Here is a 57671-nt window from a genome sequence, read left to right on the forward strand (position 1 = left end):
ATAAATAACCCGGATGATGTGTCTCAATTTCACCATGCGCTTCTTTTGATGCTTTGGCTTTTTCAAGGACCTGTAATTGATTTTCAGTGAGCACACAGCCTTCTTGTGCCACTTTGGTTTCTAGGGCTATTAAGCGTTTTTTAAAACTTTCTAAATCATGACGTAGCCAAATAGAGCGTACACCACTCCCTGACACCATGATGCCTTCTTGGCGGAGTTGATTGGCAACTCGATGTTGCCCATAAGCTGGATATTCATAGGCCATATTGACAACGGCTTGTTCTATATGTGGCTCCTGTATCCCATGACTTTGCAAGCTTGTTGAACGTTACCGAGTTGCTTAGCTAATTCTAGAAGTCCTAATTTAGGTTTAATGATTTTGGCTGTTTGATTCATTTCTGACTCTCCTTTTTGTGTTATAAAATAACTCAACTGTCAGATTAAGTGAAGACTATTACACTAAAACAAGCCATGAATTACTAGAGAAAAAGCACATATCGTTTCGGCTTAACGGATAAGAATTCACCTAATTGTCTAAGATACACCTTTACCCAACACCAAGTAGACGAATATCTAAAACAAGGTTACAGCGAACAAGATGTATTAGCTAAAGTCTAGATGGATTTGGGGCATGAGGATGGGCGAGGAAGGTATATTCAACAAGTTTATAACCTAAAATATGGTTAAAAAACTATATTTATAATATACTGATAATCTGTTATATTGATAAGAATACAAAAGTTAAGGGTATATAATGGATTTTCAAATTATAATCAATGATGCCTTAATTAATCTATGTGACAATAGCAATGTTCATGAAAATGATTTTATTTTAAGTATTATTAATGATTTTGAAAATGGGAAATGGAGATATTCAAAATTTAAACATTTTATTTGGAATAATATAGCTGAAACAGCACTATCCCACAAAGAACGCGAAAGTTTAGCTAACAAATCACACTCATTACTAACATCAGCAGCAAAAAACCTCAGGCTAACAAAGACAAATAATTATGGAGAAGGAGGCGAACTAGCAGAGATTCTTTTATATGGGATAATGAAAGAGCATTATGGAGCTTTACCGGTAGTACCCAAAATTTTTTATAAACAAAACGCTCAAGATTTTGCTAAAGGCTCTGATAGCGTTCATATTGTAATTGAATCTAATGAAAATTTCTCATTATGGTTTGGTGAAGCTAAATTCTATAATAATATTGAAAATGAACGCTTACCTAGAATAATTAATTCTGTTGGTAACCTCTTAGCCCCCGAAAAAATAAGAAAAGAAAACAGTATTATTACCAATATATCAGATATTGATCTCCTTGAGATCGACTCAAGTTTGAAAGAAAAAATAAAAGAAGCTTTATCACTAAATGAATCTTTAGACGATCTAAAAAAGAAAATAAATATTCCAATTCTATTGCTGCATGAATGTTCAATTACTGCGAATGTAAATTTAATGACCGAAGAATACAAAAATGAAATAAAGAAATACCATTTAGATAGAGCTCTAAACTATTTCTCAATACAGTTTGCAAAGCTAAAGGACATATTTAACTATTTTGAAATCAAATTTCATCTCATTTTGTTTCCAGTCCCATGTAAAGATACTATTGTTAAGGATTTTATTACTAATGTTGAGCACTATAAAGGACAGTAATAACAATGGAATTAGATATATTTAATGTATGCCATTCAATAAATAATTCATTGAATATAGGCGATGAATCTCTTGCGCGGAACGAATTAATAAAATTATTAGATTATTGTAAAAGTAATAATATAGTTTATACGCCATTAATTAATCATTTGATAAGAGATACTGGTCTATATCCATATATAGATCAAGAAACTGCTAATTGGCAAGAACGTTTTGCTTATCAATCATTCAAAATCAATACGGGTGACAGAGAACCGATTACATTACATAGAGGACAATCAATATTATTGCAAAAATTATTAGCAGGACAAAGCATCGCCGTTAGTGCACCGACCAGTTTTGGTAAAAGCTTTATCATTGATGCTTTTATAGCAATCGCTAAACCTAAAAATGTAATGTTAATAGTACCTACTTTAGCATTAACAGACGAAACGAGAAGGCGAATCAATAAGAAATTTGCTAACGAATATAAAATTATTACAACAATAGATGCCACTTTAAGTACAAAAAATATATTTATATTTCCTCAAGAACGAGCAATTAACTACGTAAAAAAAATCGAAAGTATTGATATATTAATCATTGATGAGTTTTATAAAGCCAGTGAAAAATTTGATAAAGAACGCTCCTTCATGTTATTAAGGGTATTACTAAAATTAAATAAAAAAACTAAACAAAAGTATTTTTTAGCTCCCAATATAAAAAGCTTAAATAATAACTTTTTTACTAAAGGGATGGAGTTCATTCCTTTAGACTTTAATACAGTTTTTTTAGAAAAACATAATCTTTTTGAAGAAATTGATAATGATTTAACAAAAAAATCTACAACACTAATTGATATTTTAAAAAACTCAAATAACAAATCATTGGTCTATGCAGGAACGTTTAAAAACATCAATGAGGTTTCTGACTTAATTCAACTACATTTTAATCCTATTATTAATGAAAAATTGAATTCTTTTGCTGAATGGTTAAATATCAACTATAACAATGATAATAATTGGGCATTAATTAATTTAATAAAAAGAGGCTGTGGTATCCATAATGGACAATTACATAGATCATTAAGCCAAATTCAAATTAAACTATTTGAGGAAGCTGATGGACTACAAACAATAATTTCGACATCATCCATTATTGAAGGTGTAAACACTTCGGCTGAAAATGTGATTTTATGGTCAAATAAAAATGGAAGATCTCTGTTAAATGATTTTTCTTATCAAAATATCATCGGACGAGGGGGAAGAATGTTTAAACACTTCATTGGAAAAATATTTATTCTTGCCCCCCCCCCTGATCCAGAAGATGAACAACTAAATCTGGCTTTTACTGAAAAGTTACTATTTGACACCGATGAACAAGAATACTCTCAAGTTTTAACCAAACAGCAAATTGCAGCAATAATATCTTATAAAGAAGAAATGTCTGCTTTACTAACCACTGAGCGATATAAACTAATTCAAGATGATGGTTTAATAAATAATAGTAATGCTCAAACGTTATTAAATATCGCTAAAGCAATAAAATCTTCACCTGAAACATGGGAAAGTTTTAAAATGTTAAACTCAACCGAACCGAAAGATTGGATGAGCCCATTATATAAAGTTCTTAAGATAGAGGGATGTGGCAAGATGGAGATCTCTCATAGTCAATTGATAAACTTTATATGTTCAATGCCTGATCAATGGGCATCAGATATTCCACAATTACTCCTCGAATTAAACAAATATAGCATAGGTATAGATGATTTTTTTAAATTAGAAAGGATAGCAACAAATAAACTAGTACCTCTATTGAATGATGTGAACATATTATTAAAAGCTATAAAACCTGAATCAGGTATAGATTTTTCTCCATTTATATTTAAACTTTCATATATGTTTCTACCACCAGTGGTTTTCCAATTGGAAGAGTATGGACTCCCTAGAATGATCTCAAAAAAAATTCAAACTTCAGAAATTATTGATTTTACGAAAGATGGTATAGACTTATATTCCACAATAGAATCCTTTAATAAAATTGGATTAAATACTATTTTCGAAAAAATCGAAAATTTACATTCTTTTGATAAATATATCCTAGAATACTTTTATGAAGGAATATCATAATACTATTGTAACTATCCCCTAAAATAGTACAGCAAAAAAGTAGAAAATTCTCTATGATAAAAGTAAAAGGGGATTTAATTATGAAAAAAATGGCTGGATATCAAATCATAGCTATTTTAAAAGAAGCAGAAGCGGGTATTCCCGTTAAAGGACTGTGCCATAAATATGACATAGGTAATTCAACTTTCTATAAATGGCGGGGAAAATACGGCGGAATGGAAACTTCGGATATCAAACACTTAAAGGAGCTAAAGGCTAAAAACCGCAAGCTTAAGCAGATGTTTGCTGAACTGAACTTAAAATCCCTGCTTCAAGAACAAATCATAACAACGCTTTAGTGCCCACAAAGGCACGTCGTGGGCACAGCAGCTACAACAAAATCAAAGTCACCTTACACGGCTTTCATATTAAAGTCATCGATCACCGTTTTATTTGTCGTCTTACTCATTATCATTGTTTCTTTTACTCAGGTATTCTGATTCGCGAACTTTATCGACAAAGATACCATGATTAATCATATACCTGACCGCCTTGCCACTTATTGACAAATCAGAACGATCATAATCAAAAGACGGAAGCTTAATTTTAGCCTCTTTTAACGATGTATAACCTGAGTTTGAAACAGCAAACTGATAATCATCGTTTCTTAAACTGTAAGAAACCATCTTCATACCAACATAGATCTTCTTACTCTTATTCTTCGCGTCTTTATTAAAATCATCTGTACTTACGCCATCTATATTAGCCAGTTTTTTTTGATAAATATCATCCTGACTAAACTCATTACTGTATTTATCATTAAAGGTATTAAATTTAGCTAAATCAATTAAATACACATCATGTATCATCGGCTTAAACACAGAATAATAAAGATCCTTCTTAAAGGATTTACCCAAAGATTGACGAATGACATCGGTCATAATATCGTTTTGACGCAAGTCGGCCATTTCCCGATCATCAAGAAAATTATGCTGATTACTATAAGAAGACGACAAAATAAGATTCGATTTAGCTTGGCTCAATGAAGTATAAGCCACATTCGAAAGTGCAACAGAGTAGACATAATTGCTTGAATTATAGCTTAACAGCTTCATTCCTACATAAAGGTCTTGATATCTACCAATATCGTCAGTATTGAAGTTATCAATATCAGAATCATCTATTTTAATGATCTTCTTTTGATATAGATCATAAATAAAGTCGTTGTAATTATCGTTACTGTTTCTTCCAACATTTACTAAATTAAACAAATAGATATCCCCAACTTTGGGCGTAAAAAGGAGATAATCGCCTTTATTTCGGTAGGCTCTTTCTTGCGCAAAGCAATGGGTTAATGGAACAAAAACAAGAATGAAAATAAAAAGTTGCAATATAATCCTAGCACAGCTTTTCGGATTTCCACCCATTGACGTAAAACGACTACTTCGGCATATCCATTCTATCAACATTAATTCCTATCATTGTATTAATAAATAACAATATACTAACATCAATTTAACAACAAATCTTTACAATAAATTAACAAAAAAAGTGGCAGATTATGCACCATCAAGTTATAATTCTTAGTCTAGCCTAGACAATAAATCGCTCAAAAAATTAAGCAATAGCTTTTAAAAAATTAAAATAAAACAATAAATTACTTGACGGGGAAATAAAAATGCACTACCATGGTTGGCATCTGGCCTGCCAAACCTATGCCCTAAATCTTATTGATTCGCACAGTGGTCAAAATAGGGCGCCACAGTTATTTTCATCACCGAAGTCATTTCGCGTAGCGAAATCGGCGTTATTATCGGTTTTTTTACCGACTGCGCCTTCAGCCACATCCTCGGCAGGGTTATCGTCGATATCTAAATGGTTATCCAAACCACTATTACTATTTAAATCTTCATTATTATTTAAATCGGCATTGTTCTTTGCGCCATTGTTGTTATTGTCATATACGCAGGCAGTACAGGCGTTATCGGCTTATACCTCAATGGCAATAGAGGGTAGTGCGCCGTATTTTACGTTTGATGGAGGGCAAACTAAATTAACTGATACAGACAGTTTATTGACGATAAAGTTGCAGGATGGCACGGAATATACCAAGTCAACCAACCCATCAACACCAACCAATCCGATAAGGTTGCTGAATGTGGGGGATAACTTAAGTCATATAGATATGATAGTACCGCCATCTCAGAGTTCAATCACCATGAATGATTTGGTTAGTCAAGGGAATTGGAAAGATGATGATGGCGATGGACAGGTAACGGCATCGGGGAGTATATCGGTGGCGTTTAGGGATAAAAACGGTAATACGGTTAATCGCAGCGATGCATTAAGTATATGTAGTGCACCTTATAAGGTAACTTTAACAAGTACAGGTGGTACATTAAGTACGCAGTATGGGGTACCAAGAAGTAGTAGTTTTAGTGGCGCTACGGTGGATTATTATATTAATCCGAATTCATCCGTTAACAGCTGTTATTTTGTGCAATCGGTCAGGCCGAATTTGTTGTTGGGTGGAACAACTGGCATCGTTTCTTACGACTCCCCCCGCCATGCAGGTCCTGCTAACATATGGAATCCTAAGAGGGGCTTTTTAGTTCAGTCAACAAGTCCATCATCTTACGACAGGAACTTTCCAACGACTGGTGCAGATGGCTTGTATTTTGACTTGGAGATTCCTACTGGTATTGACGGAAGTCAGTTAAGTTGGACAGTTAACACAAGTGGTAGTATAAGCACAACGGTGAGTTGGACAAGGCCGCGTTCTGGTACATTCACAGACCCTAAGGGAAATACAGTCCAAGCCGATGAATGGATTAGTGATAAATCAAAAAATGTAGCACGGGTAACATTGCATGGTCCTAAAGCTGATAGTACTCAAATAAGCTTAAGTAATCCAAGTCCACTTACACGTCCATCTTTGCCACAGACGTTTGAGTTGGTAGGTAGAGATAGTAATGGTAATGAGGTTCGTTATGGATTTGTGTTGAGGCAGTGGTTCGTCAATCGTAGTAGTAAAAGGGATACCGCTCCTAATCAAACAGCATGGTGTAATAGTTTGGGTTATCGATTGCCTAGGGTAAGTGATTTAACCAATGCTAAGTGTGGTGTAGATAGATATTTCCCATGTGTAAATGGCATAGATGGCGCCACACCTAGCTCATTAGGTAATTATTACATGCGTCACATAGGGGCAGGGTTTTTCACTGAGTGGGGAGCCATGTACCACTACGCTGATGCGGGCTTCTCCACCGGCGCCTACAAAAATTGGTCAAGCAACGCAACAGGTAGCGACCAGTTCCGTATTGACCCATATAATGGCGACGTCGACAGCAAAAGATCTTCCAACAGCAATTTTGCTGTTTGTACTACACCTTAGTTTTTAGCGTTTATTTCTTAATCCTTAGGGCGCGGAAGGGGATTACGGTGTCTGAGAGGATAATATAAAAAAGAATAAAGCCCCCGCGTAAGTTGGGGCGTTTTCCCTTAGGGTTGCGCCGTTGTGGCAAAGCCACAATAGCGCTCCCCCCCGCCGCCGACGCTGAAAGCGTGGTTGGCGGTTTTAGTGGATTACGCTGTGGCGGTTTAAAGCGGTGGTCTATTTTTAGTACGGTAAGGTTTCGGGCGGTTAGGCTTTTGCTAAAAACACCAAGGAAAACTTCAATAAAATCAATATCTTTTCTGACCGATTTTTTTATCAAAATAATGCTTTTTTTGTTAGTGCATAAAATGGGTTAGGTGTAGTGGTTTCGGACGTTTTAGCTTTGGGTGAACAAAATAGCTACCGTGCCCACGTCCGAGCAAGGGGAATTAAAGCGAATTCCCTTTGCAATCCCACGTTTTGACTACAGAAGGTGGCCTACGGCGCTACTCGTATCATCCTGATACTCGCCTCTACGAGGCCACCTTCGCTATGCTCAGATGTTCAAATTTGTTCCAGACAAATTTGTCCGACGCCGAAACAAGACAACAACATAACCTTAGGTCTTTTTTGTGAGTTGTTTTTGTGTTAAAAAGCAATGCAAAAACCCCAAAAAAAGTTGTCAGGAAAGGTATTGATTTTATTGAAGTTTTTATTTGACTCTTTTTAAGCAAAATCAACCACTTGCATAACTAGCATTAAACACCAACAACTAACAAACCCGCAAAACCAATAAAAGCACATTCTGGATAACTGCATTTAACCGCAAAAAAGTGGTCAGGAAAGGTACTGATTTTATTGAAGTTTTTATTTAACTCTTTTTAAGCAAAATCAACCACTTGCATAACTAGCGTTAAATACCAACAACTAACAAATCCACAAAACCAATAAAAGCACACTCTGGATAACAACACTTAACCGCAAAAAAACGGTCAGGAAAGGTACTGATTTTATTGAAGTTTTTTTGAGGCGTTTTTATCAAACAAAAACAACCTCCAAAAAACAGTTAAGGTTATGTTGTTGTCTTATTCCGGCGTCAGAATGTGCCGACAACAGAGCGAGGTTAGCACGCCAAACAGGACGTTTGGCGAGTTTGTGGTGCGTCGGGAACGCGTCCACAAACGGTGCGTTAAGACCGAGCGACGGCGTCGGGGCGCCGAAGGCCACATTCTGTAGCCTTGCGAGGGGTTTTTAGGGGATTTCGCAAAAAATCCCCTAAATCGGACGTGGTCACTGTGGCTATTTTATTCGCAAAAAGTCAAAACGTCCGAAATCACCGCACCAAACTCATTCTATGCACTAACAAAAAAAACTAATTTTCCACTCAAAAATCAGTCAGGAAAGGTACTGATTTTATTAAAGTTTTTTCTATCCGTTTTTTTGAATATAAACCTCTCCAAACCCTTTTTTATACTAACACTCAAACCTTACCTAAATTTTTAATATTGCTAAATATCTTCTGTTGAAAGTAACGCTTTCTTCTTTTTTGTGAATGAAATAAAACACAACAACGAAGCAAATGTCATAACCGAAACAGTCCCCCAGACTATACTCCATCCATAACAATGAATAATATAAGCAATGATAAGTGGTGTTAAAAATGAAGTGATAAATACAGTAGTGCCAATCATGCCTAGTGCCGTTCCTACCCGTTCAATACCCGCTTTTACAGCCGCTTCAGTGTAAGCAATACCATGCCATGCATGCCCAAATAAACCAGTAAGCACAAGAAACGTAATGCCCATATAAGTGTTATTAACGACTAAGCACAACACTAAAGAAGTTATCCCTCCTAATATGGCGTAGTACTTTAATAATGGGATTCGGTTATTTTTTTTGTCAGTATAGTAACCAGACCAGATTCGCAGCATTCCACCCCCTATTTGCACGCCAATAAGAATAATTGATATTGATGTTAAACTGATGTTTAAAATATCTTGCATATAAATACTACCAAATGTCAGCACTGACATTTGAGGGACAGTTAGAAAACCTGCTACTATAACAATTCGCCATACTTCAATATTTTTTAATGGTGAAGATATTACGTTTTTTGATTGGTTTGTATGCTTCAACTCGCTATGTTTGGTATTGATAAATAATGCAACCACAACACCAACACTTGCGCCTGTAATAGCTAATACAATAAACATTAGTTCGAAACCATATGAATACGCTAGCCAAGGAAGTAATCCTGTACCAATCGCACCACCAACAGGAATAGCGGTTTGACGAATACTCATAGCAAAACCGCGCTCTTTATTACTAAACCATGACATTATCGTTCTGCCTGATGATGAATTAATGCTACCACTAAAAAAGCCTGCTATTGCTAAGGCAAATCCTAATTGTAAATATTGAATGTTGCCAACCGATACTTCAGGTGTTAGTAGTATGGCTATTAAGGCATAGACTATTGATGATGATAATAGTCCTAGAATTAATACGCGCTTGTCCCCCAGTTTGTCAGTCAAGATCCCCCAGATTATTTCTGAAGCGGCTACCCCTAATCCCATTGAACCTAAAACAAAGCCAAGTTCGTACAATGAAAAATGATAAGCGTCTCGCATTAAAATTCCTGTAATTGGAATACCTGCAAACCCCATCGCAAATGTTGCTTGTGCAAGAACACCAATGCCAAGCACAAACCAACGATAGTTGCTTTTTTCATTCATTTTTATTTTCCTTATTTTATTTTTTTACATACTAATTGGTATGTATTTTATTTATGGTATTCTTGTTTTTAGTATAAGTAAATTTTAATAAATTGTTTTTTTATAATTATATATAAATTAAAATTATTTTAATTAGGGGATAAGGTGCTTTTGTGTTACCGTACCAGTTGGTATTTTTTATTAATCTAATTGGAGGTAATAATGACTAATGTAGCAATTAATGGCTTTGGCCGTATCGGACGTAGTTTTATACGCACATTACAAACATGTTCAGACGATATTAACATTGTAGCGATCAATGATCTGGGTTCAATTGAACAACTAGCTCATCTTTTAAAATATGACACCGCTTTTGGGCGTTTTGCTAAAAGTGTTGATGTAAAGAGCGGTTGTTTAATTATTGGTGATCAAAAAATTGCTGTATATCAAGAACGTAATCCTGAAAATCTACCATGGACTAAACACCAAGTTGATGTGGTACTAGAATCAACGGGTGTTTTTAATGATGGCAAAAAAGCACAAGCTCATCTTAACGCTGGTGCTAAAAAAGTGCTTATTTCTGCACCAGCAAAAAACGTTGATTTGACCATTGTTCAGGGAGTGAACGAGCACTTATATAATAAAGATGTGCACCATATTATTTCTAATGCTTCGTGTACCACTAATTGTTTAGCTCCTTTAGTAAAAGTGTTACATGATAATTTTGGCATTAAATCTGGTTTTATGACGACTATTCATGCTTATACACAAGATCAGCATCTTCAAGATGCTCCCCATCGTGATATGAGACGAGCACGTTGTGCTGCTCAAAATATTGTGCCAACTTCAACGGGGGCTGCGCAGTCAATTGGACTTGTTATTCCTGAATTAAAAGGAAAACTGGATGGTGGTTCGGTGCGTGTGCCTGTCATTACTGGCTCTATGATAGATCTCACATTAAATCTAGAGAAAGAAGTGACAGTACAATTAGTAAATGATACGATCAAAAAGGTCGTAAGCTCGAAAAAAATGGCGGGTATTCTTGCCTATACAGAAGATGAGATTGTTTCTTCTGATGTGATTTGTAATCCTGCTTCTTCTATTTTTGATGCAAAGCTAACGAAAGTGATGAATGGTACTTTACTCAAAGTTGTCAGTTGGTACGATAATGAATGGGGCTTTTCGAGCCGTTTAGTGGATACCATTTTACAAATCAAATAATCAATTAATTAAACATACCATCTATTGATGGTGTGTTGAGTTATAGGACATGAATAACGAACAAAAAACCAAACAAAACTCCAGAGAAAAGCTCATTGTTGCTATGGCTGATCTTTTATTAGAAAAAGGTCTTGCTAACACAAGCCCCAAAGATATTTTAGAACGGTCAGGCGTTGGACAAGGTAGTCTTTATCACCATTTTAATGGTAAAGAGGATTTAGCTTTGTATGCCATAACTTACAATGTAAAGCAGTTAATAAGCATTAATGATTCGGTACTAAATATTGATACCAATGCCTATAATAAACTGTCAAATTTGCTATTAAAACCGCGTAATATAGAACGAGGTTGTTTAGTTGGTCAAATGGCACGAGATCGGTCTATTATGACAAATCCTCATTTAGCGGCAGAAGTTACCCGCGGATTTTTAACAATGAAACAAACGTTAGAAAATCTTATAAGAATGGGAATTTCTGATGGTAGTATTTCTAATATTCTTGCCCCCTTAGAGGCGGTAACACTTATCATATCCACTTTGCAAGGCGCTTATATTTCTGCAAAAGGTTTACAAGATGAGTCTTATTTTTATCTAACCATTAATTCATTATTGAAAATATTCACACCAAAAACATAGCGCAATTTATATTGACTGCATAGGTAAATTTTAGATTACCTATGCAGTACCGAATAAAAACAGTATTTATTACCTTTTTACTATTTTAAAATGGACATAAACCATTCCACGGTTTTGGGATCTTGATGCGAGAAGAATAAGCTATTGCCCGTATCCAAAGCCGCTATACTTGCCATTTCTTGATTTGAAAGCGAGAAGTTTAATACGTCAAAATTTTCTATCATTCGTTCTTTTTGAGTCGATTTTGGAATGACCACAATTCCATTTTGAATCAAAAAGCGTAATGCAACTTGAGCAACCGACTTTTGGTGTTTTTTGCCGATTTCAATAAGCTCAGAGTTTTGAAAGAAGTTGTTTTTGCCCTCGGCAAAGGGAGCCCATGAGACAATTTGTATATTTAGTTTTTGCATTACTTCGCGGGCAACTTTTTGTTGTTGAAAGACATGAGTTTCAATTTGGTTGACAGCAGGTTTTATGCGCACAAAATGTTCTAAATCAATGAGGCGATCTGGATAAAAGTTACTGACACCGATTGCTTTAGCTTTGCCTTGTTCGTAAGCGTCTTCCATTGCACGATAAGTGCCATAGTAATCGTTAAATGGTTGATGAATTAGGAGTAAATCAATATAGTCGGTTTTTAATTTGCGTAATGATTCATCGATCGATTGTTTGGCTTTTTCGTAGCCAGCATTAGTGATCCATATTTTGGTGGTAATAAACAACTCTTGACGAGGGATGCCACATTTGATGATGGCATTGCCAACTTGTTCTTCATTACTATAAGCTTGTGCGGTATCAATGGCACGATAACCGACACTAATGGCATCTAATACACATTGCTCACATGCTTCTGGAGGAATTTGGTAGACGCCATAACCAAGAATGGGCATTTTTATGCCATTATTTAATGTGATATTTTCCAAACTACTTCTCCTTTTTTAATGAGTAATCATTGAAGATGATTTTTGATAAACGATGGTGCAAGTACAACGGATCACTTCGCTAAATCAAAAATCCCCGCAATAACTTGCCGACTATAAACATCACTCATTTGCCAATCAATCGCATTTTGCGCTGCGTTATCAATCACCCGTTTTAAGTCATGCTCATTTATATTAAGTTGCCCAAGCGTGGTTGGTGTGCCGATTTTGTTAAACCAAGCTCTTAATGCTTCAATACTTTGTTCAGCCGTTGATAAACCAAAAATCTCTTTAGCAAAACGTTGGAACTGTTTGGGGTTACGGTTGTGATACCATGTCATCCAAGCAGGCATAACTACCGATAATCCCGCACCATGAGGGACATCACAAATAGCGCTCATAGCGTGTTCAATCATATGGTTTGGGTAGCTAAATCCTGCGGTACCGACATAAGTTATGCCATTTAAAGCTAATGTTGCAGCCCAAGCAAATTCACCACGCGCCTCTAAATCCATTGGATCTTGTAGTAACTGTTCAGTTGTGCGCATGACGGTTTTTATGTTGGCTTCGATTTGTAAATTAATTAGTTCGGGTTGCACAGTTGCGGTGAAGTATCCCTCAATAGAATGCGCAATAATGTCAGCGGCAGAATAGACTAGATAATCACGGCTGATGGTAGTTTGTAATTTAGGATTAATCACTGACACTTTCGGAAACAAACTAAAACCATGAATTGGATATTTTTGTTTTGTATCTTCGTTGGTGATAACGCCGCCATTGTTCATTTCGCTACCGGTTGCTGCGAGTGTCATGACATCAAAAATATTAAGCGCTTTGGTTACTTGGGTTCCAGTAAAAAAATCCCAAACATCGCCATCGTACAAACTACCAGCTGCGATCGCTTTTGCGCTATCTAAGCACGATCCACCACCAATGCTAAGTACACTATCAGCACCAAATTGTTTAGCTATTGCAATCCCTTCACGAACTTTGCTTAAAACAGGGTTGCTTTTTATTTTACTGCATTCGGTAAATTCAATGCTGTTTTCGCGTAGACTGGTTGTGATATCATCAAATAAACCAGACTTTTTAATGCGATCACTGCCAAAGAGGATAACGACTTTTTTTGCGCCAAACGCTTTCATATAGCGCCCTATGTTTTTTTCTTTATCAATACCAAACTCTATACGCGTTGGATTTTGAAAACTGAATTCATGCATGATTTATTCCTTTAGATAATATAATGTTCATTCAAAATTAATTGTTGTTATCCCACCAATATTTTGCTGTGGCGCCACCATCGATTAATATGTCACTGCCTGTTATATAGGCCCCTTTATCTGACATAATAAATTCGGCAAGATTAGCGATTTCGTCAGGTGTACCACCTCGGCCAGCGGGAAGTTGTTTTAGCATATTGCGATAAAAGTCCTTGCGTTCACCATTAAGTTCGTCATTTGCTAATGGTGTGTGGATAATGCCTGCGCTAATACAGTTTATTCTGGCACCACGATGCCCCCATTTAACCGCTTCCACTTGCACTTTTATAGCGTTGCCACGCTTGGCCAGTTGATAAGCTTTTAAGGTATCGTTAACGTTTTTTATAAATGGTAAATCAAGCAAAGATTCTGTTGGGGTTAAGGCTAGGGCTTGGGTTTGTTCTTGTGTTAGTGGTGCTAAGCGGTGCGAAGATTGCGAACCAATGACTAACGCTGAACTGCCTTTTGCCATTACAGGGCCAAAAGCGTCTAATAATAGGGCGTTGCCGTATAAGTCAACGTTGAATATTTGAGTGACAGATGCTTGCGATGGTGATACCCCAGCCGTATTCACTAAGCCTATTATTTTGCCTAATTTTGTGGCTGTTTCGACTAATTTGTTGACCGATTGTGGGTTTGATACATCGCAAGCTGTGGTGTGCACATTAAACCCGGCATTGCGTAGTTGTTGAGCTTGATGTTCGGCATGTTCTAGGTTTTTGTCAGCTAATAGAAGTTGTTTGCCTATTGCTATGCGTCTGACGATCGCAATGCCTATCGCTCCTGATCCGCATAATACAATCACGTCTTTTATCATGATCTCCCCCTTAATTTTGTGGGTTATTTATTGTGGATGTAATTAGTTGCTATTTTAACGAGGGCTTTTATTGAGATAAATAGGGGCTTGTTTTATAGTGTAGTGAATTAAATTCACGAATAGGGACTGATTATGTATAACCTAAATGAGTTGAATTACTTTATTACCGTGGCGCAGACGTCTAGCTTTGTTAAAGCTGGGCAATTGTTGGGAGTGACTTCATCAGCACTGAGTCATAGTATGCGAAACCTAGAAACTCGGTTAAATCTGCGTTTATTTAATCGCACCACGCGTAATGTCTCACTGACCGAAGCAGGTGAACAGCTATATCGGCAAATTTCGCCGTTATTTGATTCTATTCATCAAGAAGTTGATGCGTTAAGTCATTTTGTTAATACGCCATCAGGAACAATCCGAATTAATGCCCCAAGCATTGCGGTTGAACAGATCATTTATCCTAAATTACGCGACTTTTTGCCCCGTTATCCACAAATTAAAATTGAAATTCAAGCCGATAATAGCTGGGCGGATATTGTTAAACAGGGCTTTGATATGGGATGTCGTTTAGGGAGCGATATCGCTAAAGAGATGATTGCCGTAAAAATATCCCCGCCATTAAAAATGGCCTTAGTCGCTAGCCCCCATTATTTGCAGGAAACGTCTGAACCAACATCCGTTAACGATCTGGATAATCACCGTTTAATTGGTATGCGAATATCTTCGGAGCATGGTACCGAATTGCCGTGGGAATTTTTACAAGCAGGCAAAATGGTTAAATACCATCCGCACTCGCAATTTATGATTAATAACCATTTACGCAAGCAAGCTGTATTAGATGGTTTAGGTATTACTTGGCTTGCTGATTCTAGTGTTGAGCAAGAATTGGCATCGGGTCAATTAATTGAGTTGTTGGCCGATTTTGCGATTACTTATGATTCATTTTACCTTTACTACCCAAGTCGCAAAGGGCATTCGAATGTATTTAAGTTGATTGTTGATTTGTTAAAGTGTGAGTAATCTACTTAATTAATATCTTGAATTAAAACGCAATTATTGTTGAGTGTGATGCTTTTACTTGTCTTATCTGCGATGATTGTTTAACTTCGTATAGTAATTCAACGGTTTTAGTGGCAATAGTTAAGTTCAGGATATAATGATAAAAAAGGGGGGGCAGTTAGCCCCCATTTAATGTTGTATAAAATCTATAATAGATATTCCTAACTCACTACTCAACGTATAACAAGTAACAACTTAGTGTTTGTTAAGAATTTCTGAAAAAGGCCTAACAGCACGATTAGGCATAAGTACGCGATCATTATTTTTTTCTTTCTCAAGGATGGCCTGATCAATTTCATAACCTAAAAGATTAGATAAAATATATTTATTCATCAGCTCACTTAAATAACCAGTTTCTCCTCGAAACGATTCAATATACTGGCAGTTATAGCGCGGATTGGTTGACATAAACATAAAAGGAATGAGAAACTGATCAACATTATCTCCTATGCCATGCCCAACATTGACAATTTCGCCGTGATCTGAGGTGTAAATCACTGTATAGTTATCACTGTATTTATTGATAACATCATACAATGCCTTAACTGCACGATCAGTATGATGAATAGTTAGATCATATTTCTTCAGCATCAGGTAAAGCTTGTTTATCAATTTCATCATAACCTCCTTTATAAGGTTTATGGCTACCACTTAAATGAACAAAAATAAATTTTTTCGGAGAATAATCTTTTTGTAGCGTTTCTTCTAATAATAAACTTAAAGTAGTATCAAGATGATCCTCATTAAAAGACACAACATCATTTTTACGTGCAATAAAAGCAAATTTAGTATCAAATGTCTCTTGGATTGCTTGTCCAGCCGATGCTAGCCAATAGGTTTTGTAATGATTGAACTTAGCCATTTCAATAATCGATTTATTATTAAATAAATTATCATCACTTTCGGGTGTATTAAATGAAAGTGTCATCGGTATAGAATCTTGAGTAAAGGCTGCGGCTGAGTAAGTATTAGGGATAATACATCCTCCGTTTTGGCTAAAAATATCGGTCATAAAAGGCGTAGTTTGCTTATGGTAGCCATAGGAACTATGGCGATTCACGAAAGAAGATTCACCTATGATAAAAACGATCAACTTATTATCAGTATTATTAGGCGGTAAAAGAATAGACTCATTAAATTTTTCAATTTCATGAGTATTTGAATGAATATCTGTTGAAGTATAACTAACCCAAATATAGGATAAATTACCCAGTACAGCAGGATAACAGTTACGCACTAAGCTTGCAATAGGTTTATAGAATCCTCGTTTAACCTCCCCATTGGGGTTTCCTTAGCCATTGATAACGTTTCGTAAGAATTAGTTTCGACAATAGAATCAAGCAATTCTTCTGATATCATTTCTCCATAAAAATAAAATAGCTAATTTTGGTTAAAAAAATAGCAATAAAAAGCCAAAAGATACAACAAGTTTATGACGGTTATAAATACAATCATAATAAAAAATAAAGTTGTAATCATGAGTAGATAGAAAAATAATTCTTAAAAATTGTTTCAGAATATTGGTTAGCAGATTTAGTTCAATAGATATACGAATAAATACCGCTAATTAAGATATAAGTTAATAGTAAAATAACATTAAGAGTAAATTTTTTGGCTTCCCATTTTATCCATAAAACCACTACGAACTGTAATTGTTGTTATGGTGAAATAACGCAATAATAAAAAAAATTAATTTTTTTTATTAAAATAGTTGCAAATATATACAAAATTAGGTTATCATTTGAAAACTTTTTGAAAAGAAAGTAATTAATTTGTTAAATTATAATTCGATAAATATATATAGGAGAGAAAACTATGATGAATTTATCATCACTTCGTGCTAAAACAAAAACTTTTTTAGGTAAATTTACTAAAAATGAACAAGGTGTAACTGCAATCGAATATGCAATCGTAGCAGCTGGTGTTGCTGCCGTAGTACTAGTTATTTTTAATGGTAACAGCGGTCCAGTTCATGCTATGTTAAATGGTGTATTCACAGCATTACAAGATAGATTGGTTAATATTATCTAATAGTACTAATTATTAAGGTATTGATTTTTTTATGATGATTATTAAGTGGATAACTGTCATTTTATAGTCTATCTAATAAAGAGTCTACGGCCTTAAGACTTAAGAGCTACTAGCAGATAGCAACTTAGTATTGTTTTGTTATCTCTAGTGGCTTTTGTTTAATGGCAAACAATCAGTAAGAAATATCATGGCAAGTGAACAATTTAGACTTCCTGAAGAGTGTAAAGTCCGTGATTTAGCTTTTCAAATCCTTGCTCTAGAACTTATTGAACAGCTAAAGAATGACCCATCTCGAATTCAGCGTGAAGTACAAACTATAATTCGGAATTAAGAGTAAATTTTTTTCGCTTCTACATTTTATCCATAAAACCACTACGGACTGTAATTGTTGTTATGATGAAATAACACAATAATTTAAAAAATTAATTATTTTATTAAAATAGTTGCAAATATATACAAAATTAGGTTATCATTTGAAAAATTTTTGAAAAGAAAGTAATTAAATTGTTAAATTGATAATTCAATAAATATATGAAGAAAAAACTATGATGAATTTATCATCACTTTGTACTAAAACAAAAACTTTTTTAGGTAAATTTACTAAAAATGAACAAGGTGTAACTGCAATCGAATATGTAATCGTAGCAGGTGGTGTTGCTGCCGTAGTACTAGTTATTTTTGATGGTAACGGCGGTCCAGTTCACAATGCTATTTATGGTGTATTCAAAAGACTATTACTTAGCATGACTGATATTATTGCATAGTACTAATTATTAAGGTATTGATTTTTTATGATGATTATTATTAAGTGGATAACTGTCATTTTAGTGACTATACGCTATTTTTAATAGTCTTCTAATAAAGAGTCTACGACCTTAAGACTTAAGAGTTACTAGCAGATGGCAGGTTATTACTGTGTTTGTTATCTCTAGTAGTTCTTGTTTAATGGAAACTAATTATTAAGAAATATTATGGCAAGTGAACAATTTAGGCTTCCTGAAGAGTGGGGTAAGGTCCGTGATTTGGTTTTTCAAGTCCTTGATCTAGAACTTGTTGAACAGCTAAAGAATGACCCATCTCGAATTCAGCGTGAAGTACAAACTATAATTCGGGATATAGTCAATTCTGGTAATGCTCATATTACAACTGACGAATCTTCTGTTTTGGCAGGGATGATTTGTGATGAAATTGTTGGTTATGGACCAATTGATTCGTTAATGAAAGATGAATCAGTCAATGATATCCTAGTCAATGGTCCTTATAGCATTTATGTTGAACGAGGAGGAGTTCTCAGTAAAACGGATAAATTTTTCATCAACGAGCGCCAGTTGCTTGATATTGCTAGGCGTTTAGTCAATAAAGTTGGCAAAAATATTGACGAAGCACGTCCTCTAGTCGATTCTCGGATGCCCGATGGTAGTCGTCTTAATGTTGTTATTCCTCCAGTAGCCATTGACGGTACATCCATGTCAATTCGTAAATTTGGTACAGGTCGAAGAACATTTCACGATTTGATTAACTATGGATCGCTAAGCGAAGATATGGCCAATTTTTTAGTGATTGCAGCGCGTTGCCGAATGAATATCATTGTTTCGGGAGGAACAGGTTCAGGTAAAACGACAATGCTTAATGCTTTATCTGGATTTATTGGTGAACATGAACGTACCATTACGCTTGAAGATGCCGCCGAATTAAAACTACAACAAGACCATGTGCTTAGATTAGAAACGAAGTCAGGTGGTGAAGATGGGCGTGGTCGAGTGACGATGCAAAATCTACTAGTTAATGCTTTACGGATGAGGCCAGACCGGATTATTTTAGGGGAGTGCCGTGGTGAAGAGGCATTTGAAATGCTTCAAGCGATGAATACTGGTCACAATGGTTCGATGTCGACATTACATGCTAATACAGCTAAAGATGCCTTATCTCGGTTAGAAAGCATGATCATTATGGCTCAGCCAGAGTTACCTATTGTAGCAATTAGGCATTATATATCTTCTTCTGTTAATTTTATTATTCAGGTATCTCGCCTTCCAGATGGACAGCGTAAAGTGATGAGTATTACTGAAGTTATAGGATTAGAATCTGAAAATATAGTTACTCATGATGTCTTTAAATTTAAAATACATGACGAGAGAAATGAACAAGGTAAGATTCAGGGCGAATTTGTTTGCAATGGGTTAATTAGGCGCTCTGCACTTTATGATGCTGCCCAATATTATGAAATGTCAGATATATTAGAAAAGCTAATGTTAAATGCAGTAGGTTTAGAGATATGATTTTAATTCTTTCACTTATGCTTGTCGTTGTTGCTGTTATAAATATTTTTGTATTACGTTCTCGCAGAGAGCGATTGCGGGTTTTTCGTAATGTCGAAGTTAAGAATACATCATTATCGAATTTGCTTGAAAGCCAGCTATCTCAACGAAAAGGATCGTTTTGGGAACATATAAGTTTCGATTCTAAAATAGTGATTAGATCTTATTACAATATACTAGTCATGGGACAATCTAAAGCACAGTTACTTATTTATATTTTTGTAGGTACTGTTATTGGTATTATTTTAAATAAAAAATATATTGGCTATGATAATTATATTGCAACTTTAACTAGTTTTATCTGTTCGGTCTTTATAATAATCTTTCTTAAAAAGAGAAAGTTGAAAAAAGAATTCTATGAGATGTTTCCCGAAGTATTAAATACTGTTACAGGTGTTGTATCATCGGGGGGGGCAATAACAACAAGCTTTAAAACGTGTGGAAACTCTATTGGTGGCATTGTTGGTAAAACAATGAAAGAAGTGGATAGTCGAATAGAAATTGGTGAAAATATTGATGATGTCTTACTGAGATCGTATGTACGACTCCCTTTCCCTGAATATTATTTTTTTATTTTGACGGTAATGGTTAATTTAGACAGTGGCGGAGAGTTAAAAGAAATACTTGCTCGTTTAACAAAAATGTTAGTAAATAATCGAATTTTAACTAAAACTAGAGATGGTAAAACTGCTGAATTAAGAATGTCAATGTTAATATTAGGGTGTATGCCTTTTGGTTTTATTTTTCTACTTAGATTTATTTCAGAAAAGAATTATGAGTATTTGATGGATACAACGGTTGGACACTATATTTTGTATTATGTTATCAGTAGTGTGGTCATTGGTCTTATCATTATAAAGGGAATGATTAACAGAGTCATTTAAGGATATAGCTATGATTAGTTTACTAAATATTTTGATTTCCCTTATTTTGCTCTATATTGGATGTAAGGAATTGATCAGTTTATATTTGCTACATCAAAGAAATGCGAAACTCGGTTTGTTTTTAAACGCTGAGAATAAAGAAAAGAAAGTACCTAAAAAACACATTAACCAAAGTAATATTGCTTTTGAAAAGATCGTTGCAAAAAATAGTTTAACTCTTAATTTTTTGCGTCGCTTTCAAGAACAAAATAGTTGGAAGATCTATTCGGTTATTGTTGGATTTTCGTCTTTTTATCTTGTGAATCAACTTTTTTCATTAGTTGAGCTTGACTCTAATTTATTACTGATTGTTTTGCTTATTATTGTTATTGCAGTCATTTTTGTACCCGATAGTTTGTTAAAAAGGCAAGCTCGAGTAAGAATTAGAAAAATTTCGCGAGATTTACCACTGATTATTGATATGATGGCAATCATGGTTAAATCAGGAATGACTGTTGAAAATGGCTTTAGGTATTTAAGTACAAGAGTAAAACCAATTAATAAAGATGTGGCTGCTATTTTAGAAAGAGCATGTTTAATGATGGATGTCAATGGAATTGAACTTTCTATTGATTTAATCCAGCGAGAGGTTCCTTGTAAAGAAGTCAGAATGTTTTGTGTTACATTAAAAAGAAGTATTAGTTATGGAAACTCGATTTATGATGCTTTACTAGAATTATCTGCTGAAATTCGAGACATACAAAAATTAACTATAGAAGAAAAAATTGCTGCTCTTGCAGCAAAAATGACAATACCGATGATGATTTTTTTTCTAGCGCCTGTTCTTGTTGTTGTTGCAGGTCCTGTTGTCATGAATATTATAGACACGTTAAGTAATAGTAGGATGTAAAATAATGAATAATATTTCAATATGCTATAACCCCGGAAGGCTGATAAACCCAAAATTTATTGTGTTGTGTTCAATATTATTTGCTACGGTTGGATGTCAAAACAGTACCGTAAAATACGATTTGAATGAGAAACAAAAAATTTATATTCATGAAACAACGAAAAATTATGGTGGTTTAATCGAGCTTTATAAACAACGCTTGCAACGTTCTGATAGCGAAGATACAAGATATAAACTTGCTCAAGTCTATTACTTGTCTAATGATTATGAAGCGGCAAAAAGAACATTAACTCCAGTTTTAAATAAAAGTAAAAATGATAATCTTTTTGTTTTATATGGTCATGTTGAGTCAAAAATGGGAAATAGTGACACTGCACTACAGTATTTAGATAAAGCAATCACAATTAATCGTAAAAATGGTGAAGCATATAATGTAAAAGGTATTGTTTTATTAAAGAAAAAACAATATGATGCGGCAAAATATTCGTTCAATCTAGCTAGAGAAAATTTTTATGACGAGAACAAAGTCACAAATAATCTAGCAATGCTATCGATTTTGAACAAAGACTATAATGAAGCTTATAAGCATTTAAACATTTTATATACGAAAGGATATCGTGACCAAACTATTCTTCATAACTTGCTTTATACATTAGTAAAATTAAATAAAATGCAATTAGCTAAGTCATTTTGTTTAGGGCATAGGTTATCTAATGAACCCGAAATTTTAATCCAGGAGCTAAAACAAGTCGAGCCAGTTAATGCGATTAAATTTAATGAAATTGTACCAGCACAAAGTAATAATCAAAAACAGTATACAATTGAAAAAATAGCATCACAGCAAATTACTAAAGCAGGTAAAGCTGTTAAACCTGAAAAGATAGCTAATTTGCCATCTACTAATAAATCACAAATTGGTGCTAAATTATCGAATTTAACTAAATTAAAAACTGAAACAGAACCTGAATCCGAAACAGAAAAATCCTCTCAACAACCTAGTGTAAGTAATTCAGTAACTTTGGATAAGAAAACAACTTCTAAGAAAAATAATCAAATTAATCAGGTAACGACTACGTCGAATATTTTAGCTGTTCGATCTGGAGAACACAAAGCATTTAGCCGAATCACCTTTGAAACAGCTAATCAATTGAGCAAAAATCAATATAAGATTGAAAAAATATCACCGACAGAATTTAAATTATCATTTTATGATGTAACGCTACCTAGCAAAGGAATAAATCATATCATTAATCTAATTTCTCGTAGTGATCGTGATTTTGCCAGTGTGACAGGAACTTTAACTGTGGAAAAAACATTAATTCTGCAAATAAAAACTAAAAAGGACTCAATAGTGAAAGATTTTGACGTTGGTCCTAAGCCTAGTGGTAAAGCACATTGTTTTGCCTTTGATTTTTATTCTGAAAATAAATAAGTGCAAAAAAATAATAACAATAAATATAAAATCTTACGGAGCTTGCATGAAACAAAAAAAAGTAATTATTCTGTATATATTAATGCTAATTGTTGGACTAGCATTACTGTTTACAAAATCATCTCCTACACCTGTTGCTGAACCAGTGGTTCAACCTAAGGTTGAAGTTGAAGTTAAAGAAAAACCGAAAACAGAAACCATGACAGTAGCAGTTGCAAAGTATGATATTAACAAAAAAACAATTTTGACTAAGGACGATTATTATTTTAAATCAGTAGAAGTTGATATTGGATCTAATGGAAAATCTAAATATATAGGTAATGCGGATGAAATTGATGCTTATGTTACTAAAAATAATATTGCGAAAGATACGTTTATAGAAAGTAACTTTATAGCTTCTCCTAATTCAGAAGATTACATACTGTTAGCTCTAAAGGAAGGAAACTATATGTTTCCATTTAAATTAGATCAATTTGATTCTTATTTAGTGAAGAATTTAAAGGGGGGGGATCTTGTTGATCTTTACGTCTTTTATAGTGATGAAGAGTTGGCAAATTCTAATGCTAAAAATTATAAAGAGAGTAAATTAGTTTCACCTAGTGATGATTTTATAAAAAATCGTCTAAAGCCGATTATTGTAGGTAAGAAAGTTCTTTATATTGATGTTGATGATAAGATTGACCAAAAATTTCAGAAGAATGATGTTGGTAAAATCCAGTTAGAGCTTTCAAACCAAGAAATTAAATTGCTAAGAACACTTATGACAAATTCTAAAGTCATAATGTATCCAAGTACTTATGACAAAAATATTGATGATGGTTTACGTTTGTTAAATGATAAGGAAAAAAACTGGCCATTAACTGATAAAGCTATTTTTTCAAAGAAAAAACAGATTAATTTACTAAAAGGTAACTAAGAATGCTAATAAAAGTTAAACCAATTATGAACATAATCAATAAGCTAGTTTGCTTATTATCAATTAGCTTTTCTTCATTGGTTTTTGCTAATACCCATAATTTGCAAATAGGGCAAAGTAAAACTATTGCTTTACCTGAGAACGTGGGTACTGTTTTCATCAGCCAAGATACTGTAGCAAATTATGAGCTTATTGATGGCAAATCATTAATTATATATGGTAAGTCAAATGGTAAGACTAGCCTGCTAGTTTATGATGATGCAAATAATATTATTATTAATGATACTATCAATGTCGATCCGCTTTTATCTCAAATTACGCATAGACTAGCGCAAAATTTTCCAAATAGCAGTGTAACAATTGATCGTTATGATAATGGTGATCCAAATGGTAGATTTGTTTATGTATTAAATGGTACTACACCAGATACCACTACAAAGACTAAAATTATTACACTTGTAGGTACACTTGTTGGACAAAGTGCTGAGCGTATACGAAGTAGAGCATCAGATGAATTCGGAGATAAGCAACTTACATTTCAGGATTATTATGTATATAACAATATTATTGATAATATTAGGGTGATTGAAGAGTACCAAGTAAATGTAAAATTGACATTTGTTGAAGTTAGTAAAAAATTTACCGATTCATTAGGTATTGAGTGGCAAAGTTTAACATTAAATAGTATGGGTAAAGGCAACGACTTTGTTTCGAACAATATTGGTGAGTTTACGTTATTAGGTCTAAAAAAAGGATTTAATATCCATAATATTACCACTATGATTCGCGCAATAAAAAATGATCAATTAGCTAAAATTTTAGCGCAACCTAATTTATCTGTATTATCTGGTGAAAATGCATCATTTCTGGTTGGTGGAGAGATTCCCATTGTAACTAAAAACAAAGATGGTGATGCTAATGTTACTTATAAAGAATATGGTATTAAATTAAACATTAGTACTAAAGTAAATAATGATAAACGTATTAGATTATTTATTAATAATGAAGTGAGTTCCGTAGCTGGTTCATATGCTTTTAATAACTATAATATTCCGACATTGCAAACTCGAAAAGCAAGTTCAACTATTGATTTATCTGATGGAGACAGCTTTGTTATTGCAGGATTAATTAATGAACAAGACACAGAAGCATTGTCTCGTATTCCTTTTGTTAGTGATATCCCGATTTTAGGAGCGTTGGCTCGCAGTGCAACAACAAGTCGCGAAAAAACGGAAATGGTCGTATTTGCAACAGTTAATTTGGTTACACCAAATAATAACTTTGATGGTGTAGAGTTACCGATTCTAGAACGAACAGATGTGATTAACAGTTTCTTTAATATTAAAAATAATATGGATAAACAACGACGAAAAACAATACCTGTATCTAATGAAAGTGAAAAGTTTATTAGCGATATGGGTTTTATTGAATAAAATATTAGTGAGATTCTTATGCAATTATTTGGTAATAAAAAAGATAAAGAAATATTAAAACAACAATCACAAGAATTTGTAGTTGGACGTATCTCTGGTTTTCAGGTTGCTATTTTAAGCAAGAGATCTGAATTGGTAGAAAGTATTCGTTCCGTACTTTTCCTTCACAACGTATTAGCTATGGAGATCTTTTCGTTAGATTTATCTGATTTGAAAGAAGACACACGTTGGAGTAAGTATGATGCTATTATCTTAGATATTAAAGACGAAGATAATGCTGAACTGTTATCGGAAAATATTAATCGTTTTTTTCCAATTCAAGCATCCACAATACTTATTGGTAGCCATGATTCAATTCAGTTTTCTGAATTTTTGTTAAAAAAAGGGATTTATTTTTTATTAGAAAATAGTCAATTAGAGAAAATTCCCGATGTCTTACACACAAGAAGTATCACACCACCGGGATCAAGCCTAAGAGTAGGTAGCGTTATTACATTTTTAGGTTGTAAAGGGGGAATTGGTACATCATCATTAGCGGTTCATACATTAAAAAATATCAGTTCGTTAACAAATTACCCACTTCTTTATATTCAAGGTGCAACAACAAGTCCTAATGCTGATTTTTTGTTTGAAGCACCGATACCTCAAGATGATTTATTAGTTGATGTGGAAATGTCTTTACAAGTAAAGGTTGAATCTACTGATAAGGCTTGGAAATACGATGATTTGAATTCAGGTCAATTTAATATTACTGTGATTGATCAAAATATGGGGTTACCATCTTCGTTTAAGCATTTTGATGATATCATCAAGTTTTCAAATATTGTTTTCATTGTAATAAATAGAGATCCTTTTTCAGTTAAAGTAGCTAAAAAAATGCTAGATGAAATCTCGCGTGCTACTACAAGAAATTCTGATTTATTGAATAAACGTTTTTTAGTTTGTTTAAATGATAATTTACCTTATGATAAAAAAAGTGCTTTACGAAATGAGGATATTGAAGAATTCTTAGGTAGAAGTATCAATTTTACGCGTAAATTTATCCCAAGAATGGATAAATTTAAAAAAGCACATAGTAGCAGTGAAATAAATGAAATAGCTATGGCCATTATCGGTAATAAGACAACCAAAAACAACAATAAACAAAAAAAGTCTTTTTCAATATTAAAGAAAAAGAAAGATTGATCCTTAATATAATAGAGTAGAGCAAAATTATGTTGAAATATTGGAAATTATTTTTTCGTCAAAAAAATGCAAGTGTTTCGATAGAATTTGCAATTGTTTTTCCTTCTTTTATTGTACTATTTTTGTTTGTTCTTGAATTTAGCCGAATTATGTTTGTTGGTTCGGCTTTGGATCTCATGACTACTGAAATCACTAGAAAGACAGCGATTTCTGAACAACAAAATTATGACCAACAGCTACAGCAATTGATTGAATCTGAAGCACCTTTGTGGCCTTATATAGCAGATCCGCAAAAGTTTCACATAACTGTAGCATATTGTGAAACAATCGAAAAAGCCATTAATAATAATTGTCAGGGTTCTCCATCCGATGATACTCATATATTATTATTTGAATTGACGTACGACTATTATGCCATATTTTCTCAACTATTTAGTCGTATTCTTGATACCTCATTGAAGAAGAAAACTATTGTTTACCGTGAGTTTTATTAAAATAAGGAAGGAATCAAATAACACATGAAATATTCTGGTAATTTTTTTCACAATAAAAACGGTATAATTTCAATAGAATTTGCAGCATACTTCTGTGCATTTTCAGTTTTAGTATTCATTATCTATGATGTGTATAGTAGCATCATGTTGCAAGATAAATTAGAACGAGCAAATTATACTGTAGCTTCTATTTTTCGTGAAAGATCATCTATTTACCCGGTTATAGATGATAAAAATAGTGGTAATGGGTCTTTATTATGCCAAAAGTCTAATTTTGCTTCTTGTTTTGAATCTTACGAGTTGTTTGATAATGCTCAAGTGAAGGAACTTAGCCAACTAGCAAGTTCATTATTAAATGGGCGTAATGTTATTCTAAAAGTAGAAGCGTTATTTATCTTACAAGATATTAATAACCCTGCGAGCTTAGAACATGCCAAACTTGTTACGTTAGAAGATGAATCTTGTTCTGATGGCGTTTGTAATAATAATAGTGGAATTAATGGATATTTTTCTTCTTTACCTAGCATGACGGATCGTTCAAATAATACACTTGCTGATTATACCAAACTTGTTCCGTATGTTCCAAGAGTTGCCGATCCCACAAATGGATTAGCGGGGCGTTGGATACCTTTATATCGAGTTAGTATGTGTATTGTTAATGAAGAAAGTCTTTATTTGAAATGGATTAATTCAAATAGAGTAACCTCAAATACCTTGCCTAACTTATGTAGTAATGTTGTTGTGTTATCACGCTGTGATGATATTATGAATGCTAATAATACAGCTTGCCCAATTTATCATCGTTAATCAATACACTTCTGAGAGGATTATATGAACAATAATAAGCTTGAACGGAATTATCATAAAAAATCTTTTTTTAGGTGTACTTCAGGAAGTGTTGTTGTCGCTTTTGCGATTATGCTTCCAACTATGCTTATTTGTATGCTAGTTTCGATTAATTATGTTCAAGAAATGCGTAATCGAGCTAAACTTTCTGAAGCAACTAACGAAGCATCGTTAGCTATTGTAGCTTTAAACAATAAAAATATTGATGATCCTGCAATTGAACAAAATCGTAAAATGGCATTAAACTATATTAATTATTCTATCTATCAGAAAATTAGCGATGGTTTAGTCGGAAATAAGGATGCAACTATTAATATAAGTTATGATAAAGACAAAAAAATATATAGTGTAGTCTATAAACAAAAATTTGATTTCCTAACTAGTGATAAAGGCAGTGGACAAGGTAATGGAGTAGATAAGTCGATGCTTGTTAGCAATAAAGCAGACACTTATGGAAATACAAGAAAATTTGAAGGTGTTGATACACTTGATATTGCTTTTATTAGTGATTTTTCTGGGTCAGCAACGTGCCAATATAACGATACTACATGTAATGACTACTCTGAAGGGGGGAGTTATGATGTACAACGTCTTCAATATATGAAAACAGCAATAGCTGACATTATTGATAGATTTAAACAGTATCCAGAATATCAGTTTGCATTAATTCCTTATGATATTGGAGTACCTGTTCAGCAAAAAAATGTTGCAAACCCAGCAGGTGGTGAAAGCTATGCTTGTTCGGTTATGTATAAAATGACGGATGATTATGCCAAAATTGATTATAATTTTTGGGCAAATAAAAATATTGCATATCGAAAATGGAGTAGTTTAAAAGCAAATAATATTATTAGTAATTATTTAACCTATAATTATTTCGATAGGTTTAAGAACACAGTTTATTACTATTTAGATTATTTTTATTACCGCTATTATTCACAACTAATTGGTCCAGCTTTGGGGTACGATAGTGATAAAAAATTGGTAGATAATGGGTTATGTACTGTTCGGCATAAGATTGAGCAGCTTAATATGGGGTCTGCACGATATGCTTGTGGTGAAAATAATACTGATTATCCATTAAAAAATAGCAATAAAAAAACTGTTGAAGATCAATACGCTAAAGTAGTTCAACTGTATGATTATATGTTTTCAGGAAATTATCCTGATGTACATTATTCATTTGCCAACACACAAACAGTTGATGTACAAGGTACAATTGATACATTATTTAGTGATATAAATACCAATACTATAACATTTAATCGACCTATTTCGCCAACTGTGGCTGATTTTTCTCCATTTCAGGGAATGTGTCAATCACCGTTATATAACAATGGCATTATGAGTAAAAATATAGCGGAAATGACAAAAAATCATGAAAGGTTTGCTGAAGCAGCGAGGCAAATGACTGGTTTTAAGTTATCACCTTATCTAGTTCCGTTTAGTCGGGATGTAAATCATAATACTAACCTTTTAAATTCTATTAAAACAGCAGACTGGAAACCGGGCGGAGGAACAGATACCATAACAGCTTTGTTAAGGACTGTTCCTGTGATGGCAAAAGGTAGTGCTAATAATAAAATAATGATTATTATTACTGATGGCAAAGATGATAGTGGAGCAGATATTCTTAGAGATCAGTTTTTGGATGCTGGTGTTTGTCAGGCAATAACGAGTGGATTAACTTCATTAGATAACAAAAATAGAGGTTATATTGATATGCCAGCTGAAACAGCGACAATTCACTATATAAAAATTGACCCAAGAGCACGTAATTTGACAACAAATTCTGAGTATGAAGCTGCATACGGTAAATGGTTTACTAAATGTATGAATGAAAATAAACAATATTTGCATGAAGTTCAAGATTATCAATCATTGTATGATACAATGGAAAAAATAATTTTGAGTGAGACGGGAAATTTTGTTAATAAAAATAAAAAAATAACAGAATAGGAGTTATCGATAAATGAAACTAAAAAAAGTCGTAATATTTATATCCTGCTTATCCTTTTCATTATTAGCAAAAGCTAGTACAGATGCTGTGATTTTAACAACAAAATCAGAAATAGATATTCCTACAGCAACTAACATGGTTGATACAGGCATAACAATAGAAAATGGTGATGTCTGGGTTTGGGGATTTAGAAACTCGTCTCAGCAAGGAAATGGTCGACAAGATGTTTCTTCAACTGCTGCTCCTGCTAGAGTAGAGACCTTTGTCAGAGAGGGACTTACTATTACACAAGTAGCTGCTGGGATATATCATATTATTGCATTAGATGATAGAGGCAATGTATGGGGGTGGGGGCAAAACGTATATCATGAGGCAGGCGGAGGCAGGAGAAACGGGCAAGGTAATCCAAATTACCCAAGCTTACCTGTTTTAGTTTTAGACGGTAAAGATGTCATTATGATTAATGCAGGGGAATATGTCTCTTATGCATTAACGAGGGATGGTGATGTTTATTCTTGGGGGCATAGCATATATGGTCAAGTAGGGAATGGTACCTACAACTCGGTAAATGACGTTTATAAAATTCCTAGGGAGAAATTTAATGGTCGTCCAATAGTATTAATAGGTGCTGCTTACGAAAGTGGATATGCTATTGATGATAGGGGAAATATTTTTGCATGGGGCGATGAAGAAGCTAATGCATTTGGTCGTGAAAATGTCGTTGCTCATAAATATCCTAACGAGCCAGTCGATATTACAAATTATATTCCAATTAGTGGTCAGGATATAGTGCATATTACGGGTGGGAATAGTTTTACTGCTTTTTTAACCTCGTCGGGTGAAGTTTATGGTATGGGAGCGGCAAATCATTTAGGACTTGGTTTGGATGAAGAAGCTGTCTATGACCCAGATGGTATTCTTATAACCCCCACAGGAAGGTTAGCTAAGCCGCAGTTTATCACGAATAATATTAATATGCTTTATTGCCGATATGCTGGGTGTACTGCTATTAATGAAGATAGACAATTACTGACATGGGGAATAACTGCTGGAGCTTTTCAAGATCAAGTATATGGATCTAAACCAACAGTTAGAGGCTACCTTGGTAATTTAACTAAAATTGATGGAGGCAAAGAGCATCTAGTGTATTGGAATGATGAAGGAAAAGCATTTGGCGTTGGATATAATGTTGAAAATAAATTTGGCGGAGGTCCTAGTCCAGTAAATTGGCCAGGACAAGAACTTAAATTTGTTGTTGATGAAATGAAGAAAGTTTATGGTCAAGATTATGTTCCTGGTCAAGGACTATGACGGTGAGTCAAGAATTAATTAATGATATTATTCTTTTAGCTATTTGGCTGTGTTTGTTAGTTTCTTGTTATACGGATTTAACATCTCGGACTATTTCAAATAAGATTGTTATGATAATATTCATTTTGGCTATTTTAAACTTTTTATTTGGGCAAGGGCAGCTAAATTATGGCGCATCAGCAATATTTTTAATTTGTGGTTTACTTATGTTTTATTGCCGACTAGTTGGTGCTGGAGATATTAAATTAATTACTGCTCTTTTAATCACTATTCCAGTAAATAATGTCTTGTCTTTTTTGGCTGTAATTACATTTTTTGGTTTGCCATTGGCAATCTTTGCAATTATATATAAACGTTTTAAGAAAACCGAAGGTGGTATTACATTACCCTATGGACTTGCAATTAGTGCCAGCTACTTTTTAAAATCAATCATGCTGTTTAAAGTTATATTGTAATAATAGGCTTTTGGTGTTCATGTTAGTTATGCAATATACGCTTTGACAACAAATATTAGTGTTTCTCATTCTAAAGCAAAAGTTTGAGAAACATTCCTTCCTTACATTAACTAATATACGTTAAATCTGAACGGTAATTACAAAATATAAACCTAAATACATAAAGAATTAAGTTATTATTGGATTATTTACAAATCTTATACACTAATATGACTTTTTATTTTAAAAGATAATTATTTTTGTTTTACGTAATAAAAACAAATCCTTTACATTAGGATTAGTATAATATGAGTTTTTATATTGAAACGTAGTATTTCCTAAAATTTTTTACAAAAATTATTATGTTTAGTCATATGAATTAAAGATCTTATATAAAAGATATCTTTGTACACAATTTTTATTCATGCCAACTTTTTAGAACATTATAATTATTTTTTATTAGTCTTTTACTTAAAAAACAGTAATTATATTTAACTGCATTATCAAAAATAGTTGAAATCACGGCATAGTTATCGCCTATAAATAACATTATATGCAATTATATTTGTATTGATAATTATAGAAATAAATTAAGAGGAGACATGCATATGGAAAATCATAGCAGTAGTACCGTTGCTTTTGTTAAAAATCGGCGTGCTTCATTAATTAGTGCTATTTTTTTAATGGCAACATCGGCAATTGGTCCAGGATTTATTACTCAAACCGCTACGTTTACCGTTACGCTTGGTACTGCCTTTGGCTTTGGTATTTTAGCTTCTATTATTATCGATTTTGTTGTTCAGCAAAATATTTGGCGAGTGGTTGCGTTAACTAAAATGAATTCGTCTGATATTGCCAATGCCACAATTCCATTTAGTGGTTATGTGCTTGCAGTGCTAATTATATTTGGTGGGTTAGTGTTTAATATTGGTAATATTGCCGGTGCAGGATTAGGTTTAAATGCGTTGGTTGGGCTTGATTCTAAATGGGGTGGGGCAATTAGTGCATTTTTAGCGGTTTATATCTTTTCATCGCGTAAAGCTAGCAATTTTATTGATCGTTTAATGATTGGTTTTGGTTTGCTAATGATTGTTTTAACGTTATTTGTGGTGTTTGCATCTCACCCTCCAGTTGGTGAAGCGTTAAAAGAGACCGTTTTCCCGAGTGATATTAACTTTGCTTCAATCACAACTATTGTTGGTGGAACCGTTGGGGGATATATTTCTTATGCTGGCGCTCACCGTTTACTTGATAAAGGTATGGTTGGTGTAGAGCATATTGATTATGTTTCGGGGGCGGCAACTAAAGGGATTGTGGTTGTTGGTTTAATGCGTTACATTCTATTTTTAGCGATTTTAGGTGTCGTGGCAAGTGGTGTGACAATTGATATTTCAAGCTATGCAGCCAACCCCGCATCGCAAGCGTTTCAGGTTGCTTTAGGCGAGTTTGGATTACGTCTTTTTGGTTTGATTTTATGGGCGGCAGCCATAACCAGTGTGATTGGAGCCGCTTATACTTCAATGACTTTTATTACACCTTTTAAACGAACAATTACAGATAGACAACGCCAATTTGCCACCATTATCTTTATTGCTGTTTCGCTTGTGATCTATTTAGCTATGGGGACAGCTCCAGCATCATTACTTGTTTTTGCCGGTGGCTTTAATGGTTTAGTGTTACCGCTTGGTTTGACCATTTTTGTGTATATTGGTTGGCGGCGAGCTGATCTTATGTCTGGATATCATTATCCAAGATGGTTATTACTTTCAGGTGTCGTTGTGTGCGCAATTACTTGGTATATGGGCATAATGTCGGTTGCGACTATTTTTAACTATTTAAAATAGAGGACAATATGACAATCACCAAATGTATTGATTTAAACAGTGACCTTGGCGAAAGCTTTGGTCAATGGCAAATGGGTAATGACGAGGCAATGCTAAAAGTTGTTAGCAGTGCTAATGTCGCTTGCGGATTTCATGCAGGTTCACCAGCAGGTATTTTAAAAACATTGAAAGCGGCCAAAGCCAATAATGTGGAAGTGGGTGCTCATGTTGGCTACCCTGATTTAGTGGGGTTTGGTCGCCGTAATATGGATATAGCAACTGATGAATTAACCGCTGATGTGATTTATCAAATTGGCGCACTTAAAGGATTAGCCACATCAATCGGCACCAAAGTAAGTTATGTTAAGCCACATGGTGCATTATATAACACCATTGCGCATGATAAACGTCAGGCAATGGCGGTGATCGATGCGCTTTGTGCGGTTGATTCCACATTGACTTTGGTTGCTCTTGCAGGCTCAAAATTGATTGAATGGGCTAAAGAAAGTGGCTTGAGCGTCGTTGCCGAAGCGTTTGCTGATAGAGCATATCATGCCGATGGCACATTAGTTTCGCGTAAAGAAGCTGGTGCTGTATTGCACGATCCTGATTTGGTTGCCGAGCGAATGTTGCAATTAGTTAATGACGGTGGCGTGATGTCTATCGAAGGGCAATTTGTGCGTATTGAGGCAGAATCAATTTGTGTCCATGGCGATAGCGCTGGTGCTTTAGCAATGGCACAAAAAGTTCGACAAAAACTACAACAAAATGGCATTCATATTGCCTTGTTTACTAAAAGTAATAATAACTAAATTAGTTAATATTTTGAAAAAAATTAATTAAATTAATAAAAAAATAAAAATATGATTAAACAAAACAATATAAAATATGTGTTGTTAGTGATTGGATATTGATCATATTTCGAGGTACTTAATGCGATTTTTACCCGTTAATATCGATGCGTTTATCGTAGAATTAAACAGCCTTGAGCAAACCATGGCGCTTACAGATGTGCTTCAAGGTGTTATTGCTGAGTGGCATATCAATGAAATAATCCCAGCGGCACGAACCCTATTAATCCGTTATAACCCCATTGTGACCAATGCTAATATACTTGCAAAGCAAATTGCTCAATTAGATATTTCGGCAAACGTTATGCAATCTGGCGAATTGGTAACAATACCGGTTCGCTATAATGGCGAAGATTTACCTCAAGTGGCAGATTATCTTGGCATAACAGTTGCCGAAGTGATTGCAAGGCACACCAATAACGAATATCAAGTGGCTTTTTGTGGCTTTGCTCCGGGGTTTGCTTATATGGTATCCAAAACGGTTCAACTTAATGTACCACGCCGACAATCTCCACGCGTTCGCATTCCAGCAGGATCGGTTGCTTTAGCAGGGGAATTTAGTAGTGTTTACCCACAATCAAGCCCTGGTGGTTGGCAACTTATTGGTATTACCGATACCGCCGTTTGGGACATCTATCGTGATGAGCCAGCGCTGTTCAAACCCGGCACTCGGGTTCATTTTATTGATATGAGCCAATCGAAAACAACTTATCATTTACCTGCTCATTTATCAGTTTCTAAAAAACAAGATAACACTGTTGAGCCGCAACAAGATATAAACGTATTAACGACAGGACTACAAACATTGTTCCAAGACAATGGTCGAATTGGTCAGGCAGCGTTAGGTATTTCTGAATCGGGAGCGATGGATAAAAGCGCATTACACAGCGCTAACCGTATATTAGGTAATTCAATTAATGAACCGGCGTTAGAAATTACTCAAGGTGGTTTTAGCGCACAAATAAACCGTTCAATGCTAGTTACAATAACAGGAGCTGTATGTGATATCACCATCACCACCGCCCAAGGCGAAACCTATACTTCGCCCATGTATCAGCCAATTCAATTAGAAGTAGGCGATATTATCCGCTTAAGTAATGTAAAATGTGGCACTCGTAGTTATTTAGCGGTGCGTGGTGGTTTTCAAGTATCGCCAATTTTAACCAGTTGTGCGTTTGATACGCTTGCACAAGTAGGTCCATTGCCACTAAAAGCAGGGCAAACATTGGCAATAAAGCAAACAAACACATTAAAACCAGTTTTATTAACCGAAACCCCTACTATCAATTACCCAACTAGCCAAGATGTGGTCGTCTTAGATATTGTGCTTGGACCGCGTACCGATTGGTTTACTCAGCAAGCGATAGAACTTCTTACTTCACAGTTATGGCAAGTAACGCCAGCGTCTAATCGTATTGGATTACGCTTATCTGGTGAACAACCATTAACTCGTGAAAAACACCAAGAATTACCAAGTGAAGGGACTTGCATTGGAGCAATTCAAATTCCAGCTAATGGACAACCTGTGTTATTTTTGAATGATCATCCTTTAACGGGTGGTTATCCTGTTATTGGTGCAGTCTGTAATTATCATTTAGATTTGGCAGGTCAAATTCCAGTCAATGCCAAAATAAAATTTAATCCGATAGGGATATTTAAAGAATTTTAAGGGAGTGATGTTGATCATGTCTAAAAATAATCAAACAATAACGCATAAAGTATTAATTGCTAACCGTGGCGAAATTGCCGTACGCATTGTGCGTGCCTGTCGTGATATGGGTTTTTTGTCTATTGCGATTTATGCTGATGCCGATATTAACGCACTTCACGTACAAATGGCCGATGAAGCTTATGGACTAGCAGGTAATATACCAAGTGAAACGTATTTAGATATTGATAAAATTATCGCTATAGCTAAAAAATCAGGAGCAACGATGGTTCACCCTGGTTATGGTTTTTTATCTGAACGTGTTGAATTTGCAAAATCGGTGCAAGATGCAGGGTTAATTTGGGTTGGTCCCAACCCCGAAACGATCGAAATATTAGGCGATAAAGTCAAAGCAAGGCAGCTTGCATTACAGGTAGGTGCCCCTTTGGTTGTAGGAACAAAAGAACCTGCTAAAAATGCTAAAGAAGCCGTCGAATTTGCTCATGCCCATGGCTTGCCTATTGCTATAAAAGCTGCATTTGGTGGCGGTGGTCGAGGCTTAAAAGTTGCTTGGCAAATAGACGAAGTGGAAGAGCTTTACCATTCCGCCGTGCGTGAAGCAACTGCTGCTTTTGGGCGTGGAGAGTGCTTTTTAGAACAATTCTTACATAACCCTAGACATGTCGAAGCACAAATTATTGCCGACAAATTAGGGCATATTGTTGTGGTTGGTACACGCGATTGCTCACTGCAACGACGTAATCAAAAATTAATTGAAGAATCGCCCGCTCCTTTTATTAGCGAACAATTAACCGAACAAATAACCCAAGCATCAATAGCCATTTGTGCTAAAGCAAATTATGTTGGTGTCGGGACGGTTGAATTTTTACTCAGCCAAGATGGTAAATTATCGTTTTTAGAAGTCAACACACGGTTACAAGTAGAACATCCCGTAACAGAAGAAACAACAGGCATTGATCTTGTTGTTGAACAACTGCGTATTGCTCAAGGTTTGCCATTAAGCATTAATGAAACGCCAAAACCTAAAGCCCATGCTATTGAGTTTCGTATCAATGCCGAAGATGCCGCTAATGGTTTTTTACCTGCGGCAGGCACCATTACGCGCTTTGATGTGCCATTAGGTGTTGGTGTTCGTGTAGACAGTGGCGTCACGGTGGGCTCAACGATTCCTGCCACGTTTGATTCACTAATGGCAAAATTGATTGTGGTTGGTCATAATCGACAACAAGCCATTGCTAGGGCTCGCCGAGCGTTAGCAGAATTTACAATTGAAGGGGTGGCAAGTGTTTTACCATTTGATCGTGCTGTGATTGAACATCCTGATTTTTGTGATGATTTTAATGTACATACTCGTTGGATCGAAACTGAATTAAATGCCACAATCACACCCGCAAAAAGGCAAATTCCCCCCAAAGAAGAAGCATTAATAAAAACCGTTATCGAAATTGACGGCAAACGCTGTAAACTGGGCTTACCTGCAAACCTATTTGCTGGATTGGCTATGCAAACCGAAGCAAACGTTACCTCATCGACTTCAACTTCTGCTAATGACGTACTATCCGATTCGATTGTACCATCGCCTGTATCTGGCAACCTTTTCAAATGGCTTATTGATGATAAGCAAAATGTAAACGAAGGTGATGCCATTGGCATTATGGAAGCCATGAAAATGGAAGTACAAATTATTGCACATCGCAGTGGCACAGTAACCAAAACGGTTCAAGAAGGTGATTATGTGAATGCAGGCGATGCTGTTGCTGAAATTAACTAGCCCCTGATTAGCTTCAATTAATCCCAATTGGGGTATATCTATAGCTAAACTAGTATTATATAAAATGATAATACTAGTTTTTTTGTTTATGTTTAGCTATTTTTTGATAGTAAATGATGCTTAAGCTAAGACTGTTTTTAATGAATAATAAAACTTAGTAATTACTTGAAGTAATATATAAAAAAAGATTATTATTATGATTTTTTTATATAAATTTACTATTCAAATATGTTAAGGTCTTGGGCTTGTCTTTAATAAACAGGAAAGTAGCATGGCACACTCATCTCATCCTCTAGTTCGATTTTATTTTAAAGTCGGGTTGATTCCACAGATTTTATTGGGGTTAATATTTGGCGTTACACTAGCTGCTGTATCTAAAAATACGGCGCTAAATATGTCATTATTAGGCGATCTTTTTATTAATGCCTTAAAATCAGTTGCCCCTATTCTTGTGCTTATTTTAGTTATTGCTTCGATATCGAATCACCAACACGGTAAACAAGCGAATATGAGGTCATTAATTGTTCTTTATCTTGTTGGTATGATGTTAGCCGCATTATTAGCCACGGTTGCTAGTTTTTTATTCCCGTCACAGATTTCATTTGGTGATACACTAAAGAACCTTGAACTAACGCCACCTAATGGCATTACCGAAGTATTAAAAACCTTATTAGGTAAAATGATTGACAATCCAATTAATGCACTGATTAATGCAAATTATATTGGCCTTATTGTATGGGGAGTTGGTATTGGCTTAGCTTTAAGACATAGCAGTCAAACCACTAAAACGATGATGAATGATTTGTCTTATGCTATTTCGTTTATTGTCAGAATTATTATTCGATTTGCGCCTTTAGGCGTCTTTGGGCTTGTTGCTTCAACATTAGCCGAAACAGGGTTTAATGAACTCTACAAATATGCGCACTTATTAGTTGTATTAGTTTCTTGCATGGCGATTGTTGCATTGGTTATTAATCCATTGCTTGCTTATCTCGTTATGCGGAAGAATCCATATCCACTTGTATTTACCGCTTTAAAAGAAAGTGCGATCCCAGCTTTTTTTACACGTAGTTCTGCGGCGAATATTCCCGTTAATATTGAAATCTGTAAAAAATATAATATGGATGAAGATACCTATACCGTTGCTGTGCCACTTGGGGCGGCAATTAATATGTCGGGTGCAGCTGTTACCATTACGGTGTTAACACTAGCAACAGTGAATTCAATGCCAGCTAGTGCGGGTATACATGTTGATATCTATTCTGCGGTATTACTATGTATTGTGACCTCGGTATGTGCTTGCGGTGCATCGGGTATTGCAGGTGGATCGTTATTGCTTATTCCTGTTGCCTGCAGTATGTTTGGTATACCGAACGAAATTTCCGCTAAAGTCATTGGGATTGGTATTGCCATTGGTGTAATTCAAGATTCGGTTGAAACCGCATTAAACTCGTCAAGCGATGTGGTGTTTATTGGTGCGGTTTCGTCGGCGGCACAAAATAAAAAAATAACTAGTTAGTTACATATTAAAGTAGAGAGACTTATTTGATACAATGTGATGTAATCCAAATTTAAAATTAGCGGTGTCAGGTTACACCGCTTTTTGTTATTCATCTTTATCACTATTTTAATATTTAATCTTCAATCTAATAAGGAATAGCCATGTCATTTAATGCCATTCTCCTCGAAAAAGAAGCCACAACGGGTTTTGTGAGCTCGCTAAAAAGCGTCAGTAAACAACAACTCTTAGCGCAACAAGGTGACACGTTAATTCAGGTTGCTTATTCAAGCATCAACTATAAAGATGCACTAGCCTTAACCAACAAAAGCCCTGTAGTTAGGCAATGGCCAATGGTGCCGGGGATTGATGGTGTTGGGTGTGTGGTTGAATGTGCTAGTGGGCGTTACCAAAAAGGTGAACAGGTGATTTTAAACGGTTGGGGCTGTGGTGAAACGCATTGGGGATGTTTGTCACAATATGCCTATTTAAAATCGGATTGGCTGATTCCACTACCTAACAATCTAACGCCTTATCAAGCCATGGTCATTGGCACAGCAGGTTATACAGCTGCGTTATGTGTTGAGCGAATTGTCGATTTTGGCATAAAACCCCACCATGGCATGGTGCTTGTGACTGGAGCAAGTGGGGGAGTGGGATCGGTTGCGATCAGCTTACTGGCCAGATTAGGTTATCAAGTTACAGCATCGACTAGTAAAATCGATGAAGCACATTATCTACAAAAACTCGGTGCAGTTAATGTTATTGATAGCCAAACGTTAAAAGAAGCAGGCAAACCATTACAAAAAGAACAGTGGTCAGCGGTTGTTGATGCGGTTGGTTCGCACACTTTAGCCAATGCTTGCGCTCAAACTCAATATGGCGGTATTGTCGCTTGTTGTGGACTTGCTCAAGGAATGGACTTACCAGCAACAGTTGCGCCATTTATTTTACGAGGAGTAACTTTGGCAGGCGTGGATAGCGTCATGGCAAGCTATGATAAACGTGTGTCAGCATGGCAGTTATTATCCCAACAGCTTGATGCGCAAATTTTAGCAAATATTGGTCAAACAGTTACTCTAAATGAATGTGTTGAAGTCGCAAACAACATGATTGCAGGGCAAATAAAAGGCCGTTATGTGGTTGATGTAAACAAATAACAAAGCCCGTCGCTAAACAGAGCTATTTTATATAAATATGTACAAAAAAGGTTCAAGAAAGGTATTGATTTTATTTGAGTTTTTTGGTTTATTTTACCCAAAAACTTCTGTTCAAAAGGCTAATTATCCAAACAATACGCCCAAAAATTAATAAAATTTTACAATTCTTTTAAAAAAACTAGTTATTTAATTATTAACAAGTTATGCTTAATGCTCTTTTAAAAAAGCTCATAAAACGAGCGTGAAATATGAAAAAACAAATAAAACAATAAGTTATTTTAAAGGTGAAATATTATGCTCCATCATGATAATAGGTATTGGCAGCCCTGTACTCTAAATCTTTTTCAATATCACTGTAATCAAAAACAGTCTCAATTCTTATTTTTATCATCAAATTTCGTAAAATTGCCGAATCTATCACTAGATTTATTACGAAGATTGAGGTTTTTGCCTTTCTTATCTAGATTGTCTAACTTACCTAAATCTGCCTTGGTCTTTGCGCCACTGCTTTTATTGTCATATACGCAAGGAACGCAAGCGTTGTCGGCACAGACTTCACAGGTTATACATGGCAGTGCGCCGTATTTAACATTTGATGGTGGTATAACCAAGTCAACCAATGTTGACGAGCTATTATTTATTATATTGCCTGATGGTACAAAACTTACCCCATCGACCAACACTTCAAGTTTCTTAAATCCAATAAGGTTATCTAATATCAAAAATACTTTAGGTGATATCAGCATGGTGGTACCACCATCAAAAAATTCAATCAATTTAAATGACTTAATTATACCAAGCAATTGGGGGGATGATGATGGTGACGGACAGGGGGTAAATGGTGTTACAATAACGGGGAGTATATCGGTATCGTTTAACGATAAAGATAGTAATACCGTTAATCGCGATGATGCATTAAGTATATGTAATGCGCCCTATCGGATAAGCTTAGAAAGTACAAATGGAACTTTAACAACACAGTATGGCGTTCCAAGAAGTAGTACTTTTAGTGAATCTTCAGTGGATTATTATATTAACCCGAATGCCGATGTAAGTATTTGTTCGGTCAGACCGTTTCTAAAGGAAGGTTCAGGCCAGTTTGCAGGCCCATCTAACATATGGAATCCATATAAGGGTTTTTTAGTTCAGTCTACAAATCCTTCTTCTTACAATCTTAATTTTCCGTCGACAGGAGCTGATAGTTTATATTTTGATTTGGATATTGTTGGGGTAGATGCAAGTCAGTTAACTTGGTCTCCTGTTTCTCATGGAGGAGTAACGGCCACAGCAACGATAGTAATGGCTTCTGAGGGGTGGATTGATATTGGTAGGGGGAAACAGGTAACACGTGTTAAGTTAACCGGTCCAAGGGCGGATAATACTCAAATACAATCAAGTAATCCTAGTTCACTTACAGTGCCGACTTTGCCACAGACGTTTGAGTTGGAGGGAAGAGATAGTAGTGGTAATGTTGTCGTGAAATATGGCTTTGTGTTAAAGCAGTGGTTCGTCAATCGGGGTGATCAAGATAAACGTTATAGTGATCAATTAGCATGGTGTAATAGTTTGGGGTATCGCCTTGCTAAGGTAAAGGATTTAACTAATGCAGTTTGCTCTGGTTGGATGTCTGAAAGTGATTGTCAAGGTGCAGTTGGTGCTACGCCGTCGTCTAGTGATAATGTTTACAAGCGTCACATAGGGGCAGGCTTTTTCACTGAGTGGGGAGGCATGCACTTCTACGTTTATGCTGATGCAGGCTTCGTTGGCAACAACTACTGGACAAGCGACGCATCAGGTAGCGACCAGTTCAGTGTCTACTCGAGTTTCGGTCAAGTCAGTAGCCTCAGCACTTCTAGCAGCGGATATGCTGTTTGCACTACACCTTAGTTTTTAGCGTTTAGTTCTTAATCCTAAGGGCGTGGTGGTAGTTATGGTGCAAATAGAGGTTAATATAGTAAAGAATAAAGCCCTAGCATAAGTTGGGGCATTACCTTAGAATTGCGTTGTTTTGTTAAATCACCTACACGGAGTTAAAGTTTGCGGTGCTTTAGCTATGACTGTCAGCGATTTTCTAAATTGCCACAACAGCGCTATCCACGTCAAACAACTAATCACATTTACAAATAAAAAGTGTTTACAAAAAATATTGATTTTATGTGATTTATTTTTTAGGTATTTTCTGAATACAAACCCCCACAAACCCTTTTTTTAACGATAACTTAAAACGCAATAAAATCAACATATTAAAAAATATCTCAAAAAAAGGGTTTTCAAAGCTAAAATTGTCGTTTATCTTTATACAACAAGATTTATCGAATCTTAAGTTCTACTTTAACGCCGTGTAGGTGGTTTAGAAAAACACAATCACAAAATCCAAAGATCCTTTTTTCTTTAACGCCGTGTAGGTGGTTTAGAAAGATCTGATAGTAAAGCATTTGCTAGATCAACACTTTAACGCCGTGTAGGTGGTTTAGAAAATCTTGGTTTGTTGTCCATTCATTAATGAAACCTTTAACGCCGTGTAGGTGGTTTAGAAAGAACGAATCAGAATAAAAATAATAGCCATTAACTTTAACGCCGTGTAGGTGGTTTAGAAAATCACTAACAACTATCAATTTAATTTTCTTATCTTTAACGCCGTGTAGGTGGTTTAGAAATGAGCTTTGATTTCGTTGATGTGTTTTTGTGACTTTAACGCCGTGTAGGTGGTTTAGAAAATCGTATCGCCCAAAATTTCTTTTTCGATAATCTTTAACGCCGTGTAGGTGGTTTAGAAATAGGCGTCTGCATTTTGTTGCTTCGTTGATAGCTTTAACGCCGTGTAGGCGAAGGACATTATTTTTCACAAAAATAAGTCAGAAAAGGTATTGATTTTATTGAAGTTTTTATTGGCTGTTTTTTTGATAAAAAACAGCACTCTTCCCCCTAGCTCACTTCCCTTTGAATTTTATTACTTTTATGCCAATTTTAAGTATATAATCGGCACAAATCCCTCTACTATGTATTGTTATGACTAAGATATCTTCGTTTCGTCAAAAACAGAGCGTTATTTTTATTGCTTTTTTAGCCACTACGTTTATTGTCGGTATTGCAGGGGCGTTGCAATCGCCTACGTTAAGCCGTTTTTTATCGTTTGAAGTAAATGTTAATCCCCGTTTGGTGGGGTTGTTTTTTTCGGTGAATGCGTTAGCAAGTATTATTGGTAGCTTTTTGTTAGCTAAATATTCAGACAAAAAAGGCGATAGGCGACATATTGTTATATTTTGTTGTTTAATGGGCGTTGCTAATAGTGTGATATTTGCCTTTTCTCGGCACTATTTTGTTTTGATTACACTGGGTGTTTTATTCGCGGCTTTATCATCGGCGGCAATGCCTCAAGTTTTTGCTCTTGCGCGTGAATATGCGGTAAAAACAGGGCGCAATGTGGTGGCGTTTAATTCGTTAATTCGTGCACAGCTTTCTTTGGCGTGGGTGATTGGACCGCCACTTTCATTTGGTTTAGCCGTTCATTATGGTTTTACTGCCATGTATTTAAGTGCCATGTCTATGTTTGTTGTGGCAATGTTGTTTGTTGCATTTTTTTTACCATCGGTTGAAAAAAATCCAACCTCACAACTTGATAATTCGATTGATATAAAATCAACCGAACAACCGCTATTTAAAAATAGAAATGTAGTTTGTTTATTGCTTTCTACTGTGTTTATGTGGACAGCCAATATGATGTATATCATCGATATGCCACTTTATGTGGATTCTGTATTACATTTATCAAATTCATTACCTGGGCAATTAATGGGGTTAGCGGCAGGTATTGAAATTCCTGTTATGTTGATTGCAGGCTATTTAGTCCCCAAATTGGGCAAAAGAAATTTATTTTTTATCGCCATTGTTTGTGGTTTGTTATTTTATATCGGTATGATTTTATTAACTAATAAATTTGCTTTATTTGCTTTGCAACTTTTTAATGCGCTTTTTATTGGTATTGTGGCAAACATTGGTATTATTTATTTTCAAGATCTGCTACCAACAAGAATGGGAGTCGCCTCTACCTTATTTAATAATGGTATTATTTGTAGTGTGATTTTGGCAGGTGTAATTCAAGGCTTTGTTTCTGAGTCTTATGGGCATGAGGTTATTTATTGGATTGCATTTGCGATGGTGGCCATTTCATTGCTGTTTTGTGCTTTGGTGAATGATAAAAGTTGATGACGGTGGTTGGTAAATTGTCTTCCTAATTAAGGAAGACAATTATTAACGTTTTTACTTTTTATTCAGCAAATTATTCGGCAAAGGTATTGCACTGACTAAGCGAACCGTTATCAAATCCTTTTTTAAACCATGTATAACGCTGTTTTGATGAACCATGGGTAAAGCTGTCTGGCATAACATAACCACTACTTTGTTGTTGTAATCGGTCGTCGCCAATGGCTTGTGCCGTTTTTAGTGCTTGTTCTATATCGCCCACTTCAAGGATGTTCTGTTTTTGCATTGCATTACCCCACATACCCGCATAACAGTCTGCTTGTAATTCTAATTTTACCGATATTTGGTTTTTGGTGGTGTTTGATTGTCCTTGTGTTAGTTGTTCGACTTGGTTAAATGTTCCAAGTAAATTCTGTACATGGTGTCCCACTTCGTGGGCGATAACATAACCTTGTGCAAAATCCCCCCCACCGCCAAGGCGTTGTTTCATTTCTTGATAAAAGGAAAGGTCTAAATATACCGTTTTATCAATATTACAATAAAATGGTCCCATCATTGCTTGACCAGTACCACACGATGTTTGGGTTGCACGAGTATATAGCACCAATTTAGGTGGAACATAAGTTTTGCCTAGGCGTTGGAATTGTTCGCTCCAGTAATCTTCGGTACTGGCTAAAATGATCGAGGTGAATTTGGCCGCTTCGCGGTCATCTGCGGTATATTCCGAGGAGGTTTGTTGTGTGCTGTCTGGGGTTGTTAGGTCGGAACCGAGTAATCCCGTTAAATCAACACCATAATAACCTGCCACTAACACCACAATAAATAAAGCAATTTTGCCTTTGCCTTTAATAGGGATTACGGTTCCCATTCCACTGCTTGATTGTGAGCGGCGATCTTCGATGTTGTCGCTCTCTCTTTGGTCTTTCCAACGCATAAGGAGTACCTTGTCAGTTTTGATTTTGTTATTTTAATGGATAATGATTAAGGATACTAGATTAAGTCAATGCTATCGTTGTGATTTGGAAAAATAATAATGAGCAAAATGATAGTAGTAGGTAAAAAATGTAATGAAAGGGGTTATTCTTTTGCATTAATTTAGGTATATAATGTGGCTAAATTCCATCGTATCTTCATTCTGATATCAGGGTATTATATGCCGTATCTATTGCTGACTTTAGCTGCTTGTTTTTGGGGCGGAAATTATGTTGTTGGGCGTGTTTTGGTAACGCAAGCCGATCCCATTGTTATATCTGAAGGGCGTTGGGTTATTACTGCTGTGTTGTTATTAGGATTGTATCATCATCAAGTACGTAATGATCTTTCTAAAATTAAAAAGTCGATTGGTCCGATTTGTTTATTGGCAATTTTTGGTCAGATCTTGTTTCCTTTAACGCTTTATGTTGGATTGCAATATACTTCGTCGCTTAATGCATCAATTTATCTTTCGGCAACGCCAGGTATGGTTTTGGTGATGAATAAATTATTATTTAATGATTCAATTTCAAAAAATAATATCTTAGGTGTGTTGTTTAGTACCATGGGTGTGATTTATTTGATTTTACAAGGTAATCTAACCAATTTAAATTCATTGAGTCATATTAATAAAGGTGATCTGTGGGCAATGGCTTCGGCAATGAGTTGGGCATGTTATAGTGCCTTTTTACGTTTAAAAGATAAGTCGATTGCAGGTAATGCTTTTGTTACCGTCAGTGCCGTGTTAGGCTCTTTGATGTTATTGCCTATTGCTTTAGTGTATTTTTATTTTTATCCTGTTGAAAATTTAGCGCATTATACTGATAGCAGTTTCTTGCTTGGTATATTGTATATTGCTATTTTTGCTTCTTGGCTATCTTACTTGTTTTGGAATAGGGGGATTGCTGAAATTGGCGCAAACCGTGGGCAGATCTATACTCACATTATTCCTTTATCTGGCGGTGTTTTTAGTATTCTATTTTTGCACACCGAAATTGCCAACTTTCATATTATCAGTACATTGTTTATTGTGATTGGTATTTACCTTTGTTCGAAAAAAAACGATGGTTCATAATTACATTTAGCAAAAGCAAAATGAGGGTGTGTAGTGGTTGCATTTTACAAAATGGGATATTTTGTTATACTTGATGGACAATTTTTGTGAAAAGGAATTGTTTTACTGTTATCAAGTCGCAATATAGCTAGTCGAAATTACTTACCTGTTTTTGCTTTTTATTTTCCTCTTTTTTGTTTTATTGGATTTTGCATCAATCTTTATTAACTGTTTTAGCGTATTTTTTGTAATATCAATGATGTTCATTTTGTATTACACAATGATATCAATGGTGTTACTTCGTTATTCCTTTTCTTTGTCTAAATTAAAATAGGCGGTATGTTATGAAAAAAGCAATAAGATTTAAAAGGAAGCCATTAAATATTAATGATATTACCATTATTGATGATAACAAATTAAGAAAGGCAATTATTGCAGCAGCACTGGGCAATGCGATGGAGTGGTTTGATTTTGGGGTTTATGGGTTTTTGGCGTATGTTTTAGGACAGGTGTTTTTTCCTGATGCGTCGCCAAGTATTCAAGTTGTGGCTGCTTTAGCGACTTTTTCGGTTCCTTTTTTAGTGCGTCCATTAGGCGGTTTAGTTTTTGGTGTGCTTGGTGATAAGTTGGGGCGCCAAAAAATTCTTTCTGTCACTATTATTATTATGTCACTCAGTACATTTTGTATTGGGCTTATTCCTTCTTATGCCACCATTGGTATTTTTGCACCGCTTTTATTATTACTCGCAAAATTAGCTCAAGGGTTTTCGATAGGCGGTGAATATTCAGGTGCGGCAATTTTTGTTGCAGAATACTCGCCAGATCGTAAGCGTGGATTTATGGGGAGTTGGTTGGACTTTGGTTCGATTGCTGGGTTTTTAGTTGGTGCTGGCTTGGTCGTACTATTATCAAGCATTCTTGGCGAAGTGAAATTCCAAGATTGGGGCTGGCGAATTCCATTTTTGTTTGCCTTGCCATTGGGATTGATTGGTTTGTATTTACGCCACGCATTAGAAGAAACCCCCGCATTTCAGCAACATACCGATGAGATGGAAAATAATGAAAATACAAATACCGCAAATCCTCCTCAAATGACTTTTAAAACGATTTTCACTCAATATTGGAAGAGTTTGTTAGTTTGTGTTGGATTGGTGATTATTACCAATGTCACTTATTATATGTTGCTTACTTACATGCCAAGTTATTTATCGCATAACTTAAATTATCGTGCTGATCATGGTGTGTTGATTATTATCGCTATTATGATCGGAATGTTATTTGTACAACCTATGATTGGTTTGATTAGTGATAAAATTGGACGCAGGCCTTTTATTGTTGGGGGGAGTTTAGGGTTACTGATTCTTGCTTATCCTGCGTTTATGATGATTAACAGTGATGTTATTGGACTTATTTTTATTGGTTTATTGATTTTAGCTGTGCTACTTAACTGTTTTACAGGAGTAATGGCCTCTATTTTACCTGCTATTTTCCCAACAAGTATTCGTTACAGTGCTTTGGCTATATCCTTTAATATTTCGGTACTTATTGCTGGGGCAACACCAACCGTTGCCGCTTGGTTGGTTGAAGCGAGTGGTGATTTATATATGCCAGCCTATTATTTAATGGTAGTTGCGTTAGTTGGGTTGGTGACAGGTTTAAAAATGAAAGAAACCGCCAATAAACCGCTTCGAGGTGCAACACCTGCCGCATCGGATCGCTCAGAAGCCAAAGAGATTTTATCGGATCACTTCGATTCGATAGAGCAAAAAGTGGAAGATATCCAGCAGCAGATCGATACTTTACAAAAACAGCGCCAAGATTTGGTGGATCAGCATCCTAAGTTAGATTGATTTTGGTTAGAACCTCTTAATAAACCAAGTGTATATTAATAATACGCTTGGTTTTTCTTTAGATTTTTGTGTTAATTGGAGATAATAATTATTATTGTAAGTTACTATTTTAGTATAAGTTTGCTGTGATACTGACGTCGATATTCAGTGGGTGTTCGTTCTGTCTTTTTTTTGAAAATCCGACAAAAATAATTACTGTCTTTAAACCCCGATGTTATCGCAACTTCTTTTACATTTAGATCATAATCTTTCAATAACGATTTTGCATATTCTAAGCGGATGTGGTTTAGGTATTCGTTTAGTCCTATTTTGCCTTCGCGTTGAAACAGATGCGATAAGTAATTGGGCGAAATGTAAAACATGTTAGCCAAAAAGTCGCGTGTAATATCTTCACGAAAGTGAGTGTCTATGTATTGGCGAATAGCTACAAATAGGCTTGCCGTTTTGGATGATGTTTCAATATCAACATTGAGTAAGTCAAGTGTATTACTTAATAAGCTTTGAATCAAAAAGTATACCGTTTTGTTTTGTTCAAGCGATTGATTTTGCCAAGTTATTTCTGTTAGCGCTTGAATGATAAATGTCCCTACTCTTGGTCCTCGCCTAGGTTTGTTAACTTGACCACAGGGTATTAACTGAGTACCATCCCAATGCAATAAACTGATTCCGATTTGTTGTTTCCCAAATAAAATACTTAATAATGTAGTAGGTGTTGTCCAAATAGGTTTGTTCCAACTTTGAGCAGAAATATACAATAGATCATTAGCAGTTAAAGTTTTTTCAATCACTTTTCCTTCATTATCTTCCCATTGCATTTGTTGTTTTCCTTCCAATATGATTTCAATTCTAGGGAAGTTGACTTGGTAGGCAAGCAAAGGGGCATTAGTGCTGTTGTTGGCAAAATAGATGTGGTTATTATTTTTATCATTATTGATAAATTGTTTTAACACTTCTTCAATTGATATTTCCACTTTTTATATCTCTTTGATTTATCAATTAATAATATATTATATACTAGCGCTTATGAGTTGTCACAAAGGAATAATGGTAACGCTATTTTATCGAGATTATTTTTTAAATTACAATTAGATATTGCATTAGATTTTTTAATTCACAATAATAGCCTTTTATGTTCAATAAAGGGTTTCGTGAATGGTAAAATTAAATGTCGTTGCTATTACGGCATGTATTAGCGGTGTTGCGCATACTTATATGGCTGCCGAACGTTTGGCAAGGCTTGCTAAACAAAAAAATTGGACTATAAAAATAGAAACCCAAGGCGCATTAGGTATAGATAATGAGATTACATCTGATAATATTCAACACGCTGACTTAGTGATTATTATCAGTAACGTTAATATTAAAAATAGAGATAGATTTACTATGTGTCGATGCATTGAAATGGATATTAGCCGTTTTTTAATTGATAATAGTGAGCTATTAGACTCTATAAAACGAGTGGCTAAAGCACCTTATGGGACATGTATCAAGCTTTAATATGTTATTGGTTTTAAAGATTTAGTATTGTTCCGCCAGCAATGTCCACTGACGGAGTTTTGTTGTTTTTTAAGGCTAAATTTCTAACTCTTGTTTAAGAATAGTTTCAATTTCTGCTGCAGTTGAACTATTTACTAACGAAGTTCTAAATTCTTCATGCATAATGCGTCTAGCTAATTTTGAAAAGATTCGCATATGCTGATCGCCCGCGGTATGTTTGTTTAAAGTCAACATGATGACAAAACTGACTTCTTCATCTCCCCATGTGATGGGGCAAGGCAATTTTGTGACACTAATTGTTGATTGTTCAATATGTTCTGATTTTGTATGTGGAATAGCAAAACCAAATCCTAATGCTGTCGAAAATACATCTTCGCGTAACCAAATATCTTCGGCTAATTTTTGTGGGTAACGACATCTTGCCGCAATTAACAGGTTATCGGTCATGCCTTTAATCACTTCTTCTTTACTTAACCAATCGGGCTCAATCGTAATTGTTTCTGAAGTGATAAGTGGTAGATCACCTTGTTCCATACGAAATTGAGCAAGTAAATGTTCAACTTCAAGTGATGTTTGGCAGTTCATTGCTTTATTTAACAATATTCGGCAATCTGAACGGCTTAATTTTGCTAGGCGTGCTTTTGTGGCAAGAATATTGGGTGCACTCATACTAAGTTCATCTAATCCTAGACCAACAAGTAGTGGTAATACTGATCCTTTGCTGGCAAATTCGCCACAGATTCCTACCCATTTCCCATAATGATGAACGGTTTTCACAATATGATCTAATCCCCTTAAAAAGGCAGGATTCAGACTGTTGTAATGTTTGGTGACTTTTGCATTATCGCGATCAACAGCTAATAAATATTGTGTTAAATCATTACTCCCAATACTGAAAAAATCAATTTCTTCACAGCATTGATCAATGATAAACATGATAGAAGGAACTTCTAACATTATGCCAAGAGGAATTTTTTCATCAAATGGTATTTTTTCATTGCGTAATGACTGCTTTATATTGGCTAATTCTTCTTTTATCCATAATACTTCTTCCATTGATGAGATCATTGGAATCATGATTTTTAATTTACCATGTGCAGAAGCTTTTAAAATTGCTCTTAATTGTGTTCTAAATAATGTCAAAAACTCCTGATAAATACGAACGGCACGATAACCTAAAAAAGGATTATTTTCACGAGGAATGTTGAGGTAGTTTACTGGTTTGTCACCACCAATATCAAATGTTCGTATAATGATTGTCCGCTGTTTAGCTGCTTCGATTGCTTGACAAAAGGTATTATATAACTCGTCTTCTGATGGTTCATGATGGCGATCCATATACAGCATTTCAGTACGGAATAATCCAATTGATTGAGCACCATTATTAAATGCAGATTGTGCTTCGATTGAATGAGCAATATTTGCAGCGATTTCAATTTTTATACCATCTACAGTTGCACCTGGAGTATTAATAAATGTTTTTTGTTTTTCGGTTAATTGAGCATGTAGATGAGATTCTAATTGGTAATAACGTTGTACTTCTGGTGATAAATTATAAGCAATAAGCCCTAAATCACCATCAACTTTCACTTTCTGATCGATGTGTTTTTTTAGTATATCGATATTGACACCAACTAGTGTAGGAATGTTAAATGATCGTGCTAAAATCACAGTGTGAGATGTTGTTCCCCCTTGTGCCAATAACAGTCCTTTTAGGTGTTTTTTATCTAATTCTAAAAATTGGCTTGGTGTTAGTTCTTCTGCTATGTAAATCGTTGGTTCAGTGATTTTAGGGTGGGTCGAAAATTTGTTTTCGCCATAAATTTGTTGCAATAGTTGTAAGCAAACATCTCGAATATCAAGTGTCCTTTCTTTTAAATATTCACTGCCAGAATTGATGAGTTGCTCACTAAAGAATTTTGCGGTATTGATAATGGCAGCGCCTGCCGTTAAATTTTGTTCAATATGTTGTTCGATTTGTTCATAAAAAGATGGATCTTCTAAAATAGCTAGATGAGCAGACAAAATATCTTTTGACGTTTCTGAAGCACAATCTATTTGCAATGAAATAATTTTTTGTAATTTAGTTAGTGCATTTTTAGCAATACTTTGTTCCTTTTCTATTGATTCAGCTGGGAGGAAAGCGTCAAGTTTGTTCAAGTCGATATAATCAATTTGTTTTAGAATTCCGCTAGCAATACCACCACATACCGCTTTTGCTCTAATAATATGAGGATTTAAATTGCTTAAAGATCGTGGTAGTGGAGTGATTTCTTCGTCATTATTTGCGATTAATTCTTCATCACAAAAAGGTAATTCGTTTTCAATAAATGTGTTTAATCGTATATAAGCTTGTTCTTCATCTTGTCCATTGATCAATAAATGACATTTATCATTTAATAACGTATTTGTACTAATCAAAGATAATACGCTTTTAGCATCAACGATAATATTTGTACGGAGATTATGCCATTGAATTGTACTAATGAATCCGTTACAGATTTTTTCAATATTACTTGCAGGGCGAGCATGTATACCATTTGGTAGTATACAAGTAAATACAATTTTTTTTGCCATATCAATTCTCCTTAATTAATTCTTGTCATATTTAGTTATTAATGTAGTAAAAAGTAATTAAAAGCATAAATAACAATTCGAATTAAACTATATGAAAAAATTGATAATAACTGGATAAAAGTAATGTAAAGATCAATTTGTGATCTTTATCTCATTTTATTAACCAACAAATTTATAGAAATAATTAAATTTTTTGATATAGATCTCATTTTTTTATAGAGAGTACAAAAATCCAGTAAATAACAAGTTTTTCCTCTGTGGTGATTAAGAAACATTTTCTACTATAAAAAACAATAAATGATAAGAGTAAAAATGATACATAAAAGGAGGTATAAAATATGAAAGATCTTATTTCAATATTGAAAAATACCCGTCAACATTTAATGACAGGGGTTTCGCATATGATTCCGTTTGTTGTTTCTGGCGGTATTCTACTTGCGGGTTCTGTCATGTTACTAGGGCAAGGTGGTGTGCCTGATCCTATTAATGACCCTTTTTTAAATAAGCTGTTTCAAATAGGTGAAGCCGGTTTAACGTTAATGATTCCATTTTTAGCAGCTTATATTGGTTATTCTATTTCAGAAAGAGCAGCATTAGCACCATGTGCTATTGGTGCTTGGATAGGTGCATCTTTTGGTGCGGGGTTTTTGGGTGCTTTAATTGCAGGTCTTGTTGGTGGAATTATTGTTTTTTATCTTAAAAAAATTAGCGTTCCAGCGATATTTCGTTCAGTTATGCCAATCTTTATTATTCCTATTATTGGCACCTTTATTACTGCTGGCGCCATGATGTGGGTTCTCGGGGAACCAATAGGTCTATTAACAACGTCATTAACAACATGGCTAAGGGGAATGCAAGATGGCAGTATTGTTGTGCTTGCATTAATTATTGGCATTATGTTGGGGTTCGATTTAGGTGGTCCAGTTAACAAAGTCGCTTATGCTTTTATGTTAATTTGTGTTGGTGAGGGTATTTATACCATTGTAGCTATTGCTGCTATTGGTATTGCAGTTCCAGCTATTGGTACTGGTTTGGCAACTATTATCGGTAAAAAACTATTTACAATAGAAGAAAAAGAAGCAGGTAAAGCGGCAATTGTGATGGGATTAGTTGGTGTGACTGAAGGTGCGATCCCTTTTGCTGCCGCAGATCCGTTGAGAGTTATTCCATCGACCATGCTTGGTTCAGCAGTAGGTGGCGCAATATCTGCATTCTTGGGGGCAGAATGTTATGCCGGTTGGGGTGGTTTAATTGTTTTACCCGTCGTAACTGGGAAATTAAGCTTTATTTTAGCGATAGTAGCTGGTTCGTTAGCATGTGCTTTAACAATCGTATCTTTAAAACGATTTATACGTTCAAAGAATAAATTAGTTGAAGACAAATCAAATGGTGACGAGTTAGATATCTCATTTGATATTGGTTAATCATATTTCTATGATCGAGAGGAGAAAAAAATGGTAAATATTATTGCAGTTACAGCTTGTCCTTCAGGAGTTGCTCATACTTATATGGCAGCAGAATCTTTAGAGCGAGCGGCGAAAGAAAAGGGGTGGTCTTGTAAAGTTGAAACGCAAGGTTCAATAGGGATTGAAAATGAGCTAACAGCAGAAGATGTTGCAAATGCGGATTTTATTATACTCACCAATGATATTGGTATAAAAAATCAAGAACGCTTTAAAAATAAACCGGTCGCACGCATTGCAATTAGTGATGCAGTAAAAAAAGCAGATTTGATTTTACAAAAAATAGAAGAAAATTTAAATAAATAATATCGGTTATTAATATTTATTTGTTATAAACAATATTAAGGCAATATGGTTATAGGAAGAAAAAGCTATAACCTATTGATAATGAGGTTACGTTATGGTTACTCGTATTGAAAAATTAAAGGCAGATTTGTTTAAACAAACGAGAGAAATCTCATTAGAAAGGGCGTTACTTTATACTGAGAGTCATAAACAAACGGAAGGTGAACCTACAATTATTAGGCGAGCAAAAGCCACAGCTAATATTTTGGCTAAAGTTGATATTTCAATTCGAGATGGTGAGCTTATTGCGGGAAATCGAACTATCAAACCTCGTTCTGGTATTGTTTCACCAGAGATGGATCCTTATTGGTTGTTAAAAGAATTGGATGATTTTTCAACTCGACCTCAAGATCGTTTTTATATTTCTGATCAAGATAAACATATTTATCGTACAGTACTTTATCCTTACTGGGAAAAGCGTTCCATGAAGGACTTTATTAATGAGCAAATTCCAGAAAGTGTAAAAGACGCTGAACGTAAGGCTATTTTTAGTATTAATCAAACTGACAAAGGGCAAGGGCATATTATTATTGATTATCCAAGATTGCTTGAAAATGGTTTAAATAATTTAATTGTAGAATTGAACCAATTAGTTGATCAATATCCTGAAAATCACTTTTATCAAGCAGTAAAAATTGTCTTAGTGGGAGCACAGTTGCATATTTTACGCTATGCTGAGTTAGCTAATGAAATGGCAAAAAACTGTCAAGATGTTAATCGTCAACGAGAGTTAAATAAAATAGCCGTTGTCTCTCAAAATATTGCTTATCACAAACCAACAAATTTTTATGAAGCATGCCAATTGTTTTGGTATATGAATATTATTTTGCAATATGAATCCAATGCGAGTTCTATTTCATTAGGTCGCTTTGATCAATATATGTGGCCATTTTACCAAGCATCGTTAGCAAATAATGAGGATCCTCTTTTTTTAAAAGAACTATTAACATCACTCTGGGTTAAATGTAATGATATTGTTTTATTACGTTCAGCATCTAGTGCTAGATATTTTGCGGGATTCCCATCAGGCTATACCATTTTATTAGGTGGTTTAAATGAGATTGGGCATAGCTGTGTTAATGAGTTATCAACATTATGTTTAGATGCTTATCAGGCGGTTCGTTTACCTCAACCTAATTTAGGAGTAAGGGTGAATGAGTTAATTGATCGACAATTTTTAATTAAAACAGCTGAGACCATTCGTTTAGGTACTGGAATTCCACAAATTTTTAATGATGAAGTTATTATACCCGCTTTTTTAAATCGGGGAGTTGCTTTAGAAGATGCCCGTGATTATTCCGTTGTGGGTTGTGTTGAGTTATCAATACCAGGTAAAACGTATGGTTTACATGATATAGCTATGTTTAATTTGCTAAAAATAATGGAAATTACGTTATTTGAAAATGAAAATAATCCTCATGTTACTTATGAAAATTTGTTTGAACAAATCAAAGAAAATATCCGTTATTATGTCAAATTAATGGTAGAAGGAAGCAATATTTGTGATCTTGGCCATCGAAATTGGGCACCAGTACCGTTATTATCTTCCTTTGTTTTAGACTGTATTGAAAAAGGTAAAGATATTACAGAAGGAGGAGCTCGTTATAATTTTTCTGGTGTTCAAGGTATTGGTATTGCAAATCTAAGCGATTCACTATTTGCACTTAAAGGTATGGTTTTTGATGAAAAAAGAATGTCTTTTAATGAATTATTAGCCGTATTGAAAGATAACTTTAATTGTACTGATGGTCAAAAAATAAGAGCTCGTTTAATTAACCGTTTTAGTAAATATGGTAATGATATTGAAGACGTCGATAATATTAGTGCAGAATTGCTACGCGTATATTGTAAAGAAGTAGAAAAATATACTAACCCAAGAGGAGGCATTTTTACACCTGGTTCTTATACAGTGTCAGCTCATGTACCATTAGGCGCTGTTGTAGGTGCAACACCAGATGGTCGTTATGCTGGTGAACAACTTGCTGATGGCGGTTTATCACCCATGTTGGGTCAAGATTTGAATGGCCCAACAGCGGTATTAAAATCGGTTAGTAAATTAGATAATTATCTGTTATCAAATGGAACATTATTGAACGTTAAATTTACACCAAGCACTTTAGAAGGTGAAAATGGTTTACATAAATTAGCTAACTTTTTGCATGCGTTTAGCAAATTAAAGTTACAACATGTTCAGTTTAATGTTGTTAATGCAGAGACGTTAAAAGCAGCACAAATAAAACCTCAAGATTATGCAGGATTAGTTGTTAGAGTCGCTGGTTATAGTGCTTTTTTTGTCGAATTATCTAAGGAGATTCAGGATGATATCATCCGCCGAACTGCTCATCAATTGTAATGATCTATCAAAAAATTTGAGTAGTCATCTTCAGTCGCATCACTCATCGGATACTATTCCGGTGAGTGGCAATAGTGTTGCAAGAATATTTAATATTCAACGCTATTCTTTAAATGATGGTAATGGTATTCGAACAGTGGTCTTTTTTAAAGGTTGTCCGCATCGTTGTCCGTGGTGTGCTAATCCTGAATCAATGTCTCGTAATATTCAGATCATCAAACGAAAATCTAAATGTCTTAAATGTGATATTTGTACTTATGATAGTAATGAATGTCCTAGTGGAGCGTTAGAGAAGATTGGTTACGATATTGATTTAGAAGAACTTATTAAGCAGATTTTAAAAGATGAAGTGTTTTTCCGCTCATCGGGTGGCGGCGTGACTTTATCGGGTGGCGAGGTTCTTTTACAAGCAAAATTTGCAACACAATTACTTACAAGACTAAAACAATTAGGTATAAATACTGCCATTGAAACGGCTGGTGATGTTCGATTTAATGATTTTTTATCAGTAGCAAGCCAGTGCGATGAAGTATTATTTGATTTTAAAATAATGGATCAACAAAAAGCGAGTCAAATACTTAATCTTCATTTGCCAAGAGTTTTAAATAATTTTAAACAGTTGTATCAGTTCAATATCAATTTAGTACCAAGGCTACCATTAATTCCTCAATATACTTTATTAAAAGAAAATGTTTTAAAAATATT

General features: G+C 34.9%; 48 protein-coding genes, 1 pseudogene and 1 CRISPR repeat array (1 of these 50 running past the window's edge). Of the genes and pseudogenes, 37 read left to right on the top strand and 12 right to left on the bottom strand.

Annotated features, from left to right (window positions below; translation table 11 throughout):
• A pseudogene (locus tag GQ589_RS02510) lies at positions 1–396 on the bottom strand (IS481 family transposase); the annotation flags it as partial.
• Between the two features lie 358 nt (positions 397–754).
• Here GQ589_RS02510 and GQ589_RS02515 point away from each other — a divergent pair.
• From GQ589_RS02515 to GQ589_RS02525, 3 genes are all read left to right on the top strand, one after another.
• Positions 755–1663: a DUF1837 domain-containing protein gene (locus tag GQ589_RS02515; RefSeq protein WP_160424393.1), complete on the top strand. Its 909-nt coding sequence runs from the start codon at positions 755–757 to the stop codon at positions 1661–1663.
• A gap of 5 nt (positions 1664–1668) precedes the next feature.
• Positions 1669–3771 (top strand): DEAD/DEAH box helicase, encoded by a 2103-nt coding sequence (locus GQ589_RS02520; protein WP_160424395.1) that lies wholly within the window; start codon positions 1669–1671, stop codon positions 3769–3771.
• Between the two features lie 80 nt (positions 3772–3851).
• Positions 3852–4109 carry a transposase gene (locus tag GQ589_RS02525; protein WP_160424398.1) on the top strand — a complete coding sequence of 86 codons (258 nt, stop codon included), beginning with the start codon at positions 3852–3854 and terminating at the stop codon, positions 4107–4109.
• A 102-nt stretch (positions 4110–4211) separates the two neighbouring features.
• Here GQ589_RS02525 and GQ589_RS02530 read toward each other — a convergent pair whose 3' ends face one another.
• Positions 4212–5219 (bottom strand): hypothetical protein, encoded by a 1008-nt coding sequence (locus GQ589_RS02530; protein WP_160424400.1) that lies wholly within the window; start codon positions 5217–5219, stop codon positions 4212–4214.
• A 209-nt stretch (positions 5220–5428) separates the two neighbouring features.
• Between GQ589_RS02530 and GQ589_RS02535 the strand changes: the two genes are divergently transcribed.
• On the top strand, positions 5429–7144 hold the full coding sequence (locus GQ589_RS02535) for a hypothetical protein (RefSeq protein WP_160424402.1): 1716 nt from the start codon (positions 5429–5431) through the stop codon (positions 7142–7144).
• Positions 7145–7154: 10 nt separating this feature from the next.
• On the opposite strand, the gene GQ589_RS02540 is transcribed toward GQ589_RS02535, so the two are convergent.
• On the bottom strand, positions 7155–7466 hold the full coding sequence (locus GQ589_RS02540; protein ID WP_160424404.1) for a hypothetical protein: 312 nt from the start codon (positions 7464–7466) through the stop codon (positions 7155–7157).
• Positions 7467–8634: 1168 nt separating this feature from the next.
• A complete protein-coding gene (locus tag GQ589_RS02545) occupies positions 8635–9861 on the bottom strand; it encodes an MFS transporter (RefSeq protein WP_160411322.1) in 1227 nt (408 codons plus the stop codon).
• A 198-nt stretch (positions 9862–10059) separates the two neighbouring features.
• On the opposite strand from GQ589_RS02545, the gene gap reads away from it, so the two are divergent.
• Positions 10060–11061, top strand: coding sequence for a type I glyceraldehyde-3-phosphate dehydrogenase (gene gap / locus GQ589_RS02550; RefSeq protein WP_160401594.1), 1002 nt, complete (start codon positions 10060–10062; stop codon positions 11059–11061).
• A gap of 49 nt (positions 11062–11110) precedes the next feature.
• Entirely contained in the window at positions 11111–11695 is a 585-nt protein-coding gene (locus tag GQ589_RS02555) for a TetR/AcrR family transcriptional regulator (RefSeq protein WP_160424406.1), read from the top strand.
• A gap of 80 nt (positions 11696–11775) precedes the next feature.
• Here GQ589_RS02555 and GQ589_RS02560 read toward each other — a convergent pair whose 3' ends face one another.
• From GQ589_RS02560 to GQ589_RS02570, 3 genes are all read right to left on the bottom strand, one after another.
• A complete protein-coding gene (locus tag GQ589_RS02560) occupies positions 11776–12618 on the bottom strand; it encodes an aldo/keto reductase (RefSeq protein ID WP_160424408.1) in 843 nt (280 codons plus the stop codon).
• A gap of 71 nt (positions 12619–12689) precedes the next feature.
• Positions 12690–13835, bottom strand: coding sequence for an iron-containing alcohol dehydrogenase (locus GQ589_RS02565; protein WP_160424409.1), 1146 nt, complete (start codon positions 13833–13835; stop codon positions 12690–12692).
• Between the two features lie 37 nt (positions 13836–13872).
• The gene (locus GQ589_RS02570) at positions 13873–14691 is read right to left on the bottom strand and encodes an SDR family oxidoreductase (protein ID WP_202115005.1); all 819 of its coding nucleotides are present in this window, start codon (positions 14689–14691) and stop codon (positions 13873–13875) included.
• Positions 14692–14823: 132 nt separating this feature from the next.
• Here GQ589_RS02570 and GQ589_RS02575 point away from each other — a divergent pair, with 132 nt between their 5' ends.
• Positions 14824–15708: a LysR family transcriptional regulator gene (locus tag GQ589_RS02575; protein WP_160424411.1), complete on the top strand. Its 885-nt coding sequence runs from the start codon at positions 14824–14826 to the stop codon at positions 15706–15708.
• Between the two features lie 234 nt (positions 15709–15942).
• Here GQ589_RS02575 and GQ589_RS12395 read toward each other — a convergent pair whose 3' ends face one another.
• Positions 15943–16338, bottom strand: coding sequence for a sulfatase-like hydrolase/transferase (locus tag GQ589_RS12395; protein ID WP_160424413.1), 396 nt, complete (start codon positions 16336–16338; stop codon positions 15943–15945).
• Entirely contained in the window at positions 16322–16984 is a 663-nt protein-coding gene (locus GQ589_RS12400) for a sulfatase-like hydrolase/transferase (RefSeq protein ID WP_160424415.1), read from the bottom strand. The genes GQ589_RS12395 and GQ589_RS12400 overlap by 17 nt, the downstream gene beginning before the upstream one ends.
• Before the next feature lie 578 nt (positions 16985–17562).
• Here GQ589_RS12400 and GQ589_RS02590 point away from each other — a divergent pair.
• The 23 genes from GQ589_RS02590 (at position 17563) to GQ589_RS02700 (ending at position 44858) form a co-directional block, all read left to right on the top strand.
• Positions 17563–17778, top strand: a complete 216-nt coding sequence (locus tag GQ589_RS02590) for a Flp family type IVb pilin (RefSeq protein WP_160424417.1) — start codon at positions 17563–17565, stop codon at positions 17776–17778.
• Positions 17779–17965: 187 nt separating this feature from the next.
• Complete coding sequence (locus GQ589_RS02595) at positions 17966–18109, top strand: hypothetical protein (protein ID WP_160424426.1); 144 nt, start codon at positions 17966–17968, stop codon at positions 18107–18109.
• Positions 18110–18323: 214 nt separating this feature from the next.
• The gene (locus tag GQ589_RS02600) at positions 18324–18542 is read left to right on the top strand and encodes a Flp family type IVb pilin (protein WP_160424428.1); all 219 of its coding nucleotides are present in this window, start codon (positions 18324–18326) and stop codon (positions 18540–18542) included.
• A gap of 207 nt (positions 18543–18749) precedes the next feature.
• On the top strand, positions 18750–20057 hold the full coding sequence (locus GQ589_RS02605) for a CpaF family protein (RefSeq protein WP_160424430.1): 1308 nt from the start codon (positions 18750–18752) through the stop codon (positions 20055–20057).
• Positions 20054–20980, top strand: coding sequence for a type II secretion system F family protein (locus GQ589_RS02610; RefSeq protein WP_160424432.1), 927 nt, complete (start codon positions 20054–20056; stop codon positions 20978–20980). Before GQ589_RS02605 ends, GQ589_RS02610 begins: the two co-directional genes overlap by 4 nt.
• 10 nt (positions 20981–20990) lie before the next feature.
• Positions 20991–21869 (top strand): type II secretion system F family protein, encoded by an 879-nt coding sequence (locus tag GQ589_RS02615; protein ID WP_160424433.1) that lies wholly within the window; start codon positions 20991–20993, stop codon positions 21867–21869.
• Between the two features lie 4 nt (positions 21870–21873).
• On the top strand, positions 21874–23301 hold the full coding sequence (locus GQ589_RS02620; protein ID WP_160424435.1) for a M48 family metallopeptidase: 1428 nt from the start codon (positions 21874–21876) through the stop codon (positions 23299–23301).
• Between the two features lie 46 nt (positions 23302–23347).
• Complete coding sequence (locus GQ589_RS02625; RefSeq protein ID WP_160424438.1) at positions 23348–24217, top strand: hypothetical protein; 870 nt, start codon at positions 23348–23350, stop codon at positions 24215–24217.
• A gap of 2 nt (positions 24218–24219) precedes the next feature.
• Positions 24220–25650 (top strand): type II and III secretion system protein family protein, encoded by a 1431-nt coding sequence (locus tag GQ589_RS02630; protein ID WP_160424439.1) that lies wholly within the window; start codon positions 24220–24222, stop codon positions 25648–25650.
• An 18-nt stretch (positions 25651–25668) separates the two neighbouring features.
• Complete coding sequence (locus GQ589_RS02635) at positions 25669–26835, top strand: hypothetical protein (protein ID WP_160424442.1); 1167 nt, start codon at positions 25669–25671, stop codon at positions 26833–26835.
• Between the two features lie 29 nt (positions 26836–26864).
• On the top strand, positions 26865–27329 hold the full coding sequence (locus GQ589_RS02640; RefSeq protein WP_160424444.1) for a TadE/TadG family type IV pilus assembly protein: 465 nt from the start codon (positions 26865–26867) through the stop codon (positions 27327–27329).
• A 24-nt stretch (positions 27330–27353) separates the two neighbouring features.
• Positions 27354–28136 (top strand): tight adherence pilus pseudopilin TadF, encoded by a 783-nt coding sequence (gene tadF / locus GQ589_RS02645; protein ID WP_160424446.1) that lies wholly within the window; start codon positions 27354–27356, stop codon positions 28134–28136.
• Between the two features lie 24 nt (positions 28137–28160).
• Complete coding sequence (locus tag GQ589_RS02650; RefSeq protein ID WP_160424448.1) at positions 28161–30134, top strand: VWA domain-containing protein; 1974 nt, start codon at positions 28161–28163, stop codon at positions 30132–30134.
• A gap of 13 nt (positions 30135–30147) precedes the next feature.
• Positions 30148–31446, top strand: coding sequence for a hypothetical protein (locus GQ589_RS02655; protein ID WP_160424449.1), 1299 nt, complete (start codon positions 30148–30150; stop codon positions 31444–31446).
• A gap of 2 nt (positions 31447–31448) precedes the next feature.
• A complete protein-coding gene (locus GQ589_RS02660) occupies positions 31449–31901 on the top strand; it encodes a prepilin peptidase (RefSeq protein ID WP_160424451.1) in 453 nt (150 codons plus the stop codon).
• Between the two features lie 587 nt (positions 31902–32488).
• Positions 32489–33724 carry an NRAMP family divalent metal transporter gene (locus GQ589_RS02665; RefSeq protein WP_160401578.1) on the top strand — a complete coding sequence of 412 codons (1236 nt, stop codon included), beginning with the start codon at positions 32489–32491 and terminating at the stop codon, positions 33722–33724.
• A gap of 14 nt (positions 33725–33738) precedes the next feature.
• Positions 33739–34515: a 5-oxoprolinase subunit PxpA gene (locus tag GQ589_RS02670; protein ID WP_160424530.1), complete on the top strand. Its 777-nt coding sequence runs from the start codon at positions 33739–33741 to the stop codon at positions 34513–34515.
• A 121-nt stretch (positions 34516–34636) separates the two neighbouring features.
• Positions 34637–36223: an urea amidolyase family protein gene (locus GQ589_RS02675; RefSeq protein WP_160424453.1), complete on the top strand. Its 1587-nt coding sequence runs from the start codon at positions 34637–34639 to the stop codon at positions 36221–36223.
• 16 nt (positions 36224–36239) lie between these two features.
• Entirely contained in the window at positions 36240–37994 is a 1755-nt protein-coding gene (locus tag GQ589_RS02680; RefSeq protein ID WP_202115007.1) for a biotin carboxylase N-terminal domain-containing protein, read from the top strand.
• 271 nt (positions 37995–38265) lie between these two features.
• Positions 38266–39513 (top strand): serine/threonine transporter SstT, encoded by a 1248-nt coding sequence (gene sstT, locus GQ589_RS02685; RefSeq protein ID WP_160411302.1) that lies wholly within the window; start codon positions 38266–38268, stop codon positions 39511–39513.
• A 143-nt stretch (positions 39514–39656) separates the two neighbouring features.
• Complete coding sequence (locus GQ589_RS02690; RefSeq protein ID WP_160424457.1) at positions 39657–40652, top strand: MDR family oxidoreductase; 996 nt, start codon at positions 39657–39659, stop codon at positions 40650–40652.
• A 540-nt stretch (positions 40653–41192) separates the two neighbouring features.
• Entirely contained in the window at positions 41193–42539 is a 1347-nt protein-coding gene (locus GQ589_RS02695) for a hypothetical protein (RefSeq protein ID WP_160424459.1), read from the top strand.
• Positions 42540–42981: 442 nt separating this feature from the next.
• Positions 42982–43489: a CRISPR direct-repeat array (repeat unit 28 nt; unit sequence CTTTAACGCCGTGTAGGTGGTTTAGAAA).
• A 172-nt stretch (positions 43490–43661) separates the two neighbouring features.
• Complete coding sequence (locus GQ589_RS02700; protein WP_160424461.1) at positions 43662–44858, top strand: MFS transporter; 1197 nt, start codon at positions 43662–43664, stop codon at positions 44856–44858.
• 73 nt (positions 44859–44931) lie between these two features.
• On the opposite strand, the gene GQ589_RS02705 is transcribed toward GQ589_RS02700, so the two are convergent.
• Positions 44932–45789 (bottom strand): neutral zinc metallopeptidase, encoded by an 858-nt coding sequence (locus GQ589_RS02705; RefSeq protein WP_160401177.1) that lies wholly within the window; start codon positions 45787–45789, stop codon positions 44932–44934.
• Between the two features lie 219 nt (positions 45790–46008).
• Here GQ589_RS02705 and GQ589_RS02710 point away from each other — a divergent pair, with 219 nt between their 5' ends.
• Positions 46009–46902, top strand: coding sequence for a DMT family transporter (locus GQ589_RS02710; protein WP_160411297.1), 894 nt, complete (start codon positions 46009–46011; stop codon positions 46900–46902).
• Between the two features lie 323 nt (positions 46903–47225).
• Complete coding sequence (gene proP, locus GQ589_RS02715; RefSeq protein ID WP_160401179.1) at positions 47226–48731, top strand: glycine betaine/L-proline transporter ProP; 1506 nt, start codon at positions 47226–47228, stop codon at positions 48729–48731.
• Positions 48732–48835: 104 nt separating this feature from the next.
• Here the strand turns inward: proP and GQ589_RS12500 are convergent, their stop codons facing one another.
• On the bottom strand, positions 48836–49702 hold the full coding sequence (locus GQ589_RS12500) for an AraC family transcriptional regulator (protein ID WP_160424463.1): 867 nt from the start codon (positions 49700–49702) through the stop codon (positions 48836–48838).
• 181 nt (positions 49703–49883) lie between these two features.
• On the opposite strand from GQ589_RS12500, the gene GQ589_RS02725 reads away from it, so the two are divergent.
• Positions 49884–50228 carry a fructose PTS transporter subunit IIB gene (locus GQ589_RS02725; protein WP_160411295.1) on the top strand — a complete coding sequence of 115 codons (345 nt, stop codon included), beginning with the start codon at positions 49884–49886 and terminating at the stop codon, positions 50226–50228.
• Positions 50229–50303: 75 nt separating this feature from the next.
• Here the strand turns inward: GQ589_RS02725 and ptsP are convergent, their stop codons facing one another.
• Positions 50304–52805: a phosphoenolpyruvate--protein phosphotransferase gene (gene ptsP, locus GQ589_RS02730; protein ID WP_160424465.1), complete on the bottom strand. Its 2502-nt coding sequence runs from the start codon at positions 52803–52805 to the stop codon at positions 50304–50306.
• A 338-nt stretch (positions 52806–53143) separates the two neighbouring features.
• Here ptsP and GQ589_RS02735 point away from each other — a divergent pair, with 338 nt between their 5' ends.
• The 4 genes from GQ589_RS02735 to GQ589_RS02750 all read left to right on the top strand — a co-directional run.
• A complete protein-coding gene (locus GQ589_RS02735) occupies positions 53144–54229 on the top strand; it encodes a PTS fructose transporter subunit EIIC (RefSeq protein ID WP_160424467.1) in 1086 nt (361 codons plus the stop codon).
• Between the two features lie 30 nt (positions 54230–54259).
• Positions 54260–54574 (top strand): PTS fructose-like transporter subunit IIB, encoded by a 315-nt coding sequence (locus GQ589_RS02740; RefSeq protein WP_160411292.1) that lies wholly within the window; start codon positions 54260–54262, stop codon positions 54572–54574.
• A gap of 94 nt (positions 54575–54668) precedes the next feature.
• Positions 54669–56966, top strand: coding sequence for a formate C-acetyltransferase (locus tag GQ589_RS02745; protein ID WP_160424469.1), 2298 nt, complete (start codon positions 54669–54671; stop codon positions 56964–56966).
• Positions 56967–56982: 16 nt separating this feature from the next.
• On the top strand, positions 56983–57671 hold the 5' portion of the coding sequence (locus GQ589_RS02750; protein WP_370519409.1) for a [formate-C-acetyltransferase]-activating enzyme. It continues 193 nt past the right edge of the window; the window shows 689 of its 882 coding nt (coding positions 1–689); its start codon is at positions 56983–56985; its stop codon lies off the right edge, out of view.

The sequence above is a fragment of the Gilliamella sp. Pas-s27 genome, assembly GCF_009795865.1.
Lineage (GTDB): Bacteria > Pseudomonadota > Gammaproteobacteria > Enterobacterales > Orbaceae > Gilliamella.

What these genes read in the sequence shown, in the direction of transcription:
- GQ589_RS12395 (WP_160424413.1), bottom strand. Translation starts at nt 16,338, where the DNA reads ATGCTGAAGAAATATGATCTAACTATTCATCATACTGATCGTGCAGTT.
- ptsP (WP_160424465.1), bottom strand. Translation starts at nt 52,805, where the DNA reads ATGGCAAAAAAAATTGTATTTACTTGTATACTACCAAATGGTATACAT.
- GQ589_RS02625 (WP_160424438.1), top strand. Translation starts at nt 23,348, where the DNA reads ATGAAACAAAAAAAAGTAATTATTCTGTATATATTAATGCTAATTGTT.
- GQ589_RS02745 (WP_160424469.1), top strand. Translation starts at nt 54,669, where the DNA reads ATGGTTACTCGTATTGAAAAATTAAAGGCAGATTTGTTTAAACAAACG.
- GQ589_RS02515 (WP_160424393.1), top strand. Translation starts at nt 755, where the DNA reads ATGGATTTTCAAATTATAATCAATGATGCCTTAATTAATCTATGTGAC.
- GQ589_RS02595 (WP_160424426.1), top strand. Translation starts at nt 17,966, where the DNA reads ATGGCAAGTGAACAATTTAGACTTCCTGAAGAGTGTAAAGTCCGTGAT.
- GQ589_RS02545 (WP_160411322.1), bottom strand. Translation starts at nt 9,861, where the DNA reads ATGAATGAAAAAAGCAACTATCGTTGGTTTGTGCTTGGCATTGGTGTT.
- GQ589_RS02600 (WP_160424428.1), top strand. Translation starts at nt 18,324, where the DNA reads ATGATGAATTTATCATCACTTTGTACTAAAACAAAAACTTTTTTAGGT.
- GQ589_RS02555 (WP_160424406.1), top strand. Translation starts at nt 11,111, where the DNA reads ATGAATAACGAACAAAAAACCAAACAAAACTCCAGAGAAAAGCTCATT.
- GQ589_RS02570 (WP_202115005.1), bottom strand. Translation starts at nt 14,691, where the DNA reads ATGATAAAAGACGTGATTGTATTATGCGGATCAGGAGCGATAGGCATT.
- GQ589_RS02675 (WP_160424453.1), top strand. Translation starts at nt 34,637, where the DNA reads ATGCGATTTTTACCCGTTAATATCGATGCGTTTATCGTAGAATTAAAC.
- GQ589_RS02520 (WP_160424395.1), top strand. Translation starts at nt 1,669, where the DNA reads ATGGAATTAGATATATTTAATGTATGCCATTCAATAAATAATTCATTG.
- GQ589_RS02655 (WP_160424449.1), top strand. Translation starts at nt 30,148, where the DNA reads ATGAAACTAAAAAAAGTCGTAATATTTATATCCTGCTTATCCTTTTCA.
- GQ589_RS02615 (WP_160424433.1), top strand. Translation starts at nt 20,991, where the DNA reads ATGATTAGTTTACTAAATATTTTGATTTCCCTTATTTTGCTCTATATT.
- GQ589_RS02665 (WP_160401578.1), top strand. Translation starts at nt 32,489, where the DNA reads ATGGAAAATCATAGCAGTAGTACCGTTGCTTTTGTTAAAAATCGGCGT.
- GQ589_RS02630 (WP_160424439.1), top strand. Translation starts at nt 24,220, where the DNA reads ATGCTAATAAAAGTTAAACCAATTATGAACATAATCAATAAGCTAGTT.
- proP (WP_160401179.1), top strand. Translation starts at nt 47,226, where the DNA reads ATGAAAAAAGCAATAAGATTTAAAAGGAAGCCATTAAATATTAATGAT.
- GQ589_RS02710 (WP_160411297.1), top strand. Translation starts at nt 46,009, where the DNA reads ATGCCGTATCTATTGCTGACTTTAGCTGCTTGTTTTTGGGGCGGAAAT.
- GQ589_RS02650 (WP_160424448.1), top strand. Translation starts at nt 28,161, where the DNA reads ATGAACAATAATAAGCTTGAACGGAATTATCATAAAAAATCTTTTTTT.
- GQ589_RS02590 (WP_160424417.1), top strand. Translation starts at nt 17,563, where the DNA reads ATGATGAATTTATCATCACTTCGTGCTAAAACAAAAACTTTTTTAGGT.
- GQ589_RS02735 (WP_160424467.1), top strand. Translation starts at nt 53,144, where the DNA reads ATGAAAGATCTTATTTCAATATTGAAAAATACCCGTCAACATTTAATG.
- GQ589_RS02705 (WP_160401177.1), bottom strand. Translation starts at nt 45,789, where the DNA reads ATGCGTTGGAAAGACCAAAGAGAGAGCGACAACATCGAAGATCGCCGC.
- GQ589_RS02525 (WP_160424398.1), top strand. Translation starts at nt 3,852, where the DNA reads ATGAAAAAAATGGCTGGATATCAAATCATAGCTATTTTAAAAGAAGCA.
- GQ589_RS02575 (WP_160424411.1), top strand. Translation starts at nt 14,824, where the DNA reads ATGTATAACCTAAATGAGTTGAATTACTTTATTACCGTGGCGCAGACG.
- GQ589_RS02635 (WP_160424442.1), top strand. Translation starts at nt 25,669, where the DNA reads ATGCAATTATTTGGTAATAAAAAAGATAAAGAAATATTAAAACAACAA.
- GQ589_RS02700 (WP_160424461.1), top strand. Translation starts at nt 43,662, where the DNA reads ATGACTAAGATATCTTCGTTTCGTCAAAAACAGAGCGTTATTTTTATT.
- GQ589_RS02725 (WP_160411295.1), top strand. Translation starts at nt 49,884, where the DNA reads ATGGTAAAATTAAATGTCGTTGCTATTACGGCATGTATTAGCGGTGTT.
- GQ589_RS02680 (WP_202115007.1), top strand. Translation starts at nt 36,240, where the DNA reads ATGTCTAAAAATAATCAAACAATAACGCATAAAGTATTAATTGCTAAC.
- GQ589_RS02610 (WP_160424432.1), top strand. Translation starts at nt 20,054, where the DNA reads ATGATTTTAATTCTTTCACTTATGCTTGTCGTTGTTGCTGTTATAAAT.
- GQ589_RS02620 (WP_160424435.1), top strand. Translation starts at nt 21,874, where the DNA reads ATGAATAATATTTCAATATGCTATAACCCCGGAAGGCTGATAAACCCA.
- tadF (WP_160424446.1), top strand. Translation starts at nt 27,354, where the DNA reads ATGAAATATTCTGGTAATTTTTTTCACAATAAAAACGGTATAATTTCA.
- sstT (WP_160411302.1), top strand. Translation starts at nt 38,266, where the DNA reads ATGGCACACTCATCTCATCCTCTAGTTCGATTTTATTTTAAAGTCGGG.
- GQ589_RS02690 (WP_160424457.1), top strand. Translation starts at nt 39,657, where the DNA reads ATGTCATTTAATGCCATTCTCCTCGAAAAAGAAGCCACAACGGGTTTT.
- GQ589_RS02530 (WP_160424400.1), bottom strand. Translation starts at nt 5,219, where the DNA reads ATGTTGATAGAATGGATATGCCGAAGTAGTCGTTTTACGTCAATGGGT.
- GQ589_RS02640 (WP_160424444.1), top strand. Translation starts at nt 26,865, where the DNA reads ATGTTGAAATATTGGAAATTATTTTTTCGTCAAAAAAATGCAAGTGTT.
- GQ589_RS02605 (WP_160424430.1), top strand. Translation starts at nt 18,750, where the DNA reads ATGGCAAGTGAACAATTTAGGCTTCCTGAAGAGTGGGGTAAGGTCCGT.
- GQ589_RS02740 (WP_160411292.1), top strand. Translation starts at nt 54,260, where the DNA reads ATGGTAAATATTATTGCAGTTACAGCTTGTCCTTCAGGAGTTGCTCAT.
- GQ589_RS02565 (WP_160424409.1), bottom strand. Translation starts at nt 13,835, where the DNA reads ATGCATGAATTCAGTTTTCAAAATCCAACGCGTATAGAGTTTGGTATT.
- GQ589_RS02535 (WP_160424402.1), top strand. Translation starts at nt 5,429, where the DNA reads ATGCACTACCATGGTTGGCATCTGGCCTGCCAAACCTATGCCCTAAAT.